The following is a 57,671-nucleotide window of genomic DNA, read 5'->3' on the forward strand; positions in this document are numbered from 1 at the left end:
CGGGAACAGACGCCTGGCCGCCGAGTTTGCCTTCCGTGCCGACCTCGCGCGCGACCCGGGTGACCTCCGTGGTGAACAGGGCCAGCTGATCCACCATGCCGTTGAACACGTGTGAGATCTCGTCCAGGACCGGATCGCCGACCTCGGGCAGGTACCGCCGGAAGTCCCCGTCGCGTACCGCCTTGAGGCCGTCCAGCAGCGGCTGGAGGCGCTCGTCGTTGCTGTTGACACGGTCCGCCGCGGCGGTGTCGGTGGTCATCGCTGTCCCCGCTTCTCCTGGGGCCGACGCGATCTACAGATCCACGTCGAAACAGTTCTCGCCCGCGGCGACCCGCCGCACGATCTCGAGCAGGTCGTCGAACAGGCCGGTCTTGAGCACCAGACCCGCGCCACCGGCCGCGATCACGCGGTCACGCACAGTCCGGTCCGCATCCCCGGTGAAGACCAGCACTCTGGCAGCCGGAGACACCTCCTGCAATCGTCCGATGGCGTCGATGCCGTTACCGTCGGGCAGTCGCCGATCGAGCAGGATGACATCGGGGCGGATCCGGGCGGCGGCGGCGACGGTGGCCGCGATGGAACCGGCGGTCTCGACCAGGTCGATATCCTCGACCAGGTCGAACGCCGAGTCCAGCGCCATCACCACCATCGGATGGTCCTCCGCCAGCAGCAGCCTCGTGGGACCGCCCGGTATGTCAGCCGACATATCCGCAGTCTATTCCGCCGCCGCACCGGTATCGCGCTCCGACCAGGTAAAGGAGCCTTCCGGGGGCGAGCGGCCCGCCGGCCGCCGACCGGGCGGATGCACCCCCGGAGACGCCACGCAGCGGCCGCAGCGGTTCGATCGTGCGATCGGTCACCGCACCGAAGCGGCCGACACGGCGGCATGCGCTGACCCGAAGGCGCGGCATCGTCTGCTCGTGCACCCCGCCGTGCTCGGCCGAAGGCGGTACCGCATCCGGGTCGATCACCCGCGCCCGAGCCGCGAGATCGCATGCGGCACAGCAGGTTCGCCAGGCACGGCCGCCGTGGTCACGGGCGCTGTCGCGCCCCGGCCATCGCGGCACATGGCCTTGCCTGTCAGCGCGGATGCCGGGCACGGCAGGCGAACGGACCCGCAGACATGGGCGGCCCGCAAGCAACGGCACAGTTATGCTCGAAACATGTGTTCTCCCAGTGCCACGCTGACCGCGTGGGCCGGTGCGTGGCTGGCCGGTCGCGGCGCGCCCGACGACGTGCTGGACTCGCTGCACGCCTGGGCGCCCCGCCAACTGGTCGCCGCCGGAGATCCCGTCACCGGCGGACACACCGGCCTGCCGTGGCCCGGCGGCGAATCGCTGGACGGCGGCGGGGCCGGAATCATGCTGCTGCTCAAGCTGATTCGCGAGGAGTCCGATGATCCGCGGGCCCGGCTGCGGCTGGTGCTGCCGGTCCCCGGGGATGTGCGCGGGCTGCCGACCGGTAGTGAATTCGCCGCGGCGGCACTCGAGGCGCAGGAGGGCATTCTGGTCGGCGTACCCGGCGGCGACGGGATGGGCCTGGTGCCGGAGTGGGTGGACGAGCAGACCCTGCAATGGACCGTCTACCGCACGCCGGTTCCGCGGGTCGTGGAGCAGGACCTGCCGCTGGGTGAGGCCGAGTACGCGATCCGCCAGGCCGTCCGCGACGCGGCGGACGCGCTGGCGCACCTGCAGACCACCGCGGTGAACTCCGGCGGTCCCGATCCGCGCGAACTCATCGAGGACGAACTGGCCGAGTACGCCCGGCACGAATATCCCGAATCCATCCCGCTGCGCGCGCGGCGCATCCTGGACACCGCCGACCATGTGGCGGCCATCCTGACCGTGGCGCAGCACGAACCGGCCTCGGCGCCCAGTTCGGCCAGCGCGATGGCCGCGCAGGAGACCCTGCTGCGCCCGCTCTGGAACGCCATCCGCGCTGCCCGGCTGGCCGCGATACACGCGACCGGGTGAGCCCAGCAGCGGGTCTCAGTGTTTGGTCACGACCCGCTCGGCCCGGCCGGGCTTCCAGATCACCACCTCCATATGCCCGTCACCGACCAGCACGGCCGATGCGCCGGTGATATCGGCGGCGAAGAACGGCTCGAGCTTCTCCCCGCGCAGATCGAATCCCGTGTCCTCGTACAACGATTCGGCCCAGCGGCGCTGCAGGTCCGGATCGGGTACCTCGCGCACCGTGCCGAAGAGTTTCGCGTCGCCGTCGCCGACCTGCGGGTCGACGGTGGCCGTATGCAGACAGAACCGGGGGTCGCGCCGCAGATCCCGGAATTTCGTGGTGCCGGGCATACCCACCAGCCACAGCTCCCCCTCGAAGATCCGCGGCTCGAGTGGGCTGATTCGCGGATACCCGTCCGAACGGGTCGTCGCCAGCAGGCACAGATTCCCGGTCGCGGCGTGACGGCGCCGGAACACCTCCGAGATGCGCGGAGACGCCTCGCTGAACTCGCTCCAGATGCTCATGCGGCAACGCTAGCCCCGCCCACCGACAGATCGGCCCCGTCCGCAGCGCAGCGGCCGTCGTACCGCTCTGATTGAATGAGCGCGGTTACGTTTCCGGCAGATATCGAGGTCGCGTTCATGCACTCCCTTCGCACCGCCGCCATGGTCCTGGCGATCGTGGCAGCCGGTACCACCGTCGGCGTGACGCCCGCCGCCGCCGTCGTCGGCGGCACGCAGGTCTCCGCCGCCGACTACCCCTGGCTCGGCGCGATCGGTTCGCCCGCGTTCCCACTGCGGCCCGGCGGCCAATTCTGCGGCGGCGCACTCATCGCCCCGGACAAGGTCCTGACCGCGGCGCACTGCGTGATCTTCGCCCAGCCCGCGCCCGCCGCCCTGACGGTGACCTTCGGCCGCACCGACCTGGCCGCTCCGGGCGGAATCACCGTGCGGGTCAAGGGGATCCGGTCGGATCCGCGGTTCCGGATCTCGATCTTCGACGGCGGCCCGAGCTTCCACCACGACGTCGCCGTCCTCACCCTGGAAACCCCGGTGCCGCTCCCGACCGTCCGGGTCGCCGCACCACACGGGCGCACGGGCACGGTCGTCGACTGGGGCGCGACCTCCGATGCCGACTACTCCAACACCCACCTGCGCGCGGCCACCGTGCCGCTGGTCTCCGACACCTCCTGCGCGACCGCCTACGGTCCCGAATTCGACCCGAAAGAGGCCTTCTGCGCCGGATCGACCACTGCCGACACCGGCGAATTCGACAGCGGCGGACCACTTCTGGTCGACGGCGCGGTCGCCGGAATCACCTCCTGGGGTAACGGCGCGGCACAGCCCGGCTTCCCGGGCGTCTACGCCCGGATCCCGGCGACGGATCTGTGAATCCCGCTGCTACAAAGCGAATTTCACGGCCATGGCGATACCGCAGGTCGCCGCGATCACCCGTAGCGCGGCGCCGGGCAGCCGCCGCGCGAAGGCCGGGCCCACCCAGCCGCCGGTCAGAAAACCCACGCCCAGCGGGAGCACCGCAGCCCAGTGCACCGGCCCGAAGAGCGCGAAACCCACTGCCGCGGTACCGTTCGCGCACATGCTGACGGTGTTCTTCACCGCGTTGACCTGCTGTTGCGTCCATCCCGGGAACATCGCGGTGAGGATCGCCATGATGAGGATGCCGCCCGCGGCGCCGAAGTATCCGGCGTAGACCGCCGCACCGAACAACAGGATCCGCAATCCGCGCTCGCGCCACCGGTGATCCGCCTCGTCGTAGACCTCCCGCAGCCAGGCCAGTCGCGGCTGGGCGAGCAGGAATACCGACGCACCGCCGATCAGGAATGGCACCACGACCTGGAAGGAGGACGCGGGGGCGAGCAGCAGCGTAATCGCGCCCACGGTGCCGCCCGCCGCGGCCAGCAGCCCCAGCCGCAGCGCCACACGGCCTCGGCCCGCCAGTTCCGAGCGCGATCCCGCGGTCGCTCCCAAGCCGGTGAACACCAGCGCCACGGTATTGGTGACATTGGCCGCGACCGGCGGCAGGCCCATCGCCAGCAGTGCCGGGAACGAGACGAGCGAGGCCAGACTCACCAGAACGCTCACCAGCCCCGCGGCGAAGCCGGTACCCAGCAACTCGAGCGCCTGCCATGGGTTCACCGCCGCCCACCATCTCTCTCCACATCCGACTGCGCCATGCGCCGAACCGCCGGCCCGAACCGCCGGAACGACGCCATCATTCAAACATCCCATGAATATCGGCGCACCGGCGCACCGGCACCTGCCCCGACTCGAGTACCGCGACCATCGATTCGAGCCGGTGGCACAACGGGATTCGAGTAGTGACCTACTCGGGTCCGAGACCTTCGACCCGGCATACGCTGTGCGCAACGTCAGAGTTCGACAGCGGCACAGCACAGTTCACCGAAGTTCGCCGCACCGTCGAGAAGGTTCGTGCCGGCGATGCCGGCATGCGCGAGGTTCGGATGAGCAACAACGTCAACAAGCAACGTCAGGTTCGCGATTCGGCGCGGTAGCGCCGGCGAAGTAACGACGTCACCGAATCGACCTCGGACCGGGATCACCCGGTACGCGGCGGGCGCGCAGCCCGCTCGGCGTCCCGGGAGGTGAGAACCGAATCCCGGCCGCGGCGGCGGTGCGGCTCGACTTCCCGCCGGGTGACCACCGTCGAGTACGCGCACGGCCGGGCCGGCCGACCGGGGCGCTATCGCGTACGGCGCGGCGGCTCGCAGCAGCCGACGGCGCACGGCGCACCGTTCACGGTGCAGCCGTAGCCCGGGACCGCGCCCAGACGACGTGCGGGCACGTCGGTGAGGTGTTCCTCGACGAGTTCGGCGACGAGCCGGGCGAAGCGTGGATCGGTGCCCGGAGTCGCCGCGCGGGCGAAGGCCATGTCGAGTTCACCGGCCCGCCGGCATGCCTCGTTGTCCAGGTCCCAGATCACCTCCAGGTGGTCCGAGACGAACCCGACCGGGCAGATGACGACCGCGTCGACGCCGGTGGCCGAGAGTGCGTCCAGGTGATCGACGATGTCCGGCTCGAGCCACGGCACCTGCGGCGGGCCCGAACGAGACTGCCACACCACGTCGTACTCGGCGAATCCCGTTGCCGCCGCGCACAGTCGGGCCGCCTCGGCGACCTGGCGACTGTAGAGTTTCCCGCCTTCGGCCGGCGGACCCGCCGAGGCGTCCGCGGACACGGGAATCGAATGTGCGGTGAACACCAGCCGGGCACGCTCGCGCCGCTCGGCCGGAATGTCCTGCAGCGCAGCATGTATCGCGTCCGCGAAGGATTCGATCAGCAGCGGATGATCGAAGTACTGGCGCAACTTCACCAGTTCCGGTGCGCCCGTTACCGTCTCGCGCGCCCGGACGATGTCCTCGTCGTATTGCCGGCATCCCGAGTAGCCACCCCATGCCGAGGTCGGGAACACCAGCGCGGACCGCACACCGTCCGCCCGCATCCGCTCGACGGTGTCCTCGGCCATCGGATGCCAGTTGCGATTGCCGAAGTACACCGGCAGATCGACACCGCGCGAGGCGAATTCGGCCTCGACCGCCGCGATGATGTCCCGGTTGAGGGCGTTGATCGGCGAGACGCCACCGAAATGCAGATAGTGCTGCGCGACCTCTTCGAGCCGTTCGCGCGGCACGCCCCGGCCCCGAGTGACGTTCTCCAGGAACGGCATCACGTCCTCGGGGCGTTCGGGGCCGCCGAAGGACAGCAGCAGGACCGCGTCGAATCCCATGCCGGCGGCGGACTTCAGTTACCCGAGAAGTTCTCGGGGAACCAGGTGTTGTGGCTCGCGCCGCCGTCGACGTAGATGATCGAGCCGGTGGTTCCGGGCAGCCAGTCCGATAGCAGGGTCACGATCGAGCGGGCCACCACGGTCGGGTCGTCCACGTTCCAGCCGATCGGCGACGCCCCGTCCCAGTAGGTGTTCAGCATGTTGAGCTGCTTGGCGTCGTCGGTCGCGGTACCGGCGATGGCCTTGGCCGCGAGGGTCTTGATCGGACCCGCGGCGATCAGGTTCGAGCGGACCCGCTTGGCCGTGCCCACCTCACGCGCGACATACCGGTTCACCGATTCCAGGGCAGCCTTGGCCACACCCATCCAGTTGTAGTACGGCATGGCGGTGCGCGGATCGAAGTCCATGCCCACGATCGAACCCCCCTCGTTCATCGCGGGCAGCACCGCGCGCGCCAGCGAGGCGTAACTCCACGCCGAGATCTCGAAGGCCTTGGCGGCGTCGGAGCCCGGGCCGTCCAGGAACGGCAGCGCCTCCGGGCCCATCAGGGTGCGCGGGGCGAAGGCGATCGAGTGCAGCACTCCGTCCACACCCTCGGGTGCGTGCTCCCGGACCCGGTCGGCCAGGCTCGCGAGATCCTCCTCGCTGGTCACATCCAGCCCGATGGCCGGGGGAACCTCCTGCGGCAGCCGCTTGGCGATCCGGTCGATCAGCCGCAGCCGCTCCGGAATGCCCGTGATGACCACCTTCGCACCCTGTTCCTGCGCGACCGCGGCCGCGTGGAACGCGATCGACGAATCGGTGATGATCCCGGTGATCAGTACGGTCTTGCCGTCGAGCAATCCGCCCATGAGTTGTCGGTTCTCCTCGTTGAAAGTCTGCGTGGATATGACGGTGTGAACAGCCGAACGCGGGGTGCGAAACCCGGTCAGTGCCCCATGCCCAGGCCGCCGTCGACCGGGATGATCGCGCCGGAGACGTAGGAGGCGTCGTCGGAGGCCAGGAAGCTGATGACCCCGGCGACCTCCTTCGGGTCGCCGATGCGCCCGGCCGGGATCGCCTTCAGCGCGACTTCCTTCATGTCGTCGGTCATATCCTCGCGGGTCATATCGGTATCGATGAAACCGGGCGCGACGACATTGGCGGTGATGTTGCGCGAGCCGATCTCCCGGGTGATCGCGCGGGCCATGCCGACCAGACCGGACTTGGCGGCCGCGTAGTTCACCTGTCCGGCCATGCCCATCTGGCCGACCACCGAACCGAGGAACACGATCCGGCCCCACCGGGCCCGCAACATCGCGCGGTTGGCCCGCTTGGCGACCCGCCAGGCGCCGGTCAGGTTGGCGTCGATCACGCGGGCGAACTGCTCCTCGCTCATCCGCATCAGGAGCGTGTTGTCCACGATGCCCGCGTTGGCGACCAGCACCTCCACCGCACCCTGGTGCGCCTCGACCTCGCCGAATGCGCGATCGATCGATTCCGCGTCCGTCACATCGCATTTCACGCCGAACAGCCCGTCCGGCACTCCGGAACCACGATGGGTGACCGCGACCTTGTGTCCGTCGGCGGCCAGGCGCTGCGCGACCGCGAGCCCGATGCCGCGATTGCCACCGGTGACGAGTACCGACCTGGAAGTTGTAGGCATAGGGCCAAACTTAACGCGTCGGTACGCAAACGCCTACCGCGGGGGCGCGGTAGCCCCCGGGCGATGTGCCGCCGATCCGGCGACGGACGCCGCCCGCATCGCCCGGAGCGATGAGACGGCGTCCGCCACAACGGTTTTCGTCTCGGTCAGGGCAGGCGCTGACGGTACACCAGACCGGTCACGACACCGGCCGCGCTGATCAGCAGACCCAGCAGCAGCCACGGCCGGCTGGCGTCACCGACGACCGTTTCGTACCCGATCTGGCTCTGCAGCTTGTCGTAGGCGTTGTTGAGTTCCTGCAGCGAGGTCGCGGTGAAGAACTGTCCGCCGGACAGGTCGGCGACCTTGTGCAGTGCGTCGTCGTCGACGGGCACCGGCTGCCCCTTCGAGCCGCCGGAGCCGTCGGGGATGTCGACCACGCCCCATTGGGTGCCGAACGAGATCGTCGAGATCGGCACCCCCTTCTGCTTGGCCAGTCGCGCGGCCACGAACTCGTGCCGGGGATTGTCGACATCGTCCGCGTCCGGCACGGTCTGCTTACCGTCGGACATCAGCACGATGCGCGCCGGCGGCGGCGAGGACCCGCCGCCGAGCACCGTGGCCAGGGTGTCGATCCCGCTGAGGCTGGTGAAGATGCCCTCGCCGGTCGCGGTGCGCTCGGCGAGCTGCAGATTGTTCACCGCCGCCTTGACCGTGTCGTGATTGGTGGTCGGATTGACCAGCAGCGAGGCGGTTCCGGCGAAACTGACCAGCCCGAGGTTGATTCCGTGCGGCATCGAGTCGATGAACCGGCCCGCGGCCTCCTTCGCCGCCTGGATGCGGCTGGGCTTGACGTCGGTGGCCTCCATCGACAGCGAGACATCGATGGCGAGCACCACCGTGGCCCGGTTGCGCGGAACCTTCTTCGCCATGGTCGGCCCGGCCGCCGCGACCGTCAGCAGCACGAGCCCGACCAGCATCAGTACCACCGGGGCGTGCCGCCACGCACTGGGCCCCTTCGGGCTCACGCCCTCCAGCAGCTCCATATTCGCGAACCGGAGCATATGCCGCTTGCGGCGACGTTGGACGAGCACGTACAGCAGCGCGATGAGCGCGACGACGATCAGGAACAGCAGCCAGATCGACGCGGTGAAGTGCGAAATACTCACTGAACGGGTACCTGCCCGGTCGGGGCGCCGAAGGTGTGGCGCCGGGTGGACACGAACCGGACGACGTCCGCGATCCAGTCGCGATCGGTGCGCAACCGCATCACCGGCGCGCCGCATCCGCGCAGTTCGGACTCCACCTGCTGACGGTGCAGCTGCGCGGCTCGCGTGAAATCGGCTCGCAGCGTTGGGGTTACGGTGAACTCGCGGGTGTGGCCGGTCTCCGGATCGTGCAGCACGACGTCACCGACGTCGGGCAGATCCAGATCCAGCGGATCGAGCACCTCGACCGCGAGCAGATCGTGCCGGCCCGAAACCGCGCGCAGCGAGCGCTGCCAATCCAGGTCGCCGAGGAAGTCCGAAATCACCACGGCCAGACCACGTTTGCGCTGCGGGCGGCGGAGCGATTCGATCGCGCCGCGCAGATCTCCGCGCACGCCGTCCGCGGCGCGCGGGGTGGTGGCGATCCGGCGCAACATCGCCTGCGCGTGCATGCGCCCGCTGCGGGCGGGCAGTCGCACCAGGCGATCGCCGGTGGCCACGATCGCGCCGATCCGGTTGCCGCCGCCGCTGGTCAGATGGGTGATCGCGGCGGCCGCGGCCACGGCCAGATCACGCTTCTGGCAGCCCGCGGTGCCGAAATCCAGACTCGCGGACAGGTCGACCACCAGCCACGTCTCGAGTTCGCGGTCCGCGATCATCTGCCGTACGTGCGGATGGGTGGTGCGCGCGGTCACCGACCAATCCATTTGGCGCACATCGTCACCCGGCTGGTACAGCCGGGCATCGCCCGGCTCCGAGCCCGGTCCCGGAATCAGGCCGAGGTGATCACCGTGCAGCACGCCGTCGAGGCGGCGCCGCACGGTCAGCTCGAGCGTTTTCAGCGCGGCGGACAGCCGCGGGTCGGACAGATCCCCGCCCCGGAAGGAAGGCGGGGCGTGTGCGGGAGTGTTCGACGAAATCGTCACCGGCGCAACCGAATCCTGCACCTCGCGCCTCACTGACGGTGCGGCTGGCCGTTCGGCACCGGCGACGCGGGCGGCTGCGGAACCGCCTGCTGCGGCGCGGGCGCGGCGCCGTGCGGGCCCGAGGGCGGCATCGGGGCGCCCGGCGCGCCGGCCGGGACCGCGGCCGGCGCGTTGGCCTGCGCCGCGACCTGCGGCAGGCCGACGGTCTGCAGAACGCGACGGATCACGTCGTCGGGGCTGACCTCGTCGGCCAGTGCGTCGTAGGACAGCACCAAGCGGTGCCGCAGCACGTCCGGGATCACCTCGACCACATCCTGCGGCACCACGTAGTCGCGGCCGCGGATCAGCGCGACCGCGCGCGCGGCGGCGATGATGCCCAGGCTGGCACGCGGCGAGGCGCCGTAGGCGACCCAGCCCGCGACGTCGTCGAGCCCGAATTCGGCCGGTTTGCGGGTCGCGGCGATCACCCGGACGACGTAGTCGACCAGCGCATGGTGCACGAACGTGGTGGCGGCCAGCTGCTGCAGCCGGATCAGCTCCTGCGGCTGCAGGACATTCTTGGGCTCGGGCGGGGTGACCCCCATCCGGTAGATGATCTCGCGCTCCTCCTCCACCGAGGGGTAGTCGACGATCACCTTGAACAGGAACCGGTCGCGCTGCGCCTCGGGCAGCGGGTACACGCCCTCGCTCTCGATCGGGTTCTGGGTGGCCATGACCAGGAACGGATCGGGCATCGGATAGGTCTTGCCGCCGATCGACACGTGCCGCTCGGCCATCACCTCGAGCAGGGCCGACTGCACCTTGGCCGGAGCGCGGTTGATCTCGTCCGCGAGCACGAAATTCGCGACGACGGGACCGAGTTCGGTGTCGAACTCCTCCCGGCCCTGCCGGTAGATGCGGGTACCGACCAGGTCCGTGGGCACCAGATCGGGGGTGAACTGCACGCGGGAGAAGCTACCGCCGACGACCTTGGCGAACGTCTCCACCGCCAGCGTCTTGGCGATGCCGGGCACACCTTCGAGCAGCACGTGACCGCGGGCCAGCACGCCGACGAGCAGCCGCTCCACCAGCCGGTCCTGCCCGACGATGACCCGCTTCACCTCGTAAATCGCCTTTTCCAGGGTCTGGACATCGCGCTCGAGGGTGTTCGGCGCCGGCTCGGGCGTATCCTTCACCGAATCCACTGCGCCTGCACCGTCAGTCGAAGTCACCAAACTCCCCGCTTTCACGTTGGTCTTTGTGCGTGCTGCCACAACTATTCCAGGTTCCGGCCCATGGTGCCGCAACCGGGCTGCGTGTTGGCACCGGGCCCGTCGGCGGGTGTGACCGCGCGATTCCCGGCCTCCCCGCCCTTGCCGGACACCGTACGCGCCGACCACCGGGCCGGCCACCGAAAACCCGGGACGCCGGGCCACCGTCCGCGCCGGGCCGCGAGTGACAACGCAACCGGATGCGACCACGCGATCGGTCCCGCGACGTGAGCGGACGCCACGGCGTTATCGGGTGCGTCCGGGCGACGCACGCGATCCGATACCGGATCGGGTCAGCTGATCAGGCGCACCGCTTTCGGCATGATCCCGCTCGTGCGCACGGCCGTAACCCGCACCACCTCACCGGATTCCGGCGCCTCGATCATCTTCCCGTTGCCCAGATACAGCGCCACGTGCTCACTGCCGTTCCGTCCCCAGAACAGCATGTCGCCGCGTTCACGTTGGGACACAGGCACTTTGGTGCCCATCTGATACTGATAACCGCTGTAGTGCGGCAGCGAGATCCCGACGCCGGCGAATGCGTAGACCATCAGGCCCGAGCAGTCGAAACCGGTCTTCTTGTAATCGCCGTACCTATCCGCGACACCACCGTCGTGGATGCCCTTGGTGGGCCCGTCCTCGTTTCCGCCGCCCCAGGCGTAGGTGACCCCGAGTTGCGACATCGCGCGGTCGACCACCATCTCGATCAGCTCCGCGGGCGTGCCGTCCGGGCGTGACGGCTTGTCGGGCATGGATCTGTGCGGGGCCGGGTCATCGTCGAGCTGCGTGTGCGGACGTTTACCGTCGCCGAGTTCTTCGGCCCGTTCCCGTGCCGCGGCATCGGATGCGGCGCGCACCGCCGCGGTCGCGGCCGCCGCGGCGGCCGCGACTTCCTCGGCCCGCCGCTGCCGGTCCCATTCCTCGTATGCCGCGCGCTCGCCCTGTAAGCCGTTGACCTGCTGGCGCGCCGCGTCCAAGCGCTGCTGGGCCACATCACGCTGTTCGATCAGCGCGTCGCGCTGCGCGGTCTGCTCGTTCACCGCCGATTCGGCGGCGGTGACGGCGGTCTGGGCCTCGGATTTCTTCGTCTCCGCGGCCGCGGCGGCGGTATCGGCCGTCTGCTTGGCCTGTCGCGCCGACGAATCGGCGTTGGCACGCTCGATCTGCGCGCGTCGCATGCCGTTCAGCGCCGCGTCCTGGGAAGTCGAGGCCACGCTCAGCAATTGCGCCCGCTCCAGGGACCGGTCCGGACCGCCGCCGGACAGGTAGTTGACCATCGAATCCGAGCCCGGGCTCATATAGGCCTGTTCGGCGAACTTGTCGAAATTGGCACGCGCCTGGTCGACCGCCGCGGCCGAGTCCGCGAGCGCACGCTGCGTCCCGGCGACCGCCGCCGCTGCCGCATCGGCCCGTTCCCGAGCCGACTGCAGGTCCACCAGCGCCTTGTTCACCGCCTCGCGCTTCTGCGCGACGACCGAGTCCAACTGCTGGATCTGCTGCCCGACCGCGGCCACATCGTTGATCAGTGCTCCGACCTGATTGACCCCGCTGGTCACCTGGGCGCCGGCCGCGGCGATGTCGTTGTCGCTGGGGTTGGGCGGGGGCGGTGGCACCGCGCCGGCGACGGGCGTCACCGCGATCAGCACGGCGGCGCACACCAGCAATCCCAAAGCAATCCTTGACGACCCCCCTCGAATCGTCTCGGCCACGCGCACCCACCTCCCTGGATCCACACCGCGTTCCCGGGAAGCGAAGCGTCACCGGGACCTTCACATGGGGTGATAGACATGGGACATCACCTCATGAGCATCAGCGACTCCCCTGCTCAACACTGGTCGCTGCGTACCCTTATGACACTTCTTCCCCAAGAGTGTCATTCGAAACCGTACGACACATAAGTCTCGGAGAGAACACACACGACGTAATCACATTCGCGTAATTTGTCGATTGCTTACAGATAACTGGAAGCGCGACAGAAATCCCCGCAGAGAACCGACCGTTCGCCTGCTTTCTGCCCGAAACGGGTAGTTCAGGTACGTCGAATCAGCCCTGCGGGGCGTATTTTCCGGGCCGAATGCCCAACCCGCCGGGCCGGTGCGTTGCCGACGCGACCCGGTTTCACCGCGACCGGCTCAGCGCGCCGGATCGCCCGCGAAGCGATCCGGCGCGGCCTCGGCACGGCGCCGCTTGACCAGATACAACCCGCCGGTCACGACCAGGACGCCGAGCAGCAGCACGTACGTCAGCACCGGCCACGAGATCGTTCCGTCGGCCTCGAGACTGTGCACGAACGCTTGCGTCGCCTCGACACTGTGGCCGCCGTGCCGGTTCTTGGCGATGTCCTCGGCCTTCTCCAGGCGGTACCGGCTGTAGGTGTCACTGTAGGTGCCCGCCCAGTCGTCGCTGAGCACCAGAACGGTGCCGTGCTCGGTTTTGCCGACCCGGGTGGCCAGGTCGCGCAGGCTCGAATCCGGCGACGGATTGCCCGGAACCACCACCACACTCAGCGAGATCCCGTTTTCCCGGGTCTCGGCGACCACAGACTCCAGATCGCTCGGGTCGTCTCCCTTGGGCACGTAGACGTGATCCGCTGCCAGGTGCGCGAGGATGGTGTGCACATCGACCTCGGGCGGGATCTCCGCGGCCCTGGGCGTACCAACCGAGGCAAAGGTGACGGTCATCTTCCATCCGGTCTCGTCGAGTCGCCAACCGGGGCGACTGGCTTCCAACACATGTCACACGATCCGCGCCACATCGGCGCGACAAGCGAGGCTGCGCCGAAACGCATGGATGCACAGTACGCGACCGGTGCATGATGTTTGCGGGCGCGCCGCGCGGTACGCCCCCCGCACGTTTCACAGGACAAGCGTACTGTTAGCCTGGGCAGCATGAGGGCGCACGGCTGTCGGCCCTCGACCGAGCCGCCGGCACAGCCCCGCCGACGGCCACCTCGCCAGGGCCCTTCGCGTCAGGGCCCGAAGGAGGAAGCTTGCGTAACCACGAAGGGCCCCGCACAAGGGCCCGATCAACCCCAGAGTGGAGCTGAACGTATGACGACCATCGATTCATTCGGCGCCAAGGGCACCCTCGAGGTCGGAGATCGGTCGTATGAGATCTTCCGCCTCTCCGCCGTGCCCGGCACCGAAAAACTCCCCTACGCACTGAAAGTCCTCGCCGAGAACCTGCTGCGCACCGAGGACGGCGCCAACATCACCGCGGATCACATTCGCGCCATTGCCGGTTGGGATCCCTCCGCGCAGCCGGACACCGAGATCCAGTTCACCCCCGCGCGAGTCATCATGCAGGACTTCACCGGTGTGCCGTGCGTGGTCGACCTGGCCACCATGCGCGAGGCCGTGACCACCCTGGGCGGCGACCCGAACAAGGTGAACCCGCTCTCGCCCGCCGAGATGGTCATCGACCACTCGGTCATCCTGGACGTGTTCGGCACCGCGGACGCCTTCGAGCGCAACGTCGACCTGGAGTACCAGCGCAACGGTGAGCGCTACCAGTTCCTGCGTTGGGGCCAGGGCGCTTTCGACGACTTCAAGGTCGTGCCGCCGGGCACCGGCATCGTGCACCAGGTCAACATCGAGTACCTCGCGCGCGTGGTCATGGTCCGCAACGGGCAGGCCTACCCCGACACCTGCGTCGGCACCGACTCGCACACCACCATGGTCAACGGCCTGGGCGTCCTGGGCTGGGGCGTCGGCGGGATCGAGGCCGAGGCCGCGATGCTGGGTCAGCCTGTGTCCATGCTGATTCCGCGCGTGGTGGGCTTCAAGCTGACCGGTGAGATCCAGCCGGGTGTGACCGCGACCGACGTCGTGCTCACCGTCACCGACATGCTGCGCAAGCACGGCGTGGTCGGCAAGTTCGTCGAGTTCTACGGCAAGGGCGTGGCCGAGGTGCCGCTGGCCAACCGCGCCACCCTGGGCAACATGAGCCCCGAATTCGGTTCCACCGCGGCGATTTTCCCGATCGACGAGGAAACCATCAACTACCTGCGCCTGACCGGTCGCACCGACGAGGAGCTCGCGCTCGTCGAGGCGTACGCCAAGGAACAGGGCATGTGGCACAACGCCGATCACGAGCCCGCCTACTCGGAGTACCTCGAGCTGGACCTGGGCACCGTGGTGCCCTCGATCGCCGGACCCAAGCGCCCGCAGGACCGAATCCTGTTGTCGGAGTCCAAGATCGCGTTCCGCAAGGACATCCACAACTACACCAACGACCCCGAGGCCGCCCCGCACTCCAAGCTCGACGAGGCGATCGAGGAGTCGTTCCCGGCCAGCGATCCGGCCGAGCTGTCCTTCGCCGACGACGACGCGGCCCTGGCGACCGCCGCCAACGGCAGCACCGGCCGCCCCTCCAAGCCGATCCGGGTGCGCAGCGCCGAGCGCGGCGACTTCATCCTGGACCACGGCGCGGTCGCGGTCGCGGGCATCACCTCCTGCACCAACACCTCCAATCCGTCGGTCATGATCGGCGCGGCCCTGCTCGCCCGCAACGCCGTGGAGAAGGGGCTGACCAGCAAGCCGTGGGTGAAGACCAACATGGCGCCCGGCTCGCAGGTGGTCTCGGACTACTACGAGAAGGCGGGCCTGTGGCCGTACCTGGAGAAGCTGGGCTTCTACCTGGGCGGTTACGGCTGCACCACGTGTATCGGCAACACCGGCCCGCTGCCGGAGGAGATCTCCAAGGCGGTCAACGACAACGACCTCACCGTCACCGCGGTCCTGTCCGGCAACCGCAACTTCGAGGGCCGCATCTCCCCCGATGTGAAGATGAACTACCTGGCCTCCCCGCCGCTGGTCATCGCGTACGCGCTCGCGGGCACCATGGACTTCGACTTCGAGCACGACGCGCTGGGCAAGGACAAGGACGGCAAGGACGTCTTCCTGAAGGACATCTGGCCTTCCTCGCAGGAGATCGACGACACCATCAAGTCGGCGATCAGCCAGGACATGTTCCGCAAGTCCTACGCCGACGTGTTCAAGGGCGACGAGCGCTGGCAGAACCTGCCGACCCCGGCCGGCGACACCTTCGCGTGGGACGAGAACTCGACCTACGTCCGCAAGGCGCCGTACTTCGACGGCATGGAACTGGAGCCCGCGCCGGTCGAGGACATCAAGGGCGCGCGCGTGCTGGCACTGCTGGGCGATTCGGTCACCACCGACCACATCTCCCCGGCTGGTCCGATCAAGTCCGGAACCCCGGCCGCGCAGTACCTGGACGCGCACGGCGTCGAGCGCAAGGACTACAACTCGCTGGGTTCACGGCGTGGTAACCACGAGGTGATGATTCGCGGCACCTTCGCCAACATCCGGCTGCGCAACCAGCTGCTGGACGACGTCTCGGGCGGTTACACCCGTGACTTCACCCAGGAGGGCGGCCCGCAGGCGTTCATCTACGACGCCTCGCAGAACTACCAGGCAGCGGGCATCCCGCTGGTCGTGCTCGGCGGCAAGGAATACGGCTCGGGCTCCTCGCGCGACTGGGCCGCCAAGGGCACCCGCCTGCTGGGTGTGCGCGCGGTCATCACCGAGTCGTTCGAGCGCATCCACCGCTCGAACCTGATCGGCATGGGCGTCATCCCGCTGCAGTTCCCGGCCGGCGAGTCGGCCGCCTCGCTGAAGCTGGACGGCACCGAGACCTTCGACATCGAGGGGATCACCCAGCTGAACGAGGGCAAGACGCCCAAGACCCTGAAGGTGACCGCCACCAAGGAGAACGGCGACAAGATCACCTTCGACGCGGTCGTGCGCATCGACACCCCCGGTGAGGCGGACTACTACCGCAACGGCGGCATCCTGCAGTACGTCCTGCGCAACATGATCAACGGCTAGGATCTCCCGCCCCGGCGGCGTCTGGTCCGGCGGTCGAAACTCGGAAGTTCCGACCGCCGGACCACGCGCCGGTTCCGAATACCTCTCGTACGACTCGCTCCGAACGGGTTGGGCGGGTGCACATCTCATCCGCAGGCGCCCCATCCCCGACCTTGTACCGTTGAACTCTGCGCCGGTCGACCCCGGCGCAGCGCGCTGTATTCCGCTGGAGGAGCCCATGCCCAAGGTCAGTGAGGACCATCTCGCCGCCCGGCGCAGCCAAATCCTGGACGGAGCGCGGCGCTGCTTCGCCGAATTCGGCTACGAGGGCGCCACCGTGCGCCGTCTGGAGGAAGCCATCGGGCTGTCCCGCGGCGCGATCTTCCATCACTTCCGCGACAAGGACGCGTTGTTCCTGGCGTTGGCCCAGGAGGACACCGAGCGGATGGCCGATATCGCCGCCAACCAGGGGCTGGTGCAGGTCATGCGGGAGATGCTGGCCGATCCGGCGCAGTACAACTGGCTCGGCACCCGGCTGGAGATCGCCCGGCGGCTGCGGACCGATCCGGAGTTCGCCGCGGGCTGGACCCAGCGTTCGGCCGAGTTGACCGCGGCCACCCTGGCCCGCCTCGAGCGCCGCAAGGCCGCGGGTGCGCTGCGCGACGACGTGCCGACCGACGTCCTGCTCGGTTACCTGGATCTGGTGCTCGACGGGCTCATCGCCCGCATCGCCTCCGGCCACACGAACGACAACCTCACGGCCGTGCTCGATCTGGTCGAAGCCTCCGTGCGCCGCAAGGGCTGAGCCGAAAATCCTCCCGCGATGGCACTCGATGCAAAAAAGCACGCGTTGCGATATTGCGGCGAACGCCGGTTTGCGCACACTGCCATCGCCGGGGTGGGCGGGTGAAATGAATTCCGACCGGTCCCGGCACATCGTGTCCGACGCCACTGCCCGGCCGGAAATAGCGGGCATTCAGCACACGTTGGCCGAATTATGACCTTTGCTGTCCCCGTTACCGTGCGCGGCTACGAACTCGATGTCAACGGCCATATGAATCAAGCCGTCTATCACCAATACGCCGAACACGCCCGCTGGGAGGCGTTGCGCGCGGCCGGCCTCGTGCCGGACAAGATGCTGCACGCGGGCCTCGGCCCGGTGGTGCTGGAGTCGACCGTGCGCCATCTGCGTGAGCTGCATCTGGGCGACGAGGTCACCGTCACCTGCGAATTCGAATGGGGCGAGGGCAAGGTGTTCCGGATCAACCAGCAGATCCGCAAACTCGACGGGACGGTGTCCGCCGAGTTCACGGTCGTCACCGGCCTGATGGATCTCACCGCACGCAAACTCGTTCCGAATCCGATCGAGCGGTTCCGCGAGCTGTCCGAGTCCGCGGACGTCCTGGGGCTGTGAAGCGTTGAGCGGTCAACCGAAAAACTCTCCGCGATAGCGCATTCCGGGTTCCCGCGACCGAATCCCGGCGCAGCGGAATTCTTTCGTTGCCGACCGGTCAGCGGGCGGATCGGGATATGATCCAGGGCACGCTCGGCTTCCGTGGCAAACCGCGAGCAGATCGGAGACCAGCCCCATGACCGATGCTGTCCATCCCACCGTGTCCACCTCTTCTGGGCCACGTCCCGATAGCCAGGAGGTTGCGCCGCTACTGTCCGGCTATTTGATAGCCGAATCGACGCGGGCGGTGAGCGTACGCGTGCACGAGGGCACCTGGACCTTCGATCGAGCGGATGTCCTCGGCATCGATTTGGTGGGGTCCGCGGTGCCGCACGCGGATGGCGATCCGGGCGCGCGTCCGGTGCGAGTGCGCATCCGGGCGGGCGCCACCGCGGACTTCACCCGGCGGCTGCGCATCGAGCTCACCGACCGCCCGATGACGTTGCCGCAGCAGCACTCTCCCGCCCGCGGCGACGATCTGCTGGCCCGCCTGACCGAACGCTGGGCGCGCGATCTGCAGTTGCCGACCGATCCGGCCGTCGGCGGGGTCACCATGACTCGCAGTCAGACTCGTTCGTTCGCGCGCAGCGACGACGCGATGGCCTGCGACAGTCTCGACTGAGAGGTCCGTCCGATGGCCCGCGCGACCGGGTCGGTGCTGATCGTCACCGAGGCCGACGACCTGCACGCCGACGCGATGGCCGCGACTCTGCGAAAGCATCACGGCGTCAGCCCGATTCGGCTCGATATGCGCGACTTCCCGCGCGAGACCGGTAGTTTCCGGCTCGACCGCGCGGGTACCGCACGGTCGCTGTCGAACCTGCGCGGTCTGGACGAGGTCGCGTCGGTGTGGTGGCGCCGGCCGCATCAGGCGATGGTGCCCAGCGGAATGCGTCGCGCGGACGACGACTACCGGCAGGCCGAATGCGACGGGTTCCTGCAGGGGTTGCTGTGGTCGATTCCGGCGGTCTGGGTCAACGATCCCGGCACCGACCGCACCGCGACCCGCAAGATCGTGCAACTCGAGACCGCCCGCCGCGCCGGATTCGTCATCCCGGAGACCCTGATCACCAACGATCCGGACGAGGCGCGCAGCTTCGTCGGCTCGAGGCCGGGGCCGGTGGTGTACAAGCGCACCGGGACCGGGCCCGCGGAATTCTCCGAGACACGCGTGGTCACCCCCGCGGATCTGGCCCGGCTGGAGACGATCCGATCGGCGCCCACGACCTTCCAGGACTACGTCCAGGCCGAGTGCGATCTGCGCGTGGTGTGGATCGACGGGGTCGAGTGGACCGTGCGGATCGACTCGCAATCCGGTGTGGGACGGGTGGATTCACGCCTGGACACCTCGGTCGACTTCACCCCCGAACGGCTGCCCGCGACGGTGAGCAAATCCATCGCCACGGTGATGGGCGCGCTCGGACTGACCTTCGGCGTACTGGACATCCGCCTCGGAACCGATGGCGAGTACTACTTCCTGGAGGTCAACCCGCAGGGGCAGTTCGCCTATCTCGAGATCAAGACCGGTTTGCCGATATTCCGCAGTCTCGCAGGGTATCTCGTCCTCGGTGACGCGAGCGTGCCGCTCGACTGAGGACCGCACCGAGCGAATTACTTACTCGCCGCAGTCTTCCGGCGATTGGCGCCACCGCGGCTGCGGAGTTGCACATGCGACTCCACCAGCACGTTGTGGATGAATCCGTACGAGCGCCCCGTCTCGCGCGCCAGCGAGCGGATACTTGCCCCCGCCTCGTACTGCTTCTTGAGCTGGGTTTGCAAGCGGTCGCGGGACTTTCCGGTCACGCGCGTACCTTTACCCAACGTGGATTTCCCCTGTGTGGGCCTGTCACTCATGGCTTCCTCCGGTCGCCCTGCAGCCTGATTCAAGGCTAGAACTACAAGCATGCAGTGATCAACGCTTCCGTGTGATCAACCTCACGATAATTGTCCGGAATCGGCATCGGCGACAATTTTCGGCGTCGTAGGCCGTCTGCACAACCGAACACAGCATCGAACGGACTACAGGAGCCTCCCAATGCGCAGGATCACCGCAGGACTCTTCATCGCCCTCGACGGCGTCGTCGCCGATCCGCAGGACTGGCACTTCCCCTACTTCAACGACGAGATGGGCGCCGCGGTCACCGGACAGATGGGCGCCGCGGACACCATGCTGTTCGGCCGCACGACCTACGAGGGTTTCGCCGCCGCGTGGCCCGAACGCGAACGCGAGGGCGGTCCGGACGCCGAGATGGCGCGGCACTTCGGCGACATCCGCAAGATCGTGGTCACGCACCGCGAGATCGACCTGCAGTGGCGCAATTCCGAGGTGCTGCAAGGTGATCTGGTCGACGCGGTGACCGCGCTGAAACAGGAGCGCGGCGGCGATATCGGACTGAGCGGTTCGGTCTCGATCGTGCGGCAGCTGCTGTCCGCACGGCTGATCGATGAGCTGCACCTGCTCGTGCACCCGATCGCGATGCGCTCGGGTATGCGTCTGTTCGAACAGGCCGATACGCCGCTGCCGCTGACCCTGCTGCGCTCGGCGACGTTCAAGACCGGCGTGGTGCACACCGTGTACGGCCCCGGCGAACTGCTCGAGGGCGGTTACGAGCAGGCCCGCGACAACCTCCGCTGACTAGGCGAGCTGGATCAGCTCCAGGTAGTCCTGCGACCAGTGGTCCTCGGTGCCGTCGGGCAGCATGATGACCCGTTCCGGGTTCAGCGCCTCGGCGGCGCCGGGATCGTGGGTCACCAGCACCACGGCCCCGGCGTAACTGCGCAGTGCGTCCAGCACCTGCTCGCGCGATACGGGGTCCAGGTTGTTGGTTGGCTCGTCCAGCAACAGCACATTCGCCGCGGAGGAGACCAGTCCGGCCAGGGCCAGACGGGTCTTCTCGCCGCCGGACAGCGTCCCCGCGGGCTGTTCCAGCTGCGGACCGGAGAACATGAACGCGCCGAGCAGGCTGCGAAGCTCCTGTTCGCCCGCATCGGGCGAGGCGTGCCGGATGTTCTCCCAGACCGTGGCGTTGTCGTCCAGGGTGTCGTGCTCCTGGGCGAAATAGCCGACCTTGAGACCGCGGCCGGGCTCGACCCCTCCCGCTGTCGGAGTCTCTACTCCCGCAAGGAGTTTGAGCATGGTGGTCTTACCCGCGCCGTTCAGGCCGAGCACCACGACGCGGCTGCCCCGATCGACCGCGAAGCTGACACCGGTGAAGATCTCCAGGGACCCGTAGAGCTTGGTCAGATCTGTCACCATCAGCGGGGTGCGGCCGCAGGGCGCGGGCTCCGGGAATTTGATCCGGGCCACCTTGTCGGCCACGCGCACCTCGTCCAGATCCGCGAGCAGCCGGTCCGCGCGCTTGGACATCTGGTGCGCCGCAGCGGCTTTCGTGGCCTTGGCGCCGAGTTTGGCGGCCTGGGCCCGCAGTGCGCTCGCCTTCTTCTCGGCGTTGGCGCGTTCGCGCACCCGGCGTTGCTCGTCGGTGGCGCGGGCGTCCAGGTACTTCTTCCAGCTCATGTTGTAGATATCGGCCTCGCCGCGCACCGCGTCCAGGAACCAGACCTTGTTCACCACGTCGGCGAGCAGATCCACGTCGTGGGAGATGACGATCAGACCGCCGTCGTGGTTCTGCAGGAAGCCGCGCAACCAGGTGATCGAATCGGCGTCGAGGTGGTTGGTGGGCTCGTCCAGCAGCAGCGTCCGATCGCTGCGGCCGCCCGAACCGTCCGAGGCGGAGAACAGGATGCGCGCGAGCTCGATACGACGGCGCTGACCGCCGGACAGGGTGCGCAACTGCTGATTCAGCACGCGATCGGGCAGCCCGAGGCTGTTGCAGATACGCGCGGCCTCGCTCTCGGCGACGTAACCGCCCAGCGCGGAGAACCGGTCCTCCAGCTGTCCGTACTTGCGCACCGCCTTCTCGCGTTCGGCGTCGTCCGCCACCTCGGCCATGCGCGCCTGCTGCTTTTCCATATCGCGGATCAGCGCGTCCAGGCCGCGGGCGGACAGGACCCGGTCCCGGGCCAGCACGTCGAGGTTGCCCTCGCGCGGATCCTGTGGCAGATAACCGATTTCGCCGGACCGAGTGACCGTGCCCGCGTAGGGCTCGCCCTCACCGGCCAGGATGCGCAGCGTCGTCGTCTTACCGGCGCCGTTGCGCCCGACCAGTCCGATCCGGTCGCCCGCCTGCACCCGCAGCGCCGAACCGGGCGCGGTCAGCAGCGTGCGGATTCCGGCCCGGACCTCCAGGTCGGTCGCGGTGATCACAAAAGTCTCCTCGCAAAATAATTCGTGCGGTCACGGGGTGATAGCTCGAGTGTGCGTCGACAGAACGCACGAGAACCACCGATTTTACCCATCCTCCCGATCGACCGCCGTAACGTGCACCACTACCGGGGCCCCGCAGCGCTTCCCGAACGCCGATCGCGTCGCTCGGTCCGGGCCGTGCGCCGAGCGCGCGCACGGGCTCCGGGACCGGACCGGGTCTACCCGCCGCACCGGGCCATCGGCTAGCGTGCGGAGGTATGAGCGATGATCTGAAGGGCAAGAGTGCGCTGGTCACCGGCGCGAGCCGCGGTATCGGCAAGGCGGTCGCGGCGGAATTGCTGGCCCAGGGCGCGAACGTGTTGATCACCGCCCGCAAAGCCGAACCGCTGGAGGAGACCGCCACCGAACTGCGCGGCCTCGGCCATGCGGGGCGGGTCGTCGCGCTCGCGGGCAATTCGGGCGACGCGACCGCACGCGCGGACGCCGTGGCCACCGCGGTCGCCGAATTCGGCGCGCTGGACATCCTGATCAACAACACCGGTATCAACCCCGTCTACGGCTCGCTCATGGAGGCCGATCTGGGCGCGGTGCGCAAGATCTTCGACGTCAACGTCGTCGCCGCGCTCGGCTACGTCCAGGAGGCGTACCGGGCCTGGATGAGCGCCAACGGCGGCGCGGTGGTGAACGTCGCCAGCGTCGCGGGGATCCGTTCCAGCGGAGTGATCGCCGCGTACGGCGCCTCCAAGGCCGCGCTCATCCGGCTCACCGAGGAACTCGCCTGGCAGCTCGGCCCCGGCATCCGGGTCAACGCCGTGGCGCCCGCGGTGGTCAAGACCAAGTTCGCCGACGCCCTCTACTCCGCCGACGAGGAGGCCGCGGCCGCGCCGTATCCGTTGAAGCGGCTGGGCAATCCGGAGGACGTCGCCGCGCTGATCGCCTTCCTCGTCTCGGATCGAGCGGCCTGGATCACCGGTGAGGTCGTGCGCGTCGACGGCGGTCTGCTGGCCACCGGCGGGCTCTGAGACCACCGTCGCTCAACGGAACAGCAGCGCACCGGCCATATCGGCCTCCAGATAGTGCATGTACTTGGCCGCGGTGTCCTCGGTGACCGCGCTGGTCGCGGTCACCACCGTGAGCACCACGAAATCCCCCTGGGCCTTGGTCTGCCACTTGCCGACGGCGAAATGGTCGATGTAGGTGCCGGGCCGCATCTTCAGATCGTCGTCGGCGTACTGGGTCGCGAGATTTCTCGCGTCGGCGGTGCCGGTGGTGCCCAATACGTACTGCGCGAGCATGATGCCGCCGTTCTCCGCCCGATACACCATCTCCGCGGCGTACTGGCAGCCCAGGCCGGTCAGCTTGCCGCCGTTCTCGATATCGGCGCAGGTGGGATGGTCCTGTCCCGAGACCCAGTCCGCATGCAGATGGACGCCGTCGAGGCTGAAATTCCAGTCGTGGGAGTACTCGGTGTAGCTGAATCGGCCCGAGTGGTTCGCGGACGAGGTCGCCGGAGCGGTCGTCGTGGCCGAACTGCTGGTGGCGGATACCAGCGACGGGCCGGCCGGGCTCGCTGAGGTGTCGTGCCCGGAATGCCGGTTGAGCACCACGACCAGGGCGACGGCGATCACCACCAGCACCACAGCACCGGCGGCTCCGCCGGCGATCAGCGCCGTATTGTTGCGGCGCGGCGGCGGGAACCCACTGGGATATCCCAGCTGCGGAGACCAGCCCGGTTGCTGCTGCCATCCCTGCCCGGCATCACCGGGCGGCGGATAGGCCGACTGCTGATAGCCCGTCTGCGGCTGGTGGGCGGGATGCCCGGCGCCGCTCCGGCCCCATCCGGCATCGGGCGTCTGCTGGTAGCCGCCGGCCTGCCCCCATCCGGGCGAATCGGGTGATTGCGGCGCGGGATTCCCATAAGGGTCCGAGCCGGGGGGATACGTCATCACTGCGTCCTTCCGCAGCCGGGGTCGCCGTAGCGCCCTGTCGCGGTGGTCCCCCCAGGCTTCGCGCGAACCCTACCGCAGCCCTGTGACACGGTGCCACGCGGAATATCTGATCCAATGCTCGGTATGACCTCGGACCTGCTCATCTGCGGCCTGGGCCCGGCCGGACGCGCGCTGGCGCACCGGGCGCTCGCGCACGGGCGCACCGTGACCGTCGTGGACCCGCGGCCCGCCCGGCGCTGGACCGCGACCTATGCGGCCTGGTCGGACGAGCTGCCCGGCTGGATCGCGCCGGCCGCGGTCGCGGCCACCGTGTCCCGGCCGGTCGCGTGGGGCACACGCCGATTCGAAATCGACCGGGCCTATACGGTTTTCGACACCGGCGCACTGCAGGATTCGCTCGACATCGGCGCGGCGAGGGTGGTGACCGACCGGGTGGAGCAGATCCTGCGGCCGCGGCTTCCCCGGGCTCGGCAGGCGGTGCGCCTGTCCGGCGGCGAGATCCTGCCCGCCCGGCGGGTGATCGACGCCCGCGGTGTCCCGCGCTCCCCGGGCCGGGCCGAGCAAACGGCGTACGGCGTTGTCGTGCAACGGGATCGGTGGGGCGAGCCGATGTTCATGGACTGGCGCACGGACAACGGCACATCTCCCGGCGACTCGCCCTCGTTCCTGTACGCGGTTCCGCTCGGAACGGGCCGGATACTGCTCGAGGAGACCTGCCTGGCCGGGCGTCCCGCACTGGACCCGGCCGCCTTGCGTGACCGCCTGCAAGCCCGGATGCGTTGCCGCGGAATCGAATTCGACGGCACTGAACCGGTCGAGCGGGTGCGGTTCGCACTCCAGGGCGGACGGCCGGGAGCCGGACGATTCGGCGCCGCGGGCGGATTCCTGCATCCCGCAACGGGTTACAGCGTCGCGGCGGCGCTGTCCGCCGCCGACGCGATCGTCGCCGGCGGGCCGACCGCCTCCGCCTCGGCCCATGCGGTTCACTTGGCGCGCGAGGCGGGGCTGCGCGCGCTGCTCGCCCTCCCGCCTGCCGATCTGCCTGCCTTCTTCGACGCCTTCTTCGCGTTGCCCGTGCGCACGCAGCGCGCCTATCTGTCCGGCCGGGACGATCTGCCGGGTACCGCCGCCGCGATGACGTCGCTGTTCCGCGCCCTGCCGTGGCGGCTGCGCCGCACCCTGGCCGCGGCCGTCCTCACGCGCTGACCTCGGCCCGGTCACCGAGGCTCAGCCGCCGGATCGGACCCATCCCGGCCAGGGCCAGGACCGCGAGCACACCGTGCGCCGCGACGAACCAGAGCGCGACGTCGAACGATCCGGTGGTCTGCACGATGTAGCCGATCACGATCGGGGTGACGATGCCCGCGATATTGCCCAGGCCGTTGGTCAGGGCGCCGAAGATACTCGCCGCCTCGGTGGGCGCGACGTCGGTGGTGATGGCCCAGCCCAGTGAGCCCATCCCCTTGCCGAAGAACGCCGTGGTCATGATCAGCACGATGATGGTGGTGCTGTCGGTGAAGTCCGCGACCGCGATGACGGTGCCGAGCAGCAGTCCGGCCGCGGCGGGCGCCTTGCGGGCCACGGTCAGCGAAACCCCGTGCCGCAGTAGGAAATCGGAGATGAATCCGCCGGCCAGACCGCCGATGAACGCGGCCAGCGCGGGCAGCGCGGCGATGAACCCCGCGTGCACCAGCGAAATGTGCCGGGCCTGGGTGAGGTAGATCGGGAACCAGGTGATGAAGAAGTAGCTCAGCGAGTTGACCGCGTACTGGAAGACCGAGATTCCCCACAGCGGCCGGGTGGCCAGCACTCGGCCGAGCATCCGGCGGTCGAGGCGGGTTCGCGCGCCGGTCGAGGAGGTCGAATCCATGTCGATCAGCGCGCCGCCGCCGCTCATCGTCTCGAGTTCGCCCGGTGAGACCCGCCCGTGCTCACGCGGCGGGTACATCCAGCCCCACCACAGGATCGCCATCGCCATCCCGAGCGCGCCGAGCAGGACGAACACCCATCGCCAGCCGAATTCGTGCGTGACCCAGGCCATTACGGGCGCGAACAGCACGGTCGCGAAATACTGCCCCGAGTTGAACACCGCGGTCGCCTGACCGCGTTCGGCGGTGGGGAACCAGATCGTCGAGACGCGCGCGTTCGCGGGGAAGGCGGGGGATTCGAAGACGCCCAGCAGCAGCCGCAGCGCGAACATCAGCACCAGGGCCACCACCACGCGCGTGGTGACCAGCCCGACCAGGCTGGTCGCCGCGGTCGCCAGTGTCCACAGCGCCAGGCTGCCCGCGTACACCCGCCGTGCGCCGAACCGGTCCAGCAGCATCCCGCCGGGCAACTGCGAAACCACGTACGCCCAGCTGAACGCCGAGAAGATATAGCCGAGCTGAACCGCGGAGAAACCCAGCGTGGTCCGCACGCTGGTGCCGGTGATCGACAGCGAGCTGCGGTCGGCGTAATTGACGACCGTGATGACGAACAACAGCCCCAGCACCACGAACCGGGTGGGGATCCGGCGCGGCCGCTCCGGCCGCGCGGGTGTGACCGGGCCCGCCGCGGCGAGTTCTCCGGATTCCGGCTTCAGCATTCTCGTCCTCCTGCACCCCCGGCCACGGTTGTGGTCCGGGTCACCCCGAAGCGGGTGTGATGAGGAGGCTATGCCGTGCGGGCGATACCCGTCGAACACCGATTCGGCATCGAGTGATACCCGAAGTCGCATGTCGGGACCGGTATCCTCACAGAATGAAGCGCACGTCGTTCGCACGCTGGCCCTGCTCCATCGCCCGGACTATGGATCTGCTCGGCGACTGGTGGACGCCGCTGGTGCTGCGCGAGGCGTTCTACGGAATCCGCCGCTTCGACGATTTCCAGCAACAACTGGGCATCGCCCGCAACACCCTCAGCGAACGCCTGCGGCGCCTGGTGGACGAGGGTCTGCTGGAGAGGCGCCCGTACCACTTCGAGCCGACCTGGTACGAATACGTGCTCACCGAGAAGGGCGCGGACTTCTGGAGCGTGCTGCTGACGATCAACCGCTGGGGCGACCGCTGGCTGGCCGGCCCGGAAGGGGCGCCGATCACCCTGCACCACACCGCCTGCGGTCACGACACTCAGGTCGAGGTGGTGTGCGCGCACTGCGCGGAACCCGTGACGTTCGAGGATTCACGCCTGCGAATCGGGCCCGGGTATCCCGAGCACCTGCGCGATCGTCCCGATATCCGCGAACGTTTCGCGCGGCAGGAGTCCGAGTAGCTTCCACATCCCCGCGATCACCGCAGTTGCCATGCGCAACAGCCGATTTCGATACCGGCACGGCCCGTCACGCCGTGGTGGAGCGCCGGGCGATGAGTTCGGGGACGAACACGACGTGCTGATGCCGGTGCGTACCGTCGCCCCCGGCCTCCTCGAGCAGCAGGCGCGCCGCGGTGCGGCCGAGTTCCTCGCGCGGCTGCCGGATCGAGGAGAGCGGAACCGCGGCCGCGGCGGCGAAGTCGATGTCGTCGTAGCCGATGACAGCCATATCGCCGGGCACCGTCAGACCGCGCAGGGTCAGCGCCTGCAGGACGCCGAGGGCGAGCAGGTCGTTGGCGCAGAACACCGCGGTCGGGCGGTCGGCGTTGTCCAGCAGCGCGGCCGCGGCATCGCGCCCGGCCTCGAAAGTCAGTGCGGCCGTGGGGATGTCGTAGAGACGGGCATCGGCGGCCGCGATCGCGGCGGCCGCGCCCCGGCGACGCTCGCTCACCTGGGTCACCGCCCCCGGGCCGCCGACGAATCCGATCCGGGTGTGCCCGGCGGCGAGCAGATGTTCGGCGGCCAGCCGCCCGCCCAGGACGTCGTCGACCGAGACCGAGCAGCGGTCCGGACGATCGCTGTGCCGGTCCACGAGCACCGCCGGCACGCCCTGGGCGGCCAGCGTGCGCAAAGCCTGTTCACCGTCGCCGTCCGCCGGGGTGATCAGCACTCCGCGCATCCGCTGCTGGGCGATCTGCTCGAGATGACGTTCCTCGCGCCGCGGATCGTCGCCGCTGTTGCAGATGACCAGCATCGCGTCGTGCCGCGCGGCCTCCTGCTCCGCGCCGTGCGCGACGTCGGTGAAGAAGGGGTTGGCCATGTCCAGCACCACCATGGCCAGGGTGCGGCTGCTCCCCTCGCGCAGTTGGCGCGCGGAATCATTACGCACATAGCCGGTTTCGGCGATCGCCCGGCGCACCCGCTCGCGCGTCGCCGCGGAGACCTGGTCGGGCCGGTTGAGCACGTTGCTGACCGTGCCCAGTGACACTCCGGCGCGCCGGGCCACCTCCTTGATACTCACCGCCATCGTGTGTCCTTCCCGTGACGATGCGAGCATAATCGCCGCGGCCGGGCGCGAGGCCCGGCCGCGGCTCGGCGGGTCAGCCGCGCACCGGAACCGGATCGTTCGGGTCGGCGATCTGCCCGTACCGTTCGTACTCGATCTCCCGCAACGTCTTGTTCCGGGTGCGCGGAGCCCAGACCGTGCCGATCACCAGCGCGAGGGCCAGCAGGCCGATCAGCAGCAGACCGACCGAGGTCAACCCGGTGGCGGCCAGCATGGTCGGGAAGAAGTAGCTGAGCAGTCCGGTCGCCGCGCGCACCACGAAGAACATGAAGCCCTGTGCGCTGGCGCGATACGACGTGGCGAACAACTCGCTGGTCCACAGACTGTAGAACGCCTGGGCGCCGATCCCGCTGGAGATGCCCCACAGCACAGCGAAGGTCAGCAGGGTGGGCATGCCCGCGGAGGTGAAGAACACCAGCACGCACCACGCCAGCACGCCCAGTGCCGCACCCACCAGGTACAGCACCCGCTGGGAGATCCGGTCGGCGAACGCCATGAAGCCGAAATACGTTGCCAGCACGGTGCATCCCCACACCAGCACCTGCAGCAGATCCTGCTGTACCGCGCTGTGCACCCCGGCGCTGTCGTACACCCGGGGCATGAAGATGCCCGCCTGCCCGGCCACCGTGTTCCAGAATCCGTAGACGCCCATCAGCATCAGCAACGCGGTGATGTTCACCCGTCGCGAGAACAGGCCGCGCAGGCCGCGATCGCCCGCCGAGGACGGCCGCGTGCCGCGTTCGGCGTCCTCGGTCCAGATCTGCGATTCGGCCAGGCCCTGCCGGATCCACCACACCACCGCCGCGACCGCGAACAGGTGCAGGAAGATCAGCCGCGAACCGGCGAGCCCGAGCGGCGCCAGGCCGGCCGCCAGCGCGAAACCGATCAGCGGGCCCAGCGACCAGGCCAGCTGGGCGGTGCCGACGTGCCGGGCCCGCGCGGTGGTCGGGGCCTGTTCGGCGATGTAGGTCCACGAGGCCGGGACGCCGGCGCCCACCGCGATCCCGGTGATCAGGAAACCCGCCAGCAGCATGCCGAAATCGACCGCACAGGCCGCGATCAGCACGCCGACCATGTAGACCAGCAAATCGTAGGTGTAGATCGCCTTGCGCCCGAAGCGATCACACAGCGGACCGCCCAGGCCCGCTCCGATGGCCGCGCCGAATGCGTTGGCGCTGAACGCCGCCAGCAGACCGACGGCCAGATTGCTCAGCCCGTAAGCGTGTTGCCAGAAGGTGAGACTGGTCGCGATCGCGATGATCGATCCGGCCTCGATGTAGTTGGACATGGCGACGGAGATCGTGGCCCGCCAGCCCGTCGTGGAGCGTGCGCCTAACTTCATGATTCCTCGTTGTTGATGATGCCGGAAGATTGCCGCGCGGCGGTATCCGGGCCGATGTACCGGGTCGGGGATGGATCAGTCCAGGTGGAAGTACTCATCGAGCCGCCGCATCGAGGCGTCGACCGGCACACCGTCGGGGGCTCGGAAGTATTCGGCCATCGTTTGCTGCCAGCGGGCGTTGACCTCGCTCGACGCCATCGCGGCGTTCGCGCGGGCGAAGTCGGCGGTCTCCAGGTACCCGATCACCAGACCGTCCTCGGGTCGCAGGAACAGCGAGTAGTTGGACCAGCCGGCCGCATGCAGCGCGTCGAGCATCTCCGGCCAGACCGTCGTGTGTGCGGCGAGGTAGTCCTCGACTCGATCCGGCCGCAACTCGAGCACGAAGCAGACGCGCTCAGATTTGTCACCCATGCAGACTCCGAGTGAAACGTTTCAGAATGTTACCGGGATCACCATAGGGTGTGTCCGCGCTCACGTCAACAACTTCCCGCAACCGAGTCCAGCGCCTACAAGATCGCAGGTCCGAGTGATCTTGTCGGCCTCGACCTTCCGGGGGAGCCTTGACCCGCTTCCTGGCGTGCTGTAGCTTGCCTCACATATTGAAACGTTTCACAGGAGCGGTTGATGAGTGAACCACGTGCGGACCAGCACGTCCGCGAGACGCTGCGGAACCAGCGGATCGAACTGCCGTCCTGGGCGTTCGGCAACTCGGGCACCCGGTTCAAGGTGTTCGCCCAGCCGGGCGTGCCACGCGATCCGTTCGAGAAGATCGCCGATGCCGCACAGGTGCATCGCTACACCGGCGTCGCGCCCCTGGTCTCCCTGCACATCCCCTGGGATGCCGTGGACGACTACGGCAAGCTCGCCGAACACGCTGCCGCACTGGGTATTTCGATCGGCGTGATCAATTCGAACACCTTTCAGGACGACGACTACCGGCTCGGCAGCGTCTGTCACCCGGACCCGGCCGTGCGCCGCAAGGCGATCGATCATCTGAAGGACTGCCTGCGGGTGATGGACGCCACCGGGTCGCGAGAGCTGAAACTGTGGTTCGCGGACGGGATCAACTACCCGGGCCAGGACGATCTCACCGATCGCCAGCGCCGCCTGGCCGACGCCCTGGACGAGGTCTACGCCGCACTGTCCGGTGAACAGCGAATCCTGTTGGAGTACAAACTGTTCGAACCCGCGTTCTACGCCACGGACATACCGGACTGGGGCACCGCCTACGCGCACACCCTCCGGTTGGGGCCGAAGGCGAAGGTGGTGGTCGACACCGGACACCATGCGCCGCATACCAATATCGAATTCATCGTCGCGTTCCTGATCGCGCAGGGCAAGCTCGGCGCCTTCGATTTCAACTCCCGCTTCTATGCCGACGACGATCTGATGGTCGGCGCGGCCGATCCGTTCCAGCTGTTCCGGATCATGAACGAGATCGTCGCGGCCGACGCGGTCACCCCCGCGTCCGGCGTCAACTTCATGCTCGACCAGTGCCACAACATCGAGCCGAAGATCCAGGCGCAGATCCGCTCGGTGCTGAACGTGCAGGAGGCGACCGCCAAGGCACTGCTGGTCGACCGCACCGCCCTGGCCGCCGCGCAGCGCGATGGAGATGTGCTGGGCGCCAACGCGATTCTGATGGACGCTTACAACACCGACGTGCGCCCGCTGTTGGCCGAGCTGCGCGCGGACATGGGATTGGATCCCGACCCGGTCGCCGCCTACCGGCGTTCGGGATATCTGGAGAAAGTCATCGACGAACGTGCCGACGGCGTCGCCGCCGGCTGGGGAGCCTGAACATGAGCGAGGAAACCGTGCGCGAACTACTCGCCCGCAGCAACCGGCTGGGGGCGGACCCGCGCAACACCAATTACGCGGGCGGCAACACCTCGGCGGTGGGCGCCGACGCCGATCCGGTCACCGGCGAGCCGGTGGATCTGTTGTGGGTCAAGGGATCCGGCGGTGATCTGGGCACGTTGACCGAGTCCGGGCTGGCGGTGCTGCGACTGGACCGGCTGCGGGCGCTGCCCGAGATCTATCCGGGTGTGGACCGCGAGGACGAGATGGTCGCGGCCTTCGACTACTGCCTGCACGGACGCGGTGGCGCCGCGCCGAGTATCGATACCGCGATGCACGCGCTGGTCGAGGCCGCGCACGTCGACCATTTGCATCCGGACTCCGGCATCGCCCTGGCGACGGCCGCCGACGGCGAGGCGCTGACCAAGGAATGTTTCGGCGACCGGGTGGTCTGGGTGCCGTGGCGACGTCCGGGATTCCAGCTCGGCCTCGACATCGCCGCCATCCGGCGCGAACATCCGCAGGCCATCGGGTGCATCCTGGGCGGGCACGGCATCACCGCGTGGGGTGACACGTCGGCCGAATGCGAGGCGCACTCGCTCGAAATCATCCACGTCGCAGAGGAATTCATTCGTACCCGGGGACGGTCCGAACCCTTCGGAGCGCTCGTCAGCCACTTCGCCCCGTTGGCCGACCATCGACGCCGCACGCGCGCAGCGGAACTCGCGCCGGTCGTCCGGGGGCTGGCGTCCACCGATCGACCGCAGATCGGGCATTTCGACGACAGCGAGGAGGTGCTGGATTTCCTGGCCCGCGCCGAACATCCGCGGCTGGCCGCGCTGGGCACCTCGTGCCCGGATCACTTCCTGCGCACCAAGGTTCGTCCCCTGGTCCTCGACACCGCCGCGGACGCACCGCTCGATCAGGTCCTCGTCCGGCTCCGCGAACTGCACGCCGCCTATCGCGAGGAGTACGCCGCCTACTACCGGCGGCACGCCACTCCCGGCTCGCCGCCGATGCGCGGGGCGGATCCGGCGATCGTGCTGGTGCCCGGCATCGGCATGTTCAGCTTCGGGCGCGATGCGCAGACCGCGCGGGTCGCGAGCGAGTTCTACCGCAACGCGATCAACGTCATGCGCGGTGCGGAGGCGGTGTCCCGCTACTCCCCCATCGACGAATCCGAGAAGTTCCGCATCGAGTACTGGGCGCTCGAGGAGGCCAAACTGGCACGCATGCCCGAGCCCAAACCGCTGGCCACCCGCGTCGCGCTGGTCACCGGCGGCGGGTCGGGAATCGGCCGGGCGATCGCGCTCCGACTGGCCGCCGAGGGCGCCTGCGTGGCGGTGGCCGACCGCGACGCCGATGCCGCCGCCCGCGTGGCCGCTGAGATCGGAACGGCCGACGTCGCGGTGCCGATCACCGTCGATGTGACCGATCCGGCGGCGATTCGTGAGGGGATCGCCGCCACCGCACGGGCGTTCGGCGGAGTGGACCTGGTGGTCAACAACGCGGGACTGTCGGTCTCGAAATCCCTGCTGGAGACGTCCGAATCCGATTGGGACCTCCAGCATTCGGTGATGGCGCGGGGCTCGTTCCTGGTCGCGCGGGAGGCCGCGCGGGCGATGATCGCGCAGGGCATGGGCGGTGACATCGTCTACATCGTCAGCAAGAACGCGGTATTCGCCGGTCCGAACAATCTCGCCTACAGCTCCGCGAAAGCCGATCAGGCGCACCAGGTCCGGCTGCTCGCCGCCGAACTGGGCGAGTACGGCATCAGGGTGAACGGGGTGAATCCCGATGGCGTGGTGCGTGGTTCGGGCATCTTCGCCGGTGGCTGGGGCGCCCAGCGGGCCGCGGTGTACGGCGTGCCCGAACAGGAGCTCGGCGCGTTCTACGCCCAGCGCACCATCCTCAAGCGCGAGGTGCTGCCCGAACACGTCGCGAACGCCGTGTTCGCCCTCACCGCAGGTGAGCTGTCGCATACCACCGGGCTGCACGTCCCGGTGGACGGCGGTGTGGCGGCCGCATTCCTGCGATGAGCGAGAACGTCTTCGCCGCAGTCGATCTCGGGGCAGCGAGCGGCCGGGTGGTGCGCGGGGAGATCCGGCCCGACCGGATCGGCCTGCGCGAGGTACATCGGTTTCCCAACCGGCCGCTGCCGCTGCCCGATGGTCTGCACTGGAATCTCGGCGCGCTGTTCGAGCAGCTGTGCACCGGACTCGCCGCGGCGGGTCCGGTGCGATCGGCCGGAATCGATTCCTGGGCAGTGGATTACGGCCTGCTCGATGCCGACGGCGCACTGCTGGGATTGCCGTACCACTACCGTCACCCGCGCCGATCGGTTCCGCCGCCGATCGATCCCGCGGAGCTGTTCGAGCGCACCGGCCTGGCCGATCTGCCGTTCAACACCATCCATCAACTGCGGGCCGAATCGGCGGCGCGCCTGGCCGCCGCCCGCAACCTGCTGTTGATCCCCGACCTGCTCGGATACTGGCTGACCGGCCGGATCGGGGCCGAACGCACCAACGCCTCCACGACCGGGCTGTTCCACGCCACCGGCCAGGACTGGGACCGCGATCTGATCGACCGGCTCGATCTGCCGCAGCGGCTCTTCGCGCCGATCCGCGATCCGGGCACATCGCTGGGCCCGGTGCGGCCGGCCCTGCGGCACGCGATCGGCGGTCACGATCCGGCGCTGGTCCGAGTCGCCTCGCACGACACCGCGAGCGCCGTCGCCGCGGTGCCGGCGCGGTCGGCCCGCTTCGCCTACATCTGCACCGGGACCTGGTCGCTGGTCGGGCTCGAACGTCCCGGCCCGCTGCTGTCCCGGCAGGCGCGCGAGCACGGATTCACCAACGAGACCGGAGTCGCGGGAATCCGCTTCCTGCGCAACGTGATGGGGCTGTGGCTGCTGCAGGAATGCCTCCGGGAATGGCCCGGCGCACAGACCGCGGCCCTGGTCGCGAGCGCCGCCGAACTGCCCGCCCTGCGCACGCTGATCGACGTCGACGATCCCGGCTTCCTGGCTCCGGCACAGACCGGCGAGCCGCCGATGACCGAGCGCATCGCCGCGCACTGCGACGGCCCCGCGCCGCGCACACCGGCCGAATTCACCCGCTGCGTCACCGACAGTCTGGCCGTCGGCCACGCCCGCGCGCTGGCCGACGCGGTCGCCGTACACGGCGAGGATGTCGAGGTGGTGCACCTGGTCGGCGGCGGCGTGCACAACGCTCCGCTGTGCCAGGCCACCGCCGATGCCTGCGACCGGCCGGTCGCCGCGGGTCCGGCCGAAGCCACCGCGCTGGGCAATCTGCTCGCCCAGGCCATCGCCGCGGATGTGCTGCCCGGCTGGCGAGCGGCACGGTACCTTGTGGCACACACGCATCCACCCACCCATTACTCGCCCAGCGGCGACCCGGCCTGGCGGACCGCGCTGGACCGGGTCGCCGCCCTCGCGCGGAAGAGAGCCGCATGAGAGTCGCGCTGTTCGTCACCTGTCTGGTCGAGGCGATGTTCCCCGACGTCGGCCGCGCCACGGTCACCCTGCTCGAGCGGCTCGGGCACGAAGTGGTGGTGCCCCCGGCCCAAACCTGCTGCGGGCAGATGCACATCAACACCGGATATCCCGGCGCGGCAATGCCTCTGGTGCGCAACCACGCCGACGCCTTCGCCGGGTACGACGCGATCGTCGCGCCCTCGGCCTCGTGCGTCGGCTCGGTGCGCCACCAGCACGCCATGCTGGCCCGCCGCGCCGGAGACGACGCACTGGCCGCCGCTGCCGACCAGGTCGCCGCACACACGTACGAGCTGTCCGAATTCCTGGTGGACGTCCTGGGCGTGGAGGACGTCGGCGCGCACTATCCGCACCGGGTCACCTACCACCCGACCTGTCATTCCCTGCGCATGCTGCGCGTGGACGACCGGCCGCTGCGCCTGCTGCGCCGGGTCTCGGGCCTGGATCTGGTCGAACTTCCCGACGCCGACCAGTGCTGCGGTTTCGGCGGGACGTTCGCGCTCAAGAATCCGGACGTATCCACCGCGATGCTGGCCGACAAGATGCGGCATGTCCAGGACACCGGCGCACACACCTGCACGGCCGCGGATTCGTCCTGCCTGATGCACATCGGCGGCGGACTGAGCCGGCTGCGTTCGGGTGCGCGCACCCTGCATCTGGCCGAAATACTCTCGGCCACCGCATGATCGGCCACTCCGACCCCTCGACTCGGCAGGAGGCTCGCACATGAGCTCGACCTTCCTCGGCGTACCGGCGCCCTACGGTGCATCACCGCTGCACGGGGCCGAGCCCTTCCCGGCCGCCGCCCGGCACGCGGTCGCCGACGCGCAACTGCGGCACAACATCGGCGCGGCCACCGCGACCATCCGCGCCAAGCGCGCCGCGGTCGTCGGGGAGGTCCAGGACTGGGAACGGTTGCGCCGCAACGGGCAGGAGATCAAGCGGTATACCCTCGCGCATCTGGACGAGTTGCTGATCCGGTTGGAGGACAACGTCATCGCGCGCGGCGGCACCGTGCACTGGGCCGCCGACGCGGCCGAGGCCAACCGCATCGTCACCGAACTGGTCTCCGCCACCGGGGAATCCGAGGTGGTGAAGGTGAAATCCATGGCCACCCAGGAGATCGGCCTCAACGAGGCACTCGCCGAGGCCGGAATCACCGCGCACGAAACCGATCTCGCCGAACTCATCGTGCAACTCGCCGACGACCGCCCCTCGCACATCCTCGTGCCCGCGATCCACCGCAACCGCAGCGAGATCCGCGACATCTTCCGCGACCGGATGCCCGGCGCGGACCCGGGGCTCACCGACGACCCGCCCGCCCTGGCCGCCGCGGCCCGCGCTCATCTGCGCCGCACCATGCTCGGTGCGAAGGTCGCGATCTCCGGGGCCAACTTCGCCGTCGCCGACACCGGAACCCTGGCCGTGGTCGAATCCGAGGGCAACGGCCGGATGTGCCTGACGTTGCCGGAAACCCTGATCACCGTCATGGGCATCGAGAAGGTGGTGCCGACCTGGCAGGATCTGGAGGTCTTCCTGCAACTGCTGCCCCGCTCGTCCACCGGCGAGCGGATGAATCCGTACACCTCGCTGTGGACCGGCGTCCATCCCGGTGACGGACCTCAGCGGTTCCATCTGGTGCTGCTGGACAACGGCCGCGTCGACACCCTGGCGGACGAGGTGGGACGTGAAGTGCTGCACTGCATTCGGTGTTCGGCCTGCCTGAACGTGTGCCCGGTGTACGAGCGCACCGGCGGCCACGCCTACGGCTCGGTGTATCCGGGGCCGATCGGCGCGGTGCTCACCCCGCAACTGACCGGTGTCGCCGAGAACCCTTCGCTCCCTTACGCGTCCACGCTCTGCGGCGCGTGCTTCGACGCCTGCCCGGTGCGCATCGATATTCCGTCGATCCTGGTGCATCTGCGCGCGCAGGCGACGGCCGCGCATCCGAGGCCGACCGCGGAATCGGCCGGTATGGCCGCCGCGTCCTGGGTGATGCGCTCCTCCCGCCGATTCACCGGCGCCACCCGGTTGCTGCGCATCGGCCGACTGCTGCGCAACCGCCGCGGCACGATCGGTGTGCTGCCGCCGCCGATGTCGGCGTGGACCGGCGCCCGCGATCTGCCCGCGCCGCCACCTCAAACGTTCCGCACCTGGTGGGAGAACCGATGAGCACCCGCGAGACCATGCTCGGGCGCATCCGCGCCGCCCTCGGCGAGACCGGCGCACCGCCGCCACCGCGCGACTACCAGCGGGTTCACCAAACCGATCCGGCGCAGCTGATCGGCCTGCTGACCGACCGGCTCGCCGACTACGGCGCACAGGTGCGGCGCACCACCGCGACCGCCGCGATCGATGTGCTGAGTGACGTGCTCGGCAGTCACAGCTGCGTCGTCCCGCCGGACCTGCCCACGGGCTGGACACCCGGTCACGCCCGGCGGGACGATCCGGCTCTGGGCACCACCGAGCTCGACGCCATCGACTCCGTCGTCACCACCTGCGCGGCCGCCTGCGCCGAAACCGGCACCATCGCGCTGGACGCCGGACCGGGCCAGGGCCGCCGCGCACTGACCCTCATCCCCGATCACCACGTCTGCCTGCTTCCCGCCGATCACATCGTGCGCAGCGTCCCCGAACTGCTCGCCCGCCTCGATCCGGCCCGGCCGCTCACCCTGATCAGCGGCCCGTCGGCCACCAGCGATATCGAACTGCAGCGTGTGCAGGGGGTGCACGGCCCGCGCAGGCTGACGGTTCTGCTGCTCGGCTCCGACTGACCGGGCCGACCGGTGTCACACTGCCGGACCCGGCCACACGTGACCTAGTAGGGTTTCGGACATCATGGCAAGATTCGGCAACGGCGCGTGGAGATGGACTGCGGCCCAGACATTCTCGACGCGGATTCGCGCAGCTCCGGCAATCGCGCTGGGCGCGGCGCTCACGCTGAGCGGATGTGGTTCGAGCGCCCCGGCCGGTCCCCGGGTCGCGACACTCGCACCGAATTCGGTGCAGGACACCACCTTGCAGTTCTCCACCAACCGCAAACCGGTGTTCGCGCCCGGGGCCGAATGTGCCGCGTTCACGCCGCAGGTGTACCGGATTGCCGAAGTGCCACAGGGGATTCGGGCCACCACGATGGTGCCGGGACACGGCTGCTGGGTGGGCGGTGCGCACGGCAACGTCGTCAGCGTCATGACCACGGCCACCTCGTTCGGCGAGTTCTGGCGCCGGAACTATCCCGACGACGACGGCAGCGGCATCACCGCGACCATGGTCGACAAGGACCACGCCCCGTTGTTCGAGCGGTTCCTGATCGAGGACCGCTACTACGCGGTCCGGGCGGGCAGCAGACAGGCCGCGGGCCTGGACAGCGGCGCGACGAAGACCGCCTGCATGCTCGTCGTCGACACCGGTTCCCCGCAACCGCTGCTGGTCGATCTCACCCAACAGGTCACCGGATCCGATCCGGCAGTCAGGACCGCGACCGAGCAATGCGCCGCGGCCGCGACGATCGCCCGGACGATATTGGACGAACGCGACCCCGGCGGGGGTAGCCGGACGTCATGACGAACAGATGCGAGCCGGCTGGTTGCCCCGAGTTCTCGCCCGGCACGACTTCGCACGGGAACGACGTGTGCGTTTCATCGGGTGTTCCTCATCGACAGGATGCGCGAAGGATTCCGTCACACCCACAGCAACTATTCAGCGATCACCGCGGTAATTGGACATATCGCCCGCCTGGTCACCGCAGCCGCGGCGATCGTGGTCGCGGTGTTCGACAGCCGCGTAACCGCCCATGTCCTGGAGCTCAGGCAATCCGGCTCCGCCTCGGCCGTGACGGTTGCGTTCGATGCCATGGTGGTCCGGACGATGCTGGTACCCGCACCTATGAAACTGTTCGGCAAACGCGATCGGCGGCCCGCAACAGCCACGGAATCGGCGGCACGTCCCTGAGCGCAGACTGAGAAACAGTGGGCGAAATCGCGGGTAACGGAAGCGTCACACTAGCATCAGCGGCCGTGGTCGACACGATGGCAAGGGCGGACAGGGCACGAGCCGCAGGTGCGGAACCCGGGATCTCGGGTGGCCTGCGCGGCACATGGGCCACGTCGATAGCCCTCGTCGCCGGACTGCTGGGCGCATTGTGCGCCCTTGCGGTACCGCTGCTGCCGGTGCAGGTGGACCACACGACTCTGTCCTGGCCGCAACGGGATTCGGCCCGCAGCGTCGCGGCCCCGCTGGTCACCTACGCGCCGCTGACCTTCGACGCGACGATCCCCGGCCCGTCGATGACGCAACTGAGCACCCGCGGCGGCGTGCTGGCCTCGACCCTGCCCGACGGAGCGCCGCAGCTGGAGAAGTACGGATTCGTCGCGCGCGTGCGCCCCGCCCAGGACGGCAAACCCGCCCAGCTCGAAGTCGTGCTCCGAAACCAGGTACTGCTGAACGTGCCGATCGATGCGATCGGCCGCGGCACCCTGACCGTGCACTCCGACATGTCCTCGACCAGGATCGCCGTGCCCGGGGCGGGGGTCGAACCCACCACCCTGCCGCCCGGAGACTGGCGGCCGCAGGTGGTGGGGATCTTCAGCGACCTTCCCCAGCCCGACGGCGCCGAGGTCGTCGCGCAGGTCGACAGCCGGTTCTCGGTCACGCCGACGTTCCTCAAGCGGGCCGCCGAAGTGCTGGCGGTGGTGTTCACGCTCATCGCACTGGTGGCGCTGTACCGGATCGATCGGTCCGACGGCCGAGGCTTGCGGCGACTGCTGCCGCAGCGATGGTGGCAGGTCACCGGCGTCGACTTCGTCGTCCTGGGAACTCTGCTGGTGTGGCATTTCATCGGCGCCACCACCTCCGACGACGGCTACCAGTTCGGGATGGCGCGAACGTCGCTGGTGTCCGGCTATATGGCCAACTACTTCCGATTCTTCGGCGTGCCGGAGAACCCGGTCGGCACACCGCCGTACGACATCATCGCGCACATGTCCGAGATCAGCGTCGCGAGTCCGTGGATGCGGCTGCCGACGCTGCTGGCGGCGGTGGTCACCTGGCTCGCGCTGAGCCGCGAGGTGATTCCCCGGCTCGGGGCGGCCGTGCGCCACGACAAGGTCGCGGTGTGGACCGGCGCGCTGGTCTTCCTGGCCGTCTGGCTGCCCTACAACAACGGCCTGCGACCCGAACCTGTGGTCGCGGTCTGCGTCCTGCTCACCTGGTGCCTGGTAGAGCGCGCCATCGCGACGCACCGGCTGCTGCCCTACGCCGTCGCGATCCTCGTCGGCGCGTTCAGCTTCACCGCGGCGCCGTCGGGGGTGATCTGCCTCGCGCCACTGCTGGCCGGGTTGCGCGGGGCGGTCGGATTCGGCATTCCGAAGGCCCGTGCGCTGGCCGATGCCCGCGACGGAACCCCGGTTCCGGTCACCGCCTGGATCCGGGCGTACGGGGCGCTGCTGGCGCCGCTGCTCGCGGCCGGAATGCTGGTACTGGCCTTCGCTTTCGCCGTCGAACCGTTCTCGGCGATGAGCGAGATGCAGCGGGTGCACAACATCGTCGGACCGTCTGACCCCTGGTACAACGAATATCTCAACTACCAATGGCTGTTCATGCCCTCGGCCGATGGTTCCATCGCCCGCCGGTTCGGCATGGTCGCCATGTGGCTGAGTCTGCTGGTCTGCGTGTTGGTGATGTTGCGCAAGGGCGGCCGCATCCCCTTCACCGCGGGCGGCCCGGCGCGTCGACTGCTCGGCGTGACGTTCGGGGCGATGGTGCTGATGGCGACCTGCCCGACGAAATTCACGCATCACAACGGCGTGTACGCCGGGCTGGCCGGGGCGGTTGCGGTGCTCACGGCGGTCGCCGTGGGCCCGCGGGTGATGCGCTCACCGCGCAATCGCGCGCTGTTCGCGGCGGTGGTATCGCTGGCGCTGGCGCAGATCTTCACCAGCGTCAACGAGTGGTGGTGGGTTTCCAGCTTCGGTATCCCGTGGTGGGACGAGCCGCCGTCCGTCGACGGCACCGGATTCAGCACGATATTCCTGACTATCGCGGCGCTGTGTCTGCTGCTGGCGATCTGGTGGCATGTGCGCGCCCCGAAACCCGGTACGCCACACCGGGTCTCGCCGCGTGCCTGGCGGCTGGCGAAATTCCCGCCGCTCACCGCGGCCGCGGCGATCCTGGTGGTCTTCCAGGTCGCCTCGTTCGCCGCGGGCGCGGTGGCGCAGCATCCGGGATTCTCATTGGCGTCCTCGAATTTCCACGCCGCACTCGGTAACCCGTGCGCACTGGCGAACAAGGTACTGGTCGAGACCGATCCGAACGCCTCGATGATGCAGCCGCTCGTCGGCGATCAGTTCGCCGCGTTCACCACGGGCGCACGCGGCTTCGTGCCGAACGGGGTGGGCAATATCAGCTCCGCCGACGAGAAGGGCGAGTCGACCAGCATCGCGAAATCCTTCGGCAACAAGTCCGGCACGGACAGCCGGACGGGTGACACGAGCACCCAAACCGGCGGCGCCCCACTGCCGTTCGGCCTCGATCCGGCGACCACGCCCGAGCTGGGCACCTACGACCAACAGGAGCCGGCCGATCTGATCACCGGCTGGTACCGGTTGCCCGCACAGCACGACCACAGCGACATCATCTCGATCGCGGCGGCGGGTCAGATTCAGGCGGAGGGGCCCGACGGCGGCGCCGTCGGCGGCGAGCCGGTGCAGATCGAATACGGCACAACCTATTCCGCGACGGGTGCCCACCCGATCGGCAGAGTCACCCCGATCGACATCGGACCGGCCCCGTCGTGGCGCAATCTCCGGGTGCCCCTCGACCGGATACCCGCCCAGGCGAACGTGATCCGCATCGTGGCCAAGGATCACAACCTCGATCCGCAGCGGTGGGTCGCCCTCACGCCGCCGCGCATCCCGCGCACCCACACTCTGCAGGACGTGGTCGGGTCGACCCGGCCGGTGCTGCTGGATTGGGCTGTGGGGCTGCAATTCCCGTGCCAGCGCCCGTTCGACCACAAGGACGGGATCGCCCAGGTGCCGGGCTGGCGCATCCTGCCCAACCGGCTCGGCGCAAACGACACCACGATGTGGGAGAGTCACGTCGGCGGCGGACCGCTGGGCTGGAGCCAGCAGTTGCTGCGTTCGGAAACGCTGGCCACCTACCTCGAGGACAACTGGAATCAGGATTGGGGCGAATTGCAACGCCTCGACCCGATCGACCCGTCCGAGGTCCCCGCGGCGCCGACGGTCACCCGGGAGACCCACAGCGGACTGTGGTCACCCGGCCATATCAACACCTGGTAGGCCATGCGCCACAGGCGCTTTCAGCGCTCGCCACAGTACTGCGAGACGCCGGCTTCGAGCACGTGGCATTGAGGGTCACCCCCGCGTCCGCACGTCCTCGGTAGTCGCGGCGCGAGAGCGGCACCGCCGTGCCGCCCTCGCTTCGTCAGCCGGACCCGGATTTCTTCTCGTACGTGGGGCCGCCGCCGCACGACGGCGGCCACACTGTCAGTACTCGGTGAGATCCGTTGCCAGACTGGTCAATTCACTCTTGTACGTGGAGATGATGCCGGCCAGCGATTCGGAATGCGATTCCTGGGCCTGGATGATGGTTTCCAGCACCATGACCTTCCGCCGGAGTTTCGCGATGATCTGCTCCTGCTCACTGATCGTCGCCGCCTGTTCGTGGATGATCGCCGCTGAGGCCTGGCCGCCGGGCACATTCCCGTCGGCCTCGCCGACCACTTCACCCTCCGAAGCCAGCGCGGCCGAACCCGCTCCCGCGCCGGCCTCGTCCACAACCGACGTGCCACCCACCGAAGCCCGTACGTCAGCTGTCGCTTCGGCAGCGGCATCTTTCGCACCGTCGGCGTCGGCGGTGATTGCGTGCACTCCGTCGGCGGTCACTTCGGCCGCTGGTGTTTCTTCGGCGTCGACCGTCGCCGAACCCGAGTCGGCCTCTTCGCCTTCGAGCACCGACCCATCGCCGAGAGCCGACTCCGCCGCGACGATCGACTCGGCCTCCGCCACGGGATCCGCCTCGGCTCCTGCGGCTTCGGATACATCCTCACCCCCGGTCGCCTCCGGTTCGGCCTCGGTAGCTTCCTCGGCATCCGCTGCTGTGTCTCCCTCGGCGGCAACCGCCACCGAATCCGCGTGAGCCCCTTCGTCCTCGACCACAGACTCGTTCTCGTGCACCGACTCCATTGCCGATACCGGCTCTGCGACAGGCGACTCCGGCGCCTCGGCGACCTCCGCGTCGTCGGCGGGCACCTCACTCTCGACAGCCGCTCCGGCATCGGCCGCTACTTCTTCCACGTCGCCGGCCGAGGCTTCTTCCTCGGCATCGGCCGCCGCCGAATTCGACTCCGCCCCTTTGGCTTCGGCCACCGATTCGGCCTCGAGCACCGAGCCGACTGCCACGACCGGCTCGACCTCGGCAACGGGCGAACCGGCCACATCGGTATCCGCTGATTCGGCAGCGTCCGCGCCATCGACGGATGCATCACTGTCGGTCGCCGCCGCCTCAACGGCCGCGTAGTCCGCGACATCGGCCGTCGGCGCTTCGTCGGAGCCGCCTTCCACCGACTCGGAAACGGCGTCGAGTTCGGTCGGCTCGCCGTCAGCATCGATCGCGCCTTCGGCGACCGCGGAGGTGACGTCCGCGACCTGTTCGTCCTCGTCGACAGGCAGCCCCGCCGCAACAGCGGGCTCCGAAACCTCCTCGGCCGGAGCAACTTCCGCAGCGGCGTCCGATGCGGACGCTGCCGAGTCGGCCGGCTCGATAGGCCCCGCGTCCTCGACCGCACTCAACTCGGCCTCGTCGGCGCCCTGCGACTCACCGTCCGCATCCACAACAGCATTCGCGCCCTCGACGGCTTCGACCTCGGTGACACCCGCAACACTCAGCGCCGCAACACCATTCACCTCGGGCGAGGACACGGATTCGACGTCCGAGCGGGCTTCGGCTTCGGTCTCCCCGGCCGCGGCATCGCGCGTCGCCGACTCCTCGCTCGCGACGACGGGCGAGCCCAGCGAATCCAGCTCGGACACGGGTGCCGCACCCTCCTCGGCCACAGTGCCCTCCACCGGAATTACCGCCGCCGCCTCGGCCACTTCCAGCCCCGACGGCTCGGCCTGCTCCTCGTCTTCAGCCAGCGCAACCGCACCTGTCGCGGTGCGCACCTCGCCACCGACAGCCGCCTCGACGACCGGCGCCCCCACCACAGCAGCAGGCGCGACCTCGACTACTTCGCCCTCGGCGGCATCATCAATACGCTGCGCCGCAACACCATTCACCCCAGACGCGAGTTCGGACCCAGCATCCGCCCCGGCTTCGGCGACCACGTCCGCAGGCACAGCATCGCCCACTACCGAGTCCCCGACCACAGCCGACACGACCTCCACTGCCCCGCCCTCGATGCCATCACCCTCCTCAGCGATGGCATCCGACTCCCCCGGGGTGTCGGCCTCGACCTCCGAACCGGCCGCGGCAACCACTTCCGCAGCCGCGGCTCCGCCCGTCACCGGCACCGCGCCGTCAACTGCGGCCACGCTCGCCCCCGCTGCACCCTCGGTGTCGAGCGCAACACCTTGCTCAGCAACGGCATTCACCTCGCCCGAGGCATCGGACCCCACGCCCGAACCGGCTCCGGCAACCACGCCCGCCGCCACAGTTCCGGCCGCAACAGACTCCTCATCCTCAGCCGCAACCGCGACCTCCACCGCTTCACGCTCGGCACCGAAAGCATCACCCTGCTCGGCAACGACATCCGCCTCGGCCGAGGCATCCGACTCGACCTCCGAATCGTTCTCGGTGGCGACGGCTGCACCCGCAGCATCTTCCGTGACCAACCCCTCATGCTCAGCAGCAGCCGCCACCTCGACCGCTTCGCCCCCGGCAGCGAGCGCATCACCTTGCTCGGCAACGGCATCCACGTCAGCCGCGGCATCGGACTCCACGGCCGAACCGGCCTCAGCAGCCGCCTCCGCAGCCACGGCATCGCCGGTGACCGACTCGTCACCGTCGGCGGCGAGTGCACCACCATACTCGGCGATGACATCCACGTCGGCCGAGGTGCCGGACTCGACCTCCGAACCTGCCTCGGCTACCGTCTCGGCAGCCGAGGCATCGCCTGTAGCCGGGCCCTCGTCCTCAGCAACGCGAGTCTCTTCGGGCACCACCTCGGCGACCGGCTCGTTCTGCGGCTCCGAAATACCCTCGGCCGCAGCAACTTCCACCGGAGCCGCCGCCGTTTCAGCCTCTTCCGACCGAGAGGCACCAGGCTGGCCAGGCTCGTCGGCTACCTCAACCGCACCCGCCTCGGCCACGTCGCGGGGCTCGCTGTCGGCGGGGGCATCGGCAGTCGTCGCCTCCGCTGCTTCGGCCGCGATTCGCTCGGCCTCGGCGACGACCGCATTTCCCTGCGCGGCAACAGCATCCACTTCTGTCGTCGAATCGGGCTCGACGTCCGAACCACCGTCGGCTACGGCATCGACGGGAGTATCCGCATCGTCACCGGTGAGTGGCTCGTTGTCTGCCGCCTCGGACTCGATCCCGCCATCGACGTCGTCTTCTGAAACCGCCACGGCCGCTTCGGTATCGCCCTGCGATGCCGACTCGTCCACAGCGCCCACGGCCTCCGCGCGCTGAGCATCTTCCTCGTCCTCGACCAGCGACTGGACTTCCAGTGCCTCATCCTCGGTCGTCGTGTCCGCCTCCGCGACGGCACCCGCCCCCTCGACAACGTCACCGTCAGCAGAATCACCCCGGGAACCCGCTATCTCGGCCCTACCACTCCCGGCGACTGCGACTTCCTCGCCCTCCGCGGCCGCAACAGACGACTCTGCACCCAACGCATCGGCTTCGGCATCGGCCGCACTCTCCGCGACACCCCCGGCCTCAGCGACTACTTCGCCGTCAGCAGACACCGCACCATCGGCGGTCGCAACCGCCTCGTCGTGCGCGTCCTCTGCGGACTCCACCGGCGACAAGGCTTCCGAAATGTCACCACCAACGACCGCCACCGCAGCATCCGCATCCGCATCCGCATCCGCATCCGCATCCGCATCCGCATCCGCATCCGCATCGACGGTACTACCGGCCGAACTTATGACAACCTCACCGGCAGCAGTGTCCTCGGCAACCACAGCCTCGGCACCCGCCTCGGACTCGCGAAGCGACTCGGCCTCCGATACTTCGGCCACAGGTGCGGCAACGGCATCGCCGTCAGCACCACCAGCGTCCCGCTCGCCAACCTCGGCCGTAGCCATATTCACCGCGACCACCGCACCCAATTCACCGGACGCATCCTCGGTCGCGGCTTCTGCGGCGTTGTCCACAGAACCAGACTGCGACACTTCATCTTCCCGAGCAGCCGCCACGTCGGCACCTGCGGCAGCCTGGTCCGCGTCGCCTTCTTCCGCCGCGACAGCATCGCTGTCGACACCATTCACATCAGCCGCGACAACCACGGCCGTAGCCGGGCTCACCGCGGCCACCTCACCCAATTCACCGGACGCATCCTCGACCACGACTTCGGCAGCCTCGTCCACCGAAGCGGTCTGCGACACTTCGCCTTCGCCTGAAGTCGAAGCGTCGACGCTAACCGCTGTCCGCTCCGAGCTTTCCTCTTCTACATCTACCCCATCGGCGACCTCGTGGGCACCCGACTCCTCGACCGCTACTTCGGCCCCTGCAGGCGCGAGAACCTCGTCAGCAGTTTCGACCTCATCCGATTCATCGACGGCCTCGACAACGTCGACCGAGTCGGGCTGCGCTACATCATCTTCGGCGACCGCACCGGCTTTCTCAGCTTCCGATTCCCACTCAGTCGCAGCCGCAACCTCCACACCTTCTTCGCCCTCGACAAGCGCCGCTACTTCCGCCCCCTCGGCCCCGGCCGCCGATTCGGCGTCAGTGTCGGCATGCACCGCTTCACCGTCATCCGCGGGCTCGGCAACAGCGATCTCCGATTCCTCGGCCGCGCTGCCCTCTTCAGCCTCGATTTCCACAGCAGCTGTCTCGACAGCCGACTCCCCGACAGTGTCGACCGCCGCGGCTTCGACCGCGTCCGTCGCATCCGAAAGGTCGTTCGCCACTCCGTCTTCGGCTGCCGTGACGCCCACCTCAACTGCCGGTTCAGTATCAGCGGCAGCCGCGACCTCGGCAGCCGCTACCTCGACAACGTCGTCCTTTGCAGACGCCCCGTCTTCCGACACCGCATCCGCATCCGCATCCGCATCCGCATCCGCATCCGCATCCGCATCCGCATCCGCATCCGCATCCGCATCGACGGCAATACCATGAGCCCCCTCGGCAACATCCTCGATCTCGGCAGCAACCTCACCATGGGCAGCCGTCATGTCCGAATCCTCGGATGCATCGTCGGTCTCGGTGGCCGAATCACTTTCCGACACTTCGACTTCGGCGGTCGACGCGGCATCGGGGGTCACCACTTCCCGATTCGCGCTGTCCTCTTCTTCATCGGCCGGCTCGGCAACCGCCTCTGCGGCAGCTATCTCGACCTCGGCATCGACGACGGTTTCACCCGAGCCCTCTTCGGCAACGCCGGCCTCGTCCTGGCCGCCAGCCGCGTCCGCTTCCGCGGCTTCGTCCTCATTCCCGACCGAGGCTTCGACGACCGAATCCGCCAGCGAGACTCCATCTTCGTCCGCGCGGTCGCCCTGACCTTCGCCCGCGGCATCGGCATCGGCATCGGCATCGGCATCGGCATCGGAGATTGCCACTGCCTCCACGGTGCCCTCTTCTGCATCGATCCCGGCAACCTGCGCTTCGGCATCCCCCTCTGCACCCTCGACCTCCGGAGCTTCGACCCCGTCCGCAGCGTCCGATTCATCGTCGACCGACCCCGCATCACCCGCCGCGACAGGCGCTTCGATCACGGTCGCGATGTGCGCCCCCGGTTCGGCCACTGCCTCCTCGGCCGCGGTAGTCGTCGTCTCCTCGGCGGCGGCCGCGTCATCGGTGATCGTCGCCCGGTCGTCGGGAGTTGTCATATTTGCCTGACCTTTCGAAAAATTGGGATCGATCCTCGCTTCGGTGTCCGCGGGGCTGGACTGTCGTGCATAATCGAGGTCGTCGCCCGAATCCTGCTGCGCCGGCGAGTCATTCAGCGGAGGCGCGGGTGGGTCGGCCGACACCCGGGCACCCTGATCACCTACCGTCGACTCATCTCCACCGGCTGCCTCCGGTCGCGACGCCACACCCAGGCGCTGCGCCGCCCATCTCGTGAGACCCCCCAACCCGAACCGACCGCCGGGCGCCTGCTTCTCCGATGAAACTTTTTCTGCCACACCACTTCCCAGATCTCAGCCAACCGCGAATGTAGGTACCGTAGCGGTAGTGTGCGAAGTCGGCGAGGCGAACCGCCAAGGCTTCAGCCAGCCGTGACCTGCCCGAGATCCCGACCCCACCCGCAGCGCCGGACTCCGCCTACCGCACTACCGTAATACGTTGCGAGGGTGGCCAATTCGGCTTCGACACCCGATCCTTCAGTCCGTCCGTCGTTGTGCCCAGACCCGCGATTCCCACGGGTCTGCCGGTCTGGATCGCGCGGACGGGGAAACACTTCGAAGGTGAGGTGTCCGGGCGCACGGCCACCCTGTTCACCGCGGCGTTCGATCAGACCAGCGGCGTCGGCACCTATATGGCGATGGAATCGTTCGAGGGCTCACTCGACGGGGCCGCGGACACGTTCGGCTTCGCACACTCGGCCACCACCTCGGGCACCGATAGATCCGCGGAGTTCTTCGTCGTCGTCGATCTCACCTCGCGTGTTCGAACGGCACGTTATCCGGTACCCGGGCACCATCGGGCAGGATCAGCCTCCCGCTGGTATCGATGTATCCGGACCGCTTGGTGGGCACCGGCAGCACGGGATCGGGGCACGGCGTACCGGTGCCCGTACCGCAAATCCCGCCGTTGAAGTACGAGCGCTTCAGGTGATCCGCGGGCCACGGGTCGGCGTGCATGCCGACCCATTGCGCAGGCACGTTGTAGAAGAAGAAAAAGCATCCGCTGACCGCCGCGAAGACCGCGAGGAACCGAGCGAGTTGCTGCCGAGCGAACCCGCCGCCCACGCTTTCGAGTCCACGCTCGACGACGGTGCGACCGCGATCATCGGTGAAGTAGCGCAAACAACACAGACCCGCTTGGACCGCGCCCCACATCAGCCCCTCGTACACCGGCCACTGATGGTAGGTGCCCGCACCGAACGACACGGACCGGATGGCGCCGGGATACGTGTACAGGCCGAACGGCAGCATGAAACACGCCTCCATGACGAAGTCGAGCACGAAGGTGAAGGCGTAGGTGAGCAGAATGAGCCGCAGGTTGGTGATATTCGGCCGGCGCGACTTCATCCCGCGCATCACCCAGCATCCCAAGATCGTGATCACCAATACCCCGGCCGCGTATCCGGGAGCATTGATCAACAGCGGTTCGGAAACCTGATGACCGGGCTGTTCGGGTGACACCCACCCCGGAATGTCCGACGACCAGGATCCGCGGTTGAACAGCCAGGTGTTGTACGTGCACCAGGTGTTGAAGTAGTTCAGCAGCGGGTCTTGGAAGAACATCAGCCCCATCGACACCAGCAGGATGCCGTCGAGCGTGATCCGGCGTTCCCGCAGCCACGGCCGGATCAGGAACCACCAGATCGCCACCGGCAGAGCGACACACATCAGGACGGCGTTCATCGTCAGGAACGCCCTCATGTACATCGGCGGGCTGATCGGCCCGCCGGGCACCCGCTGGAAAAACGGCCCGGTGATCCACCGCGCCCACACGTACACCTGCACCGCCAACAGCAGCCCGCCGGCGGTGGCCCAGATCTGTATCCGCCGCACTCGCAGCCGGTCCTGACCGGCGTTCTCGTCGGCGGTGTCCGGCTGGACGACTCGCCCTGCGGCCGTGGGCTTCTCACTCGACAACTCGCTCACGATGCCTCCCGTGTCCGTGCGCGCGCATGTGCTGCCGACTAAATATACCCACTAGTATCTGATTGTCTAATTGGTATCTCGGATACCAGATGGAACACCTAGTCGGCGGCGTGGCCCGTGACCGGCCGCAAGGCAGAGCACCTGGCTCAGGCAGACTGGACGGATGGCACATCCCGCCGCGTACCGCCCCACCCCGGCCGATCTGGCCGCCGCCGCGGGCCGGACCATCCCCGATCTGCTGGCACCGGATCTGCGCGTACTGTTCTGCGGAATCAATCCGGGATTGTGGTCGGGGGCGACCGGCCACCACTTCGCCCGGCCCGGAAATCGCTTCTGGCCCGCACTGTTTCGTTCCGGATTCACCCCGCGGCTGTTCCGTCCCGACGAGCAGGAGGCACTGCTCGCGCTCGGGCTGGGCATCACCAACGTCGCCGCACGGACGACGGCACGGGCGGACGAGCTGACGCCGGAGGAATTGCGCGAGGGCGGCCGCGCGCTCGCCGGAAGGGTGCGGGACTATCGCCCGCGCATCCTGGCGGTGCTCGGCTTGGGCGCGTACCGCACCGCCTTCGGACGTCCGCGGACCACGGTGGGACGCCAAGCCGAGACACTCGGCGATACCAGCATCTGGGTGCTCCCCAATCCGAGCGGTCTCAACGCCCACTACACGCTGGATGCCTTGGCCACCGAATTCCGTAAGTTGCGGGAGGCGGCGGAATCCGAGTAACGGCGCTGCACGGCTCGACCGCGCCCGGGACGACCGGATGCGTTCCGGTCGTCCCGGGCGGGCCGCCGGCTCATCCGGCCATGCACACTCCCGTCAATTGCGGTACCGGAACAGAATTCGCCCCCGAGTGAGGTCGTACGGGCTCAATTCGACGAGCACCCGGTCCTGCAGCTGGATCTTGATGTAGTTCTTCCGGATCTTGCCGCTGATATGCGCGAGCACCTGATGCCCGTTCCGCAGTTCCACCGTGAAGGTGGCATTGCGCAGGCATTCGATGACAGTGCCCTCGATTTCGATTCCCTTTCCGTTGTTACTCATCGCAGCACCAACTCCAGATTACTGTTCACGCACTCGACACCGATGCCCTCGAACAGCGCGACGGCGGCCGCGTTCGATTCGTTCAGTTCGACTGCCGCTCTTGCGATTCCGCGTCGATACAGAGCGTCCAGCGCATGCGCCAGCAGTGCCCGCGCGATGCCCCGGCGGCGTTGTTCCGCACGCACCGCGATCAGCCCGATCCGCGGCAGCCGGTTCACCTGCACGACGCGGATCAGTCCCACATATCGGCCGGATTGTGCCGCCACCGCGTATTTCGACGGATCCACCACGGTGTCGTTCCCGGTGCGCGGCAACACCTCCGCCGGCATCTCCCGCCAGCCGACGGTCGCCTCCACCTCCTCGCGGATCGCTCGATCCATCTCGCGCAGTGGAACTTCCGCCGCGGAGCCGGCCGCCACGATCATGGTGCCCGCCGGCGGCGTCACCGTATCGAGCCGGGTGATCCGCGGATCGGTCGGCACGAGGCATTCCCATTCTCGGCGCCGCGTGCTGAAACCTACGCTCTCCCAACAGTTTCTGAGATCCCTGTCGGTTTCGTCCACCACGGTGTACAGAGGTCTGGGCAGGTCCGCCAGCATCGCGTCGGCGAGCGGGCCGAAGGCGTCCTCACGCCAGGAGTCGATGCTGACGAACAGTCGCCCATCGGGCCGCGGCGAAACATCACCCGACCCGACCAGCAGGCCGCGATGCGTTGCCTGCCATTGCGTTCGCGAAACGCGAGTAACGAGGGTGGTGTGCCCGCTGGAATCGGACATGGAATTTACAGAGTTCACACTTATCGCCCTTTCGGAGCAGCCTTCGGTGACAGGCGCTCCCGGCGACAGCTAGATCGTCCGCCCAACCGTGACGTCGAGAGGGAGCTCCCACTTCGATACAACGTTCATGGGTCTCACCTCCTCGCATACGGTCACGGTTCGCCTGACGATACGCACCGCCCCTTCACCGCGCAAACTATTTTCCGGCGGTCGCCGCATCGGTCGAGATACTCTGTCGCGGTGCGGAATTCGCGCGCGGGGCCACTTCACAGCCGTTCGGCGCGGGGACGCCGGACAGCCGCTCGCCCAGCCATCGCGTGGAACCGGGAAAGCCGTCGAAATAGCCGAGAATATGCTCACCGCCCACGACACTCTTCGTGGCCGGAACTCCCACAGCGCATTGTTCGGCAAAGAACTCCTCGGCTTTCGCGACCGGCATCCAGGGGTCGTGCAGGCCGTTGTAGATGTAGATCGGCATGCCCGCCTTCCTGCCCTTCAGGCTCAAGCGGCGAAACAGCGTATCCGCGAATTCGGTGTGCAGCGGGTCGGCCGTATTCGCCAGGGCCGCATAGGGCATGAACAGGCCGATGTCGGCCATGGTCGAGCTGCACACGTCCTTGAGCGGGGAAATCGCCGCCCACTGCGCCAGATGGTTCATACGGCCGAGGATTTCGGGATGTTCTCGCGCCAATGCCAGAGTGACGGTGAACATCAACCCCGAAACATAGGTGCCGTCGAAGGTCTTGGCGAAGGATTCGTAATCGGTGGGCAGGCCGCCCATTGCGTTGCCGGCCAGAGCGGGACCGAGTTCCGGGGCGTATTCGCCGGCCAGCATCGCGGCGGCGTAACTGGCGATGGCGCCTCCGGAATATCCGGTCATCGCGAAACGGCTCGCACCGAACTGATCGGGGAGCAGACGCCGTACCGCGCGCACGGTGTCGAGCATGATGTGCCCGGCCACGGTCGGCTCGGCATAGGCCATCGAGGGCCCCTCATGGTCCGGGATCACCACCGCGTAGTTCCGGCTCGCGGCCCACATGGTCGGCGACGGGACGAAATCGTTGCCGTTGCCGGACGTGATGTCGTAGCCGTGCGAGAACACGTAGCCCGGCGTGCAACGCCGGTTGAGCGCGTTGATCGGGGGCGCGTTCAGCAGCACCGGGCGGCTACCCGGCCCGGTCCACCGGCTGAACGGCAGCAGCAGGGTCGCGGTGCCGAAGGAGGGCGCACCGGCGGAGTTCGTGGTGCGGAATTTCAGCTGGATCGCCCGCTGAACCGGCGTGAGCACAGTCAGGAAGACCATCGGCACCGCGGGCCGGCTGACGTCACGCGATTCGATCACGTCACCGGGCGCATACCGCGCGAGGTCTGCCGGTGCGGCATCGAAGAACGGATCACCGGTCGGACTGGATTGAATCGCCTTCCACAGCACCGCCGGGTCGCTGGGTGCGGTGGCGGCGGAACCGGTCCGCGGCAGGACCGACGACGGCGCCGGAACATGGCTGTCGATCCACCGCTGGAACGCCGACGGCCCGGGATCCCGATGCGTGACCGGAGGTTGCGGTTCGGTGGTCGCGCCGGCGGTGGGCGGCGCAGGGGTATCGGACGGTGGCTCGGCGACCGTGCCGGGTATTCGCCCCAGTGTCAGCGCACACCCCATCGCCACCGTGATCGCAACGCTCCGTAGACATTTCACGACAACACCCGTTCTGTAAGAGATGTACTCGAACCGAAGGTCGTGCAGTAGTGGGACAGTCCCCGGATGTCCGGCAAGTGCGGGCGCGGGCGGCGTCGGCCGAAGCCGCACCGATTTCGGGACGATACCCCCGAATCACCGGAATCTCACTTATCCGCGCGGACCCACGGATCGTGTCGGCCCCGATCGTGTCCGCACAGCGGTCAGGACTCCATCGCCAGGCGAATACCGAATCCGATCAGCACCAACCCGGCGATCGAGTCCAGGCGGCGGCGCACCCGCCCGGTCTGCATCCAGGTTGCCACCGTGCCCGACGCAGCCACGAGAATCGCGCAGTACACCGCCGTCAACGCCACGTACATCGCGCCGAACCCGAGCGTCATCCAGCCCACCGGATAACCGGCCGGGACGAACCCGGGCAGGAAACTGACGAACAGGACGCCGATCTTCGGATTCAGGATGTCGGTGAGAAATCCGGCCACGAACCCACCCGAGCGCATCGACGGCTGTGCCGGCGCCTCCCCGCCGGCCCGGGCGATCTCCGGAGCGGACCGCCGCAACGAACGCAGCGACTGCACCCCCATCCACAGCAGATAGCCTGCGCCGGCGATCTTCAACACCTGGTAACCGACCTCGCTGGCCCGCAACAGCGCCGACAGCCCCAGCACAGCGGCCCCGACCCACACCAGCAAGCCGCACAGCACTCCCAGGCTCGTCCGGATACCGCCGCCGCGCCCACCACGCACCAGACCACGGATCACGACCAGGGTGTCGGGTCCCGGCAGCACCACCAACAAGACCGCGGCAACCGAGAACGACGCAAGCGAAACGAGCATCGGTCAATTCTAATGAGCCGACGCCCGCGCACCTCGGCCCGGCCGCGTCCGCCGACATCCCCGCCGAACAGCCGATACACCCCGGTTGCTCGCGCGGTCGCTCACCCGGGAGGACCATGGTGCGCATGCAGAGCACGGTGATCGAAGTGAAGACCGGGCGCGAGGAAGTCGTCCACGACCTCACCCCGCACTGTTCGGAGTTCCTGCGCGAGGCGGCGGCGGGCCGCGACGGCCTGCTGCACGTCTTCGTGCCGCACGCCACCGCGGGCATCGCGCTGATCGAACTCGGCGCGGGCAGCGACGACGACCTTCTCGCCGCGCTGCGGGATCTGCTTCCCGCCGACGACCGCTGGCGCCATGCCCACGGCTCCCGCGGGCACGGACGCTCGCACGTCATGCCCGCACTGATCGCCCCCTACGCGAGCATTCCGGTGCTGCACGGCGAAATGGCTTTGGGCACTTGGCAATCCGTCGCAATGGTGGATATCAACGTCGACAACCCGGTCCGGCAGGTGCGCCTGTCCTTCCTGGTCGGCTGACCGCGGCCGACGTCCGCCACCGGACCTGCTCCGCGCCGGGCCGCCCGGCGCCCCGGCAGTGCCGCTCCCGGACCAGCGATGCAAAGCCCCACGAGCACTGGATAATTCGTTGCGAACGGGATATCGTCCTGCCGGGGACCGCCACCGCGCGGGAAGGTACCGCACCTGCGATCCGCAAGTGGCCCAATGGCCCCACTCCCGGCGACAATCGGCAGCATCGCGACCGCCGTGAGCGCGCCTGCCGTGTCTTGCGCCGGACCGATCACCAACGGCCGGTTCGCACTTCGGGACGCGGTGCTCCTCGGCCGCCTTCCCGGAGAACTGGTCGTCATCGAGGTCGAGGTGGACCGCACGGACCTCGGCGCAGAGCTGTCCGAACCGGTCGCCGCGACGATCCCGGGAATCCTGCGGGCGGTCCAGGAGCCGGCGCGAGTGCGGATACGCGCGGATTCGCCGTGACCCGACAAGTGCGGGCCGCACGGCGTCGATCCCCACCGCACACCCGTCGGGGCCTCCCGGTCAGCGACGGCACCGCGAGATCCCTTGGCACGCAGGTGGTTCGATGACGGAGTGTATCTCGACCGGCCAGGGCCGGGGCGTGTCCGAAGCTCGGCCACGGCCTGGCCCGGCCCGCACCCCGGAGCAGGGCCCGCCGCCCGCGCATGACAGTCCGTGGCGAAACCCGTTGTCGTGCTTGACAATCGACATCACAAAGAGTCGTTCCCGCCCGGCCTGCACCGGGGATCCAACCGAGCGGGCAAGAATTTCGCCGTGGTCCGAGGACCACGGAACCGGTGACCTTCGGCCGTGCCGCTGTCGAACCCGCCGATCCGACGATGGTGACGGACACATCCCGACGGCGGACGAGCAAGGAGGGTGTCATGCCCGGCATCTTCGGGAGGCACACCAACACCACGCAGCGCGAACAGGACGCCCATCGGCTGGCCTCGGCGACGGTGGCCGTCGGCGTCGACGGTTCGCCGGGATCGATGACCGCGCTGCGCTGGGCGGCGCGGTACGCGCGTCTACACGGCCGGGAACTGCGCATCGAGCACGGCATGAACCTCGTCGGCGCGACGTGGCCGGCCAGTGTTCCCGCAACGCCGAGCACCTGGGTGGTCGACGCCGCGCGTACGCACGGCCGCGACGTCATCGCCCGCGCCGAGGAGCTGGCCCGTTCGACGGCTCCCGAGGTGCCGGTGACGGCCGAGGCGGTCTCGGACAACCCGGCCGCTCTGCTCATCGACCGCAGCGCCGCGGCGTTCACGGTCGTGCTCGGAGCCACGGGAACGGAGGGGACGCTCGCGCACCTCGGTTCGACCCTGCTTTCGGTCGTCGCGCACGCCCACGGAACGGTCGTCGTGGTGCGCACCGACCCGGAGGCCGGTGACAGCGTCCACTCATCGGGCCCGGTCGTGGTCGGCGTCGACGGGAGTCCGATCGGCGAGGCGGCCATCGCGTCCGCGTTCGCCGAGGCAGCGCAGCGCGACGCCGAATTGGTCGCCGTGCACGTGTGGAACGACGGGAATTTCGGTCGTTACGCCGGATACGACACGCTGCGGCTACCCGACGGCGACCCCGGCCAGGCCGAGGACGCCATCATGGCCGAGCGCACCGCCGGGTGGCAGGAGAAGTTCCCGGAGGTCCGGGTCGCGCACTCCTCGTACGCGTTCGCTCCCGCGGAGCATCTGCTGGAGTGGTCGAAGTCGGCGCAACTGATGGTTCTGGGCAGCCGCGGCCGTGGTGGCTTCGCCGGAATGCTGCTGGGTTCCACGGTCAACTTCCTGGTCCAGCACGCACAGTGCCCGGTGATGGTCGTCCATCCGTAGGTCAGTCGCTGTACTGCTCCCGCACACCTTCGGTCACGACCTGTGGCCCCGAGCGGAATTCGCGGCGGACCCGCCCGGCCGCCGGGCGGGCACTACCCTGCTGAACCGTGATCACCTGCGTTGTGGAATACGTGATCGATCCGACGAAGATCGACGCCTTCGAACGTTTCGGCCGCCGCTGGATGGAACTCGTCGATGAGCACGGGGGCACTCATCACGGCTATTTCCTGCCCGCGGAAGGCGCCAGCGACAAGGCGCTCGCGTTGTTCAGCTTTCCCAGTCTCGCCGCCTACGAGCAGTACCGGAGTCTGTTCGGCAACGATCCCGCCTTCGTCGAGGCCGATCGTATCCGGGACGAAAGCGGGTGCGTGCTCCGGTACGAGCGGACCTTCATGCGACCGTTGCTGCCCGAGCCCGCCGCAACCGGGCCGTCCCGCTAGCTCGCCGCGGCCTCGAACAGGATTTCCTTGTGCCGCCGGGTGAGCTGGTGCGGGCTTTTCGCGGCCCAGAAACAATAGTTGAGCAGGATCAGCATCGGCGGCATACCGAGCAGATCCGGATACCGCACATGACGTTGCGGCCACTCGTGCCACCACGACTCCTGCCAGAGATCCGGATGCGCCGTCATCGGCAAGCGCAGTCGTTGCCCCGGTTCCAGAACGTGCACGTCCAGACGACGCAATTCCCGTAATGCCCCCGCGGGGACGAGCTCTGGTTTCGTCAGAACCGCCCAGCCCTCGATCGAGAG

At 68.5% G+C, this 57,671-nt stretch carries 51 protein-coding genes and 1 pseudogene (2 of these 52 only partly in view); 26 read left to right on the plus strand and 26 right to left on the minus strand.

The features are described from left to right. Together AC5WS7_RS07590 and AC5WS7_RS07595 are read right to left on the minus strand one after the other, a co-directional pair. Positions 1-259: the beginning of a HAMP domain-containing protein gene (locus tag AC5WS7_RS07590; protein WP_495953590.1), read on the minus strand. Its footprint begins 4,091 nt before the window's first position; the window shows 259 of its 4,350 coding nt (coding positions 1-259); its start codon is at positions 257-259; the stop codon falls past the left edge of the window. Positions 260-292: 33 nt separating this feature from the next. After that, positions 293-706, minus strand: a complete 414-nt coding sequence (locus AC5WS7_RS07595; RefSeq protein ID WP_495953591.1) for a response regulator — start codon at positions 704-706, stop codon at positions 293-295. 457 nt (positions 707-1,163) lie between these two features. Between AC5WS7_RS07595 and AC5WS7_RS07600 the strand changes: the two genes are divergently transcribed. Next, a complete protein-coding gene (locus AC5WS7_RS07600; protein WP_495953592.1) occupies positions 1,164-1,973 on the plus strand; it encodes an Rv1486c family protein in 810 nt (269 codons plus the stop codon). A gap of 15 nt (positions 1,974-1,988) precedes the next feature. On the opposite strand, the gene AC5WS7_RS07605 is transcribed toward AC5WS7_RS07600, so the two are convergent. Beyond that, positions 1,989-2,480, minus strand: a complete 492-nt coding sequence (locus AC5WS7_RS07605; protein WP_495953593.1) for a pyridoxamine 5'-phosphate oxidase family protein — start codon at positions 2,478-2,480, stop codon at positions 1,989-1,991. Between the two features lie 75 nt (positions 2,481-2,555). On the opposite strand from AC5WS7_RS07605, the gene AC5WS7_RS07610 reads away from it, so the two are divergent. Then, entirely contained in the window at positions 2,556-3,347 is a 792-nt protein-coding gene (locus tag AC5WS7_RS07610) for a S1 family peptidase (protein WP_495953594.1), read from the plus strand. 9 nt (positions 3,348-3,356) lie between these two features. Here the strand turns inward: AC5WS7_RS07610 and AC5WS7_RS07615 are convergent, their stop codons facing one another. The 9 genes from AC5WS7_RS07615 to AC5WS7_RS07655 form a co-directional block, all read right to left on the minus strand. After that, a complete protein-coding gene (locus AC5WS7_RS07615; RefSeq protein ID WP_495953595.1) occupies positions 3,357-4,112 on the minus strand; it encodes a sulfite exporter TauE/SafE family protein in 756 nt (251 codons plus the stop codon). A 565-nt stretch (positions 4,113-4,677) separates the two neighbouring features. Next, positions 4,678-5,721, minus strand: a complete 1,044-nt coding sequence (locus AC5WS7_RS07620) for a ferrochelatase (RefSeq protein ID WP_495953596.1) — start codon at positions 5,719-5,721, stop codon at positions 4,678-4,680. Positions 5,722-5,735: 14 nt separating this feature from the next. Continuing rightward, on the minus strand, positions 5,736-6,572 hold the full coding sequence (inhA, locus tag AC5WS7_RS07625) for an NADH-dependent enoyl-ACP reductase InhA (protein WP_495953597.1): 837 nt from the start codon (positions 6,570-6,572) through the stop codon (positions 5,736-5,738). A gap of 77 nt (positions 6,573-6,649) precedes the next feature. Continuing rightward, positions 6,650-7,366, minus strand: a complete 717-nt coding sequence (gene fabG1, locus AC5WS7_RS07630) for a 3-oxoacyl-ACP reductase FabG1 (protein WP_495953598.1) — start codon at positions 7,364-7,366, stop codon at positions 6,650-6,652. Between the two features lie 146 nt (positions 7,367-7,512). Beyond that, positions 7,513-8,514 (minus strand): VWA domain-containing protein, encoded by a 1,002-nt coding sequence (locus AC5WS7_RS07635; protein WP_495953599.1) that lies wholly within the window; start codon positions 8,512-8,514, stop codon positions 7,513-7,515. Further along, positions 8,511-9,479: a DUF58 domain-containing protein gene (locus AC5WS7_RS07640; protein WP_495953600.1), complete on the minus strand. Its 969-nt coding sequence runs from the start codon at positions 9,477-9,479 to the stop codon at positions 8,511-8,513. The genes AC5WS7_RS07635 and AC5WS7_RS07640 overlap by 4 nt, the downstream gene beginning before the upstream one ends. Positions 9,480-9,508: 29 nt before the next feature. Further along, positions 9,509-10,663, minus strand: a complete 1,155-nt coding sequence (locus tag AC5WS7_RS07645) for an AAA family ATPase (RefSeq protein ID WP_495953601.1) — start codon at positions 10,661-10,663, stop codon at positions 9,509-9,511. A gap of 359 nt (positions 10,664-11,022) precedes the next feature. Continuing rightward, complete coding sequence (locus AC5WS7_RS07650) at positions 11,023-12,399, minus strand: NlpC/P60 family protein (RefSeq protein ID WP_495953602.1); 1,377 nt, start codon at positions 12,397-12,399, stop codon at positions 11,023-11,025. A 462-nt stretch (positions 12,400-12,861) separates the two neighbouring features. After that, positions 12,862-13,461 carry an Rv1476 family membrane protein gene (locus AC5WS7_RS07655; protein WP_495953603.1) on the minus strand — a complete coding sequence of 200 codons (600 nt, stop codon included), beginning with the start codon at positions 13,459-13,461 and terminating at the stop codon, positions 12,862-12,864. Between the two features lie 318 nt (positions 13,462-13,779). Between AC5WS7_RS07655 and acnA the strand changes: the two genes are divergently transcribed. The 5 genes from acnA to AC5WS7_RS07680 all read left to right on the plus strand — a co-directional run bounded on the left by acnA (position 13,780) and on the right by AC5WS7_RS07680 (position 19,604). Then, on the plus strand, positions 13,780-16,578 hold the full coding sequence (gene acnA / locus AC5WS7_RS07660; protein WP_495953604.1) for an aconitate hydratase AcnA: 2,799 nt from the start codon (positions 13,780-13,782) through the stop codon (positions 16,576-16,578). Positions 16,579-16,795: 217 nt separating this feature from the next. Then, the gene (locus tag AC5WS7_RS07665) at positions 16,796-17,362 is read left to right on the plus strand and encodes a TetR/AcrR family transcriptional regulator (RefSeq protein ID WP_067893399.1); all 567 of its coding nucleotides are present in this window, start codon (positions 16,796-16,798) and stop codon (positions 17,360-17,362) included. 192 nt (positions 17,363-17,554) lie between these two features. Next, positions 17,555-17,971: an acyl-CoA thioesterase gene (locus AC5WS7_RS07670; protein WP_495953605.1), complete on the plus strand. Its 417-nt coding sequence runs from the start codon at positions 17,555-17,557 to the stop codon at positions 17,969-17,971. A 175-nt stretch (positions 17,972-18,146) separates the two neighbouring features. After that, positions 18,147-18,632, plus strand: coding sequence for a hypothetical protein (locus tag AC5WS7_RS07675; protein WP_495953606.1), 486 nt, complete (start codon positions 18,147-18,149; stop codon positions 18,630-18,632). A gap of 12 nt (positions 18,633-18,644) precedes the next feature. Further along, positions 18,645-19,604 (plus strand): MvdC/MvdD family ATP grasp protein, encoded by a 960-nt coding sequence (locus tag AC5WS7_RS07680; protein ID WP_495953607.1) that lies wholly within the window; start codon positions 18,645-18,647, stop codon positions 19,602-19,604. A gap of 17 nt (positions 19,605-19,621) precedes the next feature. Here the strand turns inward: AC5WS7_RS07680 and AC5WS7_RS07685 are convergent, their stop codons facing one another. Then, positions 19,622-19,864, minus strand: coding sequence for a helix-turn-helix domain-containing protein (locus tag AC5WS7_RS07685; protein ID WP_495953608.1), 243 nt, complete (start codon positions 19,862-19,864; stop codon positions 19,622-19,624). Positions 19,865-20,045: 181 nt separating this feature from the next. On the opposite strand from AC5WS7_RS07685, the gene AC5WS7_RS07690 reads away from it, so the two are divergent. Beyond that, positions 20,046-20,645: a dihydrofolate reductase family protein gene (locus tag AC5WS7_RS07690; RefSeq protein ID WP_495953609.1), complete on the plus strand. Its 600-nt coding sequence runs from the start codon at positions 20,046-20,048 to the stop codon at positions 20,643-20,645. Here AC5WS7_RS07690 and AC5WS7_RS07695 read toward each other — a convergent pair whose 3' ends face one another. Further along, positions 20,646-22,277 carry an ABC-F family ATP-binding cassette domain-containing protein gene (locus AC5WS7_RS07695; RefSeq protein ID WP_495953610.1) on the minus strand — a complete coding sequence of 544 codons (1,632 nt, stop codon included), beginning with the start codon at positions 22,275-22,277 and terminating at the stop codon, positions 20,646-20,648. A gap of 257 nt (positions 22,278-22,534) precedes the next feature. On the opposite strand from AC5WS7_RS07695, the gene AC5WS7_RS07700 reads away from it, so the two are divergent. After that, complete coding sequence (locus tag AC5WS7_RS07700) at positions 22,535-23,299, plus strand: SDR family oxidoreductase (protein WP_495953611.1); 765 nt, start codon at positions 22,535-22,537, stop codon at positions 23,297-23,299. Positions 23,300-23,311: 12 nt separating this feature from the next. On the opposite strand, the gene AC5WS7_RS07705 is transcribed toward AC5WS7_RS07700, so the two are convergent. Next, the gene (locus AC5WS7_RS07705) at positions 23,312-24,223 is read right to left on the minus strand and encodes a hypothetical protein (RefSeq protein WP_495953612.1); all 912 of its coding nucleotides are present in this window, start codon (positions 24,221-24,223) and stop codon (positions 23,312-23,314) included. Positions 24,224-24,349: 126 nt separating this feature from the next. On the opposite strand from AC5WS7_RS07705, the gene AC5WS7_RS07710 reads away from it, so the two are divergent. Then, positions 24,350-25,432: a lycopene cyclase family protein gene (locus AC5WS7_RS07710; protein WP_495953613.1), complete on the plus strand. Its 1,083-nt coding sequence runs from the start codon at positions 24,350-24,352 to the stop codon at positions 25,430-25,432. Here the strand turns inward: AC5WS7_RS07710 and AC5WS7_RS07715 are convergent. After that, complete coding sequence (locus AC5WS7_RS07715) at positions 25,422-26,813, minus strand: MFS transporter (RefSeq protein ID WP_495953614.1); 1,392 nt, start codon at positions 26,811-26,813, stop codon at positions 25,422-25,424. The genes AC5WS7_RS07710 and AC5WS7_RS07715 overlap by 11 nt on opposite strands. A gap of 155 nt (positions 26,814-26,968) precedes the next feature. Here AC5WS7_RS07715 and AC5WS7_RS07720 point away from each other — a divergent pair, with 155 nt between their 5' ends. Further along, positions 26,969-27,478: a winged helix-turn-helix transcriptional regulator gene (locus AC5WS7_RS07720; RefSeq protein WP_495953615.1), complete on the plus strand. Its 510-nt coding sequence runs from the start codon at positions 26,969-26,971 to the stop codon at positions 27,476-27,478. A 67-nt stretch (positions 27,479-27,545) separates the two neighbouring features. Here AC5WS7_RS07720 and AC5WS7_RS07725 read toward each other — a convergent pair whose 3' ends face one another. The 3 genes from AC5WS7_RS07725 to AC5WS7_RS07735 all read right to left on the minus strand — a co-directional run bounded on the left by AC5WS7_RS07725 (position 27,546) and on the right by AC5WS7_RS07735 (position 30,336). Continuing rightward, positions 27,546-28,544 (minus strand): LacI family DNA-binding transcriptional regulator, encoded by a 999-nt coding sequence (locus AC5WS7_RS07725; protein ID WP_495953616.1) that lies wholly within the window; start codon positions 28,542-28,544, stop codon positions 27,546-27,548. 73 nt (positions 28,545-28,617) lie between these two features. After that, positions 28,618-29,925, minus strand: coding sequence for an MFS transporter (locus AC5WS7_RS07730; RefSeq protein WP_495953617.1), 1,308 nt, complete (start codon positions 29,923-29,925; stop codon positions 28,618-28,620). A gap of 75 nt (positions 29,926-30,000) precedes the next feature. Beyond that, a complete protein-coding gene (locus tag AC5WS7_RS07735; protein ID WP_495953618.1) occupies positions 30,001-30,336 on the minus strand; it encodes an L-rhamnose mutarotase in 336 nt (111 codons plus the stop codon). Positions 30,337-30,549: 213 nt separating this feature from the next. On the opposite strand from AC5WS7_RS07735, the gene rhaI reads away from it, so the two are divergent. The 9 genes from rhaI (at position 30,550) to AC5WS7_RS07780 (ending at position 42,540) form a co-directional block, all read left to right on the plus strand. Beyond that, a complete protein-coding gene (gene rhaI, locus AC5WS7_RS07740) occupies positions 30,550-31,725 on the plus strand; it encodes an L-rhamnose isomerase (protein ID WP_495953619.1) in 1,176 nt (391 codons plus the stop codon). Positions 31,726-31,727: 2 nt separating this feature from the next. Then, positions 31,728-33,764 (plus strand): bifunctional aldolase/short-chain dehydrogenase, encoded by a 2,037-nt coding sequence (locus AC5WS7_RS07745; protein WP_495953620.1) that lies wholly within the window; start codon positions 31,728-31,730, stop codon positions 33,762-33,764. Then, the gene (locus tag AC5WS7_RS07750; RefSeq protein ID WP_495953621.1) at positions 33,761-35,200 is read left to right on the plus strand and encodes a rhamnulokinase; all 1,440 of its coding nucleotides are present in this window, start codon (positions 33,761-33,763) and stop codon (positions 35,198-35,200) included. The genes AC5WS7_RS07745 and AC5WS7_RS07750 overlap by 4 nt, the downstream gene beginning before the upstream one ends. After that, on the plus strand, positions 35,197-35,925 hold the full coding sequence (locus tag AC5WS7_RS07755) for a (Fe-S)-binding protein (RefSeq protein ID WP_495953622.1): 729 nt from the start codon (positions 35,197-35,199) through the stop codon (positions 35,923-35,925). The genes AC5WS7_RS07750 and AC5WS7_RS07755 overlap by 4 nt, the downstream gene beginning before the upstream one ends. A 40-nt stretch (positions 35,926-35,965) precedes the next feature. Further along, positions 35,966-37,411: a lactate utilization protein B gene (locus tag AC5WS7_RS07760; RefSeq protein WP_495953623.1), complete on the plus strand. Its 1,446-nt coding sequence runs from the start codon at positions 35,966-35,968 to the stop codon at positions 37,409-37,411. Beyond that, positions 37,408-38,013, plus strand: a complete 606-nt coding sequence (locus AC5WS7_RS07765) for a LutC/YkgG family protein (RefSeq protein ID WP_495953624.1) — start codon at positions 37,408-37,410, stop codon at positions 38,011-38,013. Before AC5WS7_RS07760 ends, AC5WS7_RS07765 begins: the two co-directional genes overlap by 4 nt. A gap of 64 nt (positions 38,014-38,077) precedes the next feature. Continuing rightward, the gene (locus AC5WS7_RS07770) at positions 38,078-38,803 is read left to right on the plus strand and encodes a hypothetical protein (protein WP_495953625.1); all 726 of its coding nucleotides are present in this window, start codon (positions 38,078-38,080) and stop codon (positions 38,801-38,803) included. Positions 38,804-38,884: 81 nt separating this feature from the next. Further along, on the plus strand, positions 38,885-39,190 hold the full coding sequence (locus AC5WS7_RS07775; protein ID WP_495953626.1) for an MMPL family transporter: 306 nt from the start codon (positions 38,885-38,887) through the stop codon (positions 39,188-39,190). Positions 39,191-39,255: 65 nt separating this feature from the next. After that, positions 39,256-42,540 (plus strand): arabinosyltransferase domain-containing protein, encoded by a 3,285-nt coding sequence (locus tag AC5WS7_RS07780; RefSeq protein ID WP_495953627.1) that lies wholly within the window; start codon positions 39,256-39,258, stop codon positions 42,538-42,540. A 207-nt stretch (positions 42,541-42,747) separates the two neighbouring features. Here AC5WS7_RS07780 and AC5WS7_RS07785 read toward each other — a convergent pair whose 3' ends face one another. Continuing rightward, positions 42,748-48,258: a hypothetical protein gene (locus tag AC5WS7_RS07785; RefSeq protein WP_495953628.1), complete on the minus strand. Its 5,511-nt coding sequence runs from the start codon at positions 48,256-48,258 to the stop codon at positions 42,748-42,750. Between the two features lie 512 nt (positions 48,259-48,770). Here AC5WS7_RS07785 and AC5WS7_RS07790 point away from each other — a divergent pair. Then, positions 48,771-49,010: pseudogene (locus AC5WS7_RS07790) on the plus strand (DUF3224 domain-containing protein); the annotation flags it as partial. Between the two features lie 16 nt (positions 49,011-49,026). On the opposite strand, the gene AC5WS7_RS07795 reads toward AC5WS7_RS07790, so the two are convergent. After that, positions 49,027-50,202, minus strand: a complete 1,176-nt coding sequence (locus AC5WS7_RS07795) for a spirocyclase AveC family protein (RefSeq protein WP_495953629.1) — start codon at positions 50,200-50,202, stop codon at positions 49,027-49,029. A 163-nt stretch (positions 50,203-50,365) separates the two neighbouring features. Between AC5WS7_RS07795 and mug the strand changes: the two genes are divergently transcribed. Then, positions 50,366-50,929, plus strand: a complete 564-nt coding sequence (gene mug / locus AC5WS7_RS07800; RefSeq protein ID WP_495953630.1) for a G/U mismatch-specific DNA glycosylase — start codon at positions 50,366-50,368, stop codon at positions 50,927-50,929. 93 nt (positions 50,930-51,022) lie between these two features. Here mug and infA read toward each other — a convergent pair whose 3' ends face one another. The 4 genes from infA to AC5WS7_RS07820 form a co-directional block, all read right to left on the minus strand. Next, on the minus strand, positions 51,023-51,247 hold the full coding sequence (gene infA, locus AC5WS7_RS07805) for a translation initiation factor IF-1 (RefSeq protein WP_040824768.1): 225 nt from the start codon (positions 51,245-51,247) through the stop codon (positions 51,023-51,025). Then, entirely contained in the window at positions 51,244-52,023 is a 780-nt protein-coding gene (locus tag AC5WS7_RS07810) for a GNAT family N-acetyltransferase (protein ID WP_495953631.1), read from the minus strand. Before AC5WS7_RS07810 ends, infA begins: the two co-directional genes overlap by 4 nt. A gap of 196 nt (positions 52,024-52,219) precedes the next feature. Then, complete coding sequence (locus AC5WS7_RS07815) at positions 52,220-53,719, minus strand: lipase family protein (RefSeq protein ID WP_495953632.1); 1,500 nt, start codon at positions 53,717-53,719, stop codon at positions 52,220-52,222. Positions 53,720-53,922: 203 nt separating this feature from the next. Further along, positions 53,923-54,555, minus strand: a complete 633-nt coding sequence (locus tag AC5WS7_RS07820) for a LysE family translocator (RefSeq protein ID WP_495953633.1) — start codon at positions 54,553-54,555, stop codon at positions 53,923-53,925. Between the two features lie 125 nt (positions 54,556-54,680). Between AC5WS7_RS07820 and AC5WS7_RS07825 the strand changes: the two genes are divergently transcribed. From AC5WS7_RS07825 to AC5WS7_RS07840, 4 genes are all read left to right on the plus strand, one after another. Further along, the gene (locus AC5WS7_RS07825) at positions 54,681-55,094 is read left to right on the plus strand and encodes a secondary thiamine-phosphate synthase enzyme YjbQ (RefSeq protein ID WP_495953634.1); all 414 of its coding nucleotides are present in this window, start codon (positions 54,681-54,683) and stop codon (positions 55,092-55,094) included. Positions 55,095-55,322: 228 nt separating this feature from the next. Beyond that, positions 55,323-55,553 carry a hypothetical protein gene (locus AC5WS7_RS07830; protein WP_495953635.1) on the plus strand — a complete coding sequence of 77 codons (231 nt, stop codon included), beginning with the start codon at positions 55,323-55,325 and terminating at the stop codon, positions 55,551-55,553. Between the two features lie 422 nt (positions 55,554-55,975). Beyond that, entirely contained in the window at positions 55,976-56,923 is a 948-nt protein-coding gene (locus tag AC5WS7_RS07835; RefSeq protein WP_495953636.1) for a universal stress protein, read from the plus strand. Between the two features lie 107 nt (positions 56,924-57,030). Continuing rightward, a complete protein-coding gene (locus AC5WS7_RS07840; RefSeq protein ID WP_495953637.1) occupies positions 57,031-57,363 on the plus strand; it encodes an NIPSNAP family protein in 333 nt (110 codons plus the stop codon). Here AC5WS7_RS07840 and AC5WS7_RS07845 read toward each other — a convergent pair. Then, positions 57,360-57,671, minus strand: partial view of a hypothetical protein gene (locus AC5WS7_RS07845; protein WP_495953638.1) — the end only. Its footprint extends 366 nt past the window's final position; the window shows 312 of its 678 coding nt (coding positions 367-678); the start codon falls outside the window, past its right edge; its stop codon occupies positions 57,360-57,362. The two genes, AC5WS7_RS07840 and AC5WS7_RS07845, sit on opposite strands and share 4 nt — an antisense overlap.

Source organism: Nocardia sp. PLKS1-43 (assembly GCF_059510335.1).

Bases quoted from the DNA above. Each gene is read 5' to 3' on its own strand.
- AC5WS7_RS07595 (WP_495953591.1), bottom strand. From the start codon at position 706: ATGTCGGCTGACATACCGGGCGGTCCCACGAGGCTGCTGCTGGCGGAG.
- AC5WS7_RS07600 (WP_495953592.1), top strand. From the start codon at position 1,164: ATGTGTTCTCCCAGTGCCACGCTGACCGCGTGGGCCGGTGCGTGGCTG.
- AC5WS7_RS07835 (WP_495953636.1), top strand. From the start codon at position 55,976: ATGCCCGGCATCTTCGGGAGGCACACCAACACCACGCAGCGCGAACAG.
- AC5WS7_RS07610 (WP_495953594.1), top strand. From the start codon at position 2,556: ATGAGCGCGGTTACGTTTCCGGCAGATATCGAGGTCGCGTTCATGCAC.
- AC5WS7_RS07745 (WP_495953620.1), top strand. From the start codon at position 31,728: ATGAGCGAGGAAACCGTGCGCGAACTACTCGCCCGCAGCAACCGGCTG.
- mug (WP_495953630.1), top strand. From the start codon at position 50,366: ATGGCACATCCCGCCGCGTACCGCCCCACCCCGGCCGATCTGGCCGCC.
- AC5WS7_RS07730 (WP_495953617.1), bottom strand. From the start codon at position 29,925: ATGAAGTTAGGCGCACGCTCCACGACGGGCTGGCGGGCCACGATCTCC.
- AC5WS7_RS07665 (WP_067893399.1), top strand. From the start codon at position 16,796: ATGCCCAAGGTCAGTGAGGACCATCTCGCCGCCCGGCGCAGCCAAATC.
- AC5WS7_RS07810 (WP_495953631.1), bottom strand. From the start codon at position 52,023: ATGTCCGATTCCAGCGGGCACACCACCCTCGTTACTCGCGTTTCGCGA.
- rhaI (WP_495953619.1), top strand. From the start codon at position 30,550: ATGAGTGAACCACGTGCGGACCAGCACGTCCGCGAGACGCTGCGGAAC.
- infA (WP_040824768.1), bottom strand. From the start codon at position 51,247: ATGAGTAACAACGGAAAGGGAATCGAAATCGAGGGCACTGTCATCGAA.
- AC5WS7_RS07725 (WP_495953616.1), bottom strand. From the start codon at position 28,544: ATGGCGGTGAGTATCAAGGAGGTGGCCCGGCGCGCCGGAGTGTCACTG.
- AC5WS7_RS07680 (WP_495953607.1), top strand. From the start codon at position 18,645: ATGGCCCGCGCGACCGGGTCGGTGCTGATCGTCACCGAGGCCGACGAC.
- AC5WS7_RS07620 (WP_495953596.1), bottom strand. From the start codon at position 5,721: ATGGGATTCGACGCGGTCCTGCTGCTGTCCTTCGGCGGCCCCGAACGC.
- AC5WS7_RS07700 (WP_495953611.1), top strand. From the start codon at position 22,535: ATGAGCGATGATCTGAAGGGCAAGAGTGCGCTGGTCACCGGCGCGAGC.
- AC5WS7_RS07735 (WP_495953618.1), bottom strand. From the start codon at position 30,336: ATGGGTGACAAATCTGAGCGCGTCTGCTTCGTGCTCGAGTTGCGGCCG.
- AC5WS7_RS07825 (WP_495953634.1), top strand. From the start codon at position 54,681: ATGCAGAGCACGGTGATCGAAGTGAAGACCGGGCGCGAGGAAGTCGTC.
- AC5WS7_RS07770 (WP_495953625.1), top strand. From the start codon at position 38,078: ATGGCAAGATTCGGCAACGGCGCGTGGAGATGGACTGCGGCCCAGACA.
- AC5WS7_RS07765 (WP_495953624.1), top strand. From the start codon at position 37,408: ATGAGCACCCGCGAGACCATGCTCGGGCGCATCCGCGCCGCCCTCGGC.
- AC5WS7_RS07760 (WP_495953623.1), top strand. From the start codon at position 35,966: ATGAGCTCGACCTTCCTCGGCGTACCGGCGCCCTACGGTGCATCACCG.
- AC5WS7_RS07750 (WP_495953621.1), top strand. From the start codon at position 33,761: ATGAGCGAGAACGTCTTCGCCGCAGTCGATCTCGGGGCAGCGAGCGGC.
- AC5WS7_RS07675 (WP_495953606.1), top strand. From the start codon at position 18,147: ATGACCGATGCTGTCCATCCCACCGTGTCCACCTCTTCTGGGCCACGT.
- AC5WS7_RS07690 (WP_495953609.1), top strand. From the start codon at position 20,046: ATGCGCAGGATCACCGCAGGACTCTTCATCGCCCTCGACGGCGTCGTC.
- AC5WS7_RS07605 (WP_495953593.1), bottom strand. From the start codon at position 2,480: ATGAGCATCTGGAGCGAGTTCAGCGAGGCGTCTCCGCGCATCTCGGAG.
- AC5WS7_RS07720 (WP_495953615.1), top strand. From the start codon at position 26,969: ATGAAGCGCACGTCGTTCGCACGCTGGCCCTGCTCCATCGCCCGGACT.
- AC5WS7_RS07755 (WP_495953622.1), top strand. From the start codon at position 35,197: ATGAGAGTCGCGCTGTTCGTCACCTGTCTGGTCGAGGCGATGTTCCCC.
- AC5WS7_RS07685 (WP_495953608.1), bottom strand. From the start codon at position 19,864: ATGAGTGACAGGCCCACACAGGGGAAATCCACGTTGGGTAAAGGTACG.
- acnA (WP_495953604.1), top strand. From the start codon at position 13,780: ATGACGACCATCGATTCATTCGGCGCCAAGGGCACCCTCGAGGTCGGA.
- AC5WS7_RS07715 (WP_495953614.1), bottom strand. From the start codon at position 26,813: ATGCTGAAGCCGGAATCCGGAGAACTCGCCGCGGCGGGCCCGGTCACA.
- AC5WS7_RS07670 (WP_495953605.1), top strand. From the start codon at position 17,555: ATGACCTTTGCTGTCCCCGTTACCGTGCGCGGCTACGAACTCGATGTC.
- AC5WS7_RS07710 (WP_495953613.1), top strand. From the start codon at position 24,350: ATGACCTCGGACCTGCTCATCTGCGGCCTGGGCCCGGCCGGACGCGCG.
- AC5WS7_RS07785 (WP_495953628.1), bottom strand. From the start codon at position 48,258: ATGACAACTCCCGACGACCGGGCGACGATCACCGATGACGCGGCCGCC.
- fabG1 (WP_495953598.1), bottom strand. From the start codon at position 7,366: ATGCCTACAACTTCCAGGTCGGTACTCGTCACCGGTGGCAATCGCGGC.
- inhA (WP_495953597.1), bottom strand. From the start codon at position 6,572: ATGGGCGGATTGCTCGACGGCAAGACCGTACTGATCACCGGGATCATC.
- AC5WS7_RS07705 (WP_495953612.1), bottom strand. From the start codon at position 24,223: ATGACGTATCCCCCCGGCTCGGACCCTTATGGGAATCCCGCGCCGCAA.
- AC5WS7_RS07820 (WP_495953633.1), bottom strand. From the start codon at position 54,555: ATGCTCGTTTCGCTTGCGTCGTTCTCGGTTGCCGCGGTCTTGTTGGTG.